General features: G+C 67.3%; 30 protein-coding genes and 2 pseudogenes (1 of these 32 cut by a window edge). 18 read left to right on the top strand and 14 right to left on the bottom strand.

Annotated features, from left to right (window positions below; genetic code table 11):
• Positions 1-401: 401 nt before the first annotated feature.
• The 3 genes from OOB33_RS17770 to OOB33_RS17780 all read left to right on the top strand — a co-directional run bounded on the left by OOB33_RS17770 (position 402) and on the right by OOB33_RS17780 (position 21,912).
• On the top strand, positions 402-10,463 hold the full coding sequence (locus OOB33_RS17770; RefSeq protein ID WP_271009642.1) for a hypothetical protein: 10,062 nt from the start codon (positions 402-404) through the stop codon (positions 10,461-10,463).
• A 479-nt stretch (positions 10,464-10,942) separates the two neighbouring features.
• Positions 10,943-21,259, top strand: coding sequence for a hypothetical protein (locus tag OOB33_RS17775; protein WP_271009643.1), 10,317 nt, complete (start codon positions 10,943-10,945; stop codon positions 21,257-21,259).
• A gap of 158 nt (positions 21,260-21,417) precedes the next feature.
• Positions 21,418-21,912, top strand: a complete 495-nt coding sequence (locus tag OOB33_RS17780; protein ID WP_271009644.1) for an acyltransferase — start codon at positions 21,418-21,420, stop codon at positions 21,910-21,912.
• Between the two features lie 21 nt (positions 21,913-21,933).
• On the opposite strand, the gene OOB33_RS17785 is transcribed toward OOB33_RS17780, so the two are convergent.
• Together OOB33_RS17785 and OOB33_RS17790 are read right to left on the bottom strand one after the other, a co-directional pair.
• Positions 21,934-23,043: a DegT/DnrJ/EryC1/StrS family aminotransferase gene (locus tag OOB33_RS17785; protein ID WP_271009645.1), complete on the bottom strand. Its 1,110-nt coding sequence runs from the start codon at positions 23,041-23,043 to the stop codon at positions 21,934-21,936.
• Entirely contained in the window at positions 23,040-24,050 is a 1,011-nt protein-coding gene (locus OOB33_RS17790) for a WxcM-like domain-containing protein (protein WP_271009646.1), read from the bottom strand. The genes OOB33_RS17785 and OOB33_RS17790 overlap by 4 nt, the downstream gene beginning before the upstream one ends.
• Positions 24,051-24,368: 318 nt before the next feature.
• On the opposite strand from OOB33_RS17790, the gene gmd reads away from it, so the two are divergent.
• From gmd to OOB33_RS17815, 5 genes are read left to right on the top strand one after another with little or no spacing between them, the layout of a single operon-like run.
• Positions 24,369-25,403 carry a GDP-mannose 4,6-dehydratase gene (gmd, locus tag OOB33_RS17795; RefSeq protein ID WP_102766923.1) on the top strand — a complete coding sequence of 345 codons (1,035 nt, stop codon included), beginning with the start codon at positions 24,369-24,371 and terminating at the stop codon, positions 25,401-25,403.
• Positions 25,400-26,326, top strand: a complete 927-nt coding sequence (locus OOB33_RS17800) for an NAD-dependent epimerase/dehydratase family protein (protein WP_271009647.1) — start codon at positions 25,400-25,402, stop codon at positions 26,324-26,326. The genes gmd and OOB33_RS17800 overlap by 4 nt, the downstream gene beginning before the upstream one ends.
• A complete protein-coding gene (locus tag OOB33_RS17805; protein ID WP_102766925.1) occupies positions 26,313-26,720 on the top strand; it encodes a hypothetical protein in 408 nt (135 codons plus the stop codon). Before OOB33_RS17800 ends, OOB33_RS17805 begins: the two co-directional genes overlap by 14 nt.
• Positions 26,717-27,307, top strand: coding sequence for a class I SAM-dependent methyltransferase (locus OOB33_RS17810; protein WP_271009648.1), 591 nt, complete (start codon positions 26,717-26,719; stop codon positions 27,305-27,307). Before OOB33_RS17805 ends, OOB33_RS17810 begins: the two co-directional genes overlap by 4 nt.
• Positions 27,308-27,317: 10 nt before the next feature.
• Complete coding sequence (locus OOB33_RS17815; protein ID WP_271009649.1) at positions 27,318-28,421, top strand: DegT/DnrJ/EryC1/StrS family aminotransferase; 1,104 nt, start codon at positions 27,318-27,320, stop codon at positions 28,419-28,421.
• Positions 28,422-28,520: 99 nt separating this feature from the next.
• On the opposite strand, the gene OOB33_RS17820 is transcribed toward OOB33_RS17815, so the two are convergent.
• The 7 genes from OOB33_RS17820 to OOB33_RS17850 form a co-directional block, all read right to left on the bottom strand.
• Positions 28,521-29,246 (bottom strand): FkbM family methyltransferase, encoded by a 726-nt coding sequence (locus tag OOB33_RS17820; RefSeq protein WP_102766927.1) that lies wholly within the window; start codon positions 29,244-29,246, stop codon positions 28,521-28,523.
• Between the two features lie 57 nt (positions 29,247-29,303).
• Positions 29,304-32,582 carry a DUF268 domain-containing protein gene (locus OOB33_RS17825; protein ID WP_271009650.1) on the bottom strand — a complete coding sequence of 1,093 codons (3,279 nt, stop codon included), beginning with the start codon at positions 32,580-32,582 and terminating at the stop codon, positions 29,304-29,306.
• 147 nt (positions 32,583-32,729) lie between these two features.
• Positions 32,730-34,124: a glycosyltransferase domain-containing protein gene (locus OOB33_RS17830; protein WP_271009651.1), complete on the bottom strand. Its 1,395-nt coding sequence runs from the start codon at positions 34,122-34,124 to the stop codon at positions 32,730-32,732.
• Between the two features lie 37 nt (positions 34,125-34,161).
• Positions 34,162-35,652: a TolC family protein gene (locus OOB33_RS17835; protein WP_271009652.1), complete on the bottom strand. Its 1,491-nt coding sequence runs from the start codon at positions 35,650-35,652 to the stop codon at positions 34,162-34,164.
• A 127-nt stretch (positions 35,653-35,779) separates the two neighbouring features.
• Positions 35,780-36,979 carry an HlyD family efflux transporter periplasmic adaptor subunit gene (locus OOB33_RS17840; protein ID WP_271009653.1) on the bottom strand — a complete coding sequence of 400 codons (1,200 nt, stop codon included), beginning with the start codon at positions 36,977-36,979 and terminating at the stop codon, positions 35,780-35,782.
• Between the two features lie 84 nt (positions 36,980-37,063).
• Positions 37,064-39,424: a type I secretion system permease/ATPase gene (locus OOB33_RS17845; RefSeq protein WP_102766932.1), complete on the bottom strand. Its 2,361-nt coding sequence runs from the start codon at positions 39,422-39,424 to the stop codon at positions 37,064-37,066.
• A 21-nt stretch (positions 39,425-39,445) separates the two neighbouring features.
• Positions 39,446-41,326 carry an O-linked N-acetylglucosamine transferase, SPINDLY family protein gene (locus OOB33_RS17850; protein WP_171829152.1) on the bottom strand — a complete coding sequence of 627 codons (1,881 nt, stop codon included), beginning with the start codon at positions 41,324-41,326 and terminating at the stop codon, positions 39,446-39,448.
• Between the two features lie 362 nt (positions 41,327-41,688).
• Here OOB33_RS17850 and OOB33_RS17855 point away from each other — a divergent pair, with 362 nt between their 5' ends.
• The 5 genes from OOB33_RS17855 to OOB33_RS17875 all read left to right on the top strand — a co-directional run bounded on the left by OOB33_RS17855 (position 41,689) and on the right by OOB33_RS17875 (position 45,008).
• Positions 41,689-42,396, top strand: coding sequence for a hypothetical protein (locus OOB33_RS17855; RefSeq protein WP_271009654.1), 708 nt, complete (start codon positions 41,689-41,691; stop codon positions 42,394-42,396).
• 46 nt (positions 42,397-42,442) lie between these two features.
• A complete protein-coding gene (locus tag OOB33_RS17860; RefSeq protein WP_171829150.1) occupies positions 42,443-42,787 on the top strand; it encodes a hypothetical protein in 345 nt (114 codons plus the stop codon).
• 64 nt (positions 42,788-42,851) lie between these two features.
• Positions 42,852-43,859 carry a D-2-hydroxyacid dehydrogenase family protein gene (locus tag OOB33_RS17865; protein WP_271009655.1) on the top strand — a complete coding sequence of 336 codons (1,008 nt, stop codon included), beginning with the start codon at positions 42,852-42,854 and terminating at the stop codon, positions 43,857-43,859.
• The gene (locus tag OOB33_RS17870) at positions 43,856-44,452 is read left to right on the top strand and encodes a chromate transporter (RefSeq protein ID WP_271009656.1); all 597 of its coding nucleotides are present in this window, start codon (positions 43,856-43,858) and stop codon (positions 44,450-44,452) included. The genes OOB33_RS17865 and OOB33_RS17870 overlap by 4 nt, the downstream gene beginning before the upstream one ends.
• A 7-nt stretch (positions 44,453-44,459) precedes the next feature.
• Positions 44,460-45,008, top strand: coding sequence for a chromate transporter (locus tag OOB33_RS17875; RefSeq protein WP_271009657.1), 549 nt, complete (start codon positions 44,460-44,462; stop codon positions 45,006-45,008).
• A 13-nt stretch (positions 45,009-45,021) separates the two neighbouring features.
• On the opposite strand, the gene OOB33_RS17880 is transcribed toward OOB33_RS17875, so the two are convergent.
• Positions 45,022-45,885, bottom strand: coding sequence for a DMT family transporter (locus OOB33_RS17880; RefSeq protein ID WP_271009658.1), 864 nt, complete (start codon positions 45,883-45,885; stop codon positions 45,022-45,024).
• Between the two features lie 119 nt (positions 45,886-46,004).
• Here OOB33_RS17880 and OOB33_RS17885 point away from each other — a divergent pair, with 119 nt between their 5' ends.
• Complete coding sequence (locus OOB33_RS17885; RefSeq protein WP_271009659.1) at positions 46,005-47,354, top strand: aminotransferase-like domain-containing protein; 1,350 nt, start codon at positions 46,005-46,007, stop codon at positions 47,352-47,354.
• A 10-nt stretch (positions 47,355-47,364) separates the two neighbouring features.
• Here the strand turns inward: OOB33_RS17885 and upp are convergent, their stop codons facing one another.
• The 3 genes from upp to OOB33_RS17900 are packed head-to-tail and all read right to left on the bottom strand — an operon-like array spanning position 47,365 to position 49,519.
• Positions 47,365-47,997 carry a uracil phosphoribosyltransferase gene (gene upp, locus OOB33_RS17890; protein WP_102766941.1) on the bottom strand — a complete coding sequence of 211 codons (633 nt, stop codon included), beginning with the start codon at positions 47,995-47,997 and terminating at the stop codon, positions 47,365-47,367.
• A 47-nt stretch (positions 47,998-48,044) separates the two neighbouring features.
• On the bottom strand, positions 48,045-48,809 hold the full coding sequence (gene rlmB, locus OOB33_RS17895; protein ID WP_102766942.1) for a 23S rRNA (guanosine(2251)-2'-O)-methyltransferase RlmB: 765 nt from the start codon (positions 48,807-48,809) through the stop codon (positions 48,045-48,047).
• The gene (locus OOB33_RS17900; protein ID WP_271010078.1) at positions 48,806-49,519 is read right to left on the bottom strand and encodes a DUF1624 domain-containing protein; all 714 of its coding nucleotides are present in this window, start codon (positions 49,517-49,519) and stop codon (positions 48,806-48,808) included. Before OOB33_RS17900 ends, rlmB begins: the two co-directional genes overlap by 4 nt.
• 228 nt (positions 49,520-49,747) lie before the next feature.
• Here OOB33_RS17900 and OOB33_RS17905 point away from each other — a divergent pair, with 228 nt between their 5' ends.
• From OOB33_RS17905 to OOB33_RS17920, 4 genes and pseudogenes are all read left to right on the top strand, one after another.
• A complete protein-coding gene (locus OOB33_RS17905) occupies positions 49,748-50,863 on the top strand; it encodes a S1C family serine protease (protein WP_271009660.1) in 1,116 nt (371 codons plus the stop codon).
• 121 nt (positions 50,864-50,984) lie between these two features.
• Positions 50,985-53,696 (top strand): PAS domain S-box protein, encoded by a 2,712-nt coding sequence (locus OOB33_RS17910; protein WP_271009661.1) that lies wholly within the window; start codon positions 50,985-50,987, stop codon positions 53,694-53,696.
• Positions 53,697-53,705: 9 nt separating this feature from the next.
• A pseudogene (locus tag OOB33_RS17915) lies at positions 53,706-54,104 on the top strand (MsnO8 family LLM class oxidoreductase); the annotation flags it as partial.
• 209 nt (positions 54,105-54,313) lie between these two features.
• Positions 54,314-54,976: pseudogene (locus OOB33_RS17920) on the top strand (MsnO8 family LLM class oxidoreductase); the annotation flags it as partial.
• Here the strand turns inward: OOB33_RS17920 and purL are convergent.
• Positions 54,977-57,671: the 3' portion of a phosphoribosylformylglycinamidine synthase gene (purL, locus tag OOB33_RS17925; protein WP_271009662.1), read on the bottom strand. The gene runs 1,301 nt beyond the window's last position; the window shows 2,695 of its 3,996 coding nt (coding positions 1,302-3,996); its start codon lies beyond the right edge, outside the window — the gene reads right to left on this strand; the stop codon is at positions 54,977-54,979.

Consider the following 57,671-nt stretch of genomic DNA (forward strand, 5'->3'; position numbering starts at 1 on the left):
TGACACCTGAAGCAGCCCGCCATGCGCACCCGACCCTTCACCGCCAGCTCTTGCGCCGCAGCCCGGGGGACCCCCCCCAGGCTGCGGGCTCAAGTCCGGGCGGCATTCGTCGAAAGCGCTAGCACAGGAATCGAGAACTCATGCCCGGAACAGGCATGGTTTTCCGGCCCTGACGTTCGAATCAAGCGCACACAGCCCCTGATCACAGGGACTGTGTGCCGCCATTCGAGCCCGTTCGATCACCACGGCGCGACATCGACCCTGTCGCCGCTGGGGTGCGCTGCCTCATGGTTTCACAGGAGTTGCCGGGTCGGACCACTGAACACCCCTGAGGAGGTCGGGACGGTGCGGCTGGGCATGCATGAATGCCCGCTGCCATCGCCTGCCCGAGCGAGCCACTGATGAGCACCCTGATCCCCCACTTGTCGACCACCCAGATTGCGGGCCTGACCACCCGCACGCTGGGCCGTTTCTCGACCGAAGATTGGGCTGCCTTCAGCAGCGACCAGATCCAGGCCCTGACCACGCAGCAGTTCGCCTCGCTCGGCAGCTTTGCCATGAGCGCGCTGAGCAGCGAGCAGATTCGCTTCTTCCAAACCGCCGATCTGCGCGCACTCAGCAGCACCGCCCTGCGCGCTCTGAGCACGGACAAGATCGCCGCGCTCGACTCCGACCAGCTCGGCGCCCTGGGCACCCAACAGGTGGCCGCGCTGAGCAGCACGCAAATTCAGGGCTTGCTCAGCGAAGACCTGAATGCCTTCAACAGCGCACAGATGCGCGCCCTGCAATCCAGCCAGATCGCGGCCCTGGGCAGCGATCAATTGCGCAGCCTCAGCACCGAAGACCTGGTGGCCCTCAGCACAGCCGGCCTGCGCGGTCTGAGCGCCAACCAGCTGGGCCAGTTGGGCAGCGACCAGATCGTCGCCCTGAGCACGCAGCAAGTGGCCTCGCTCAACAGCAGCCAGGTCGCTGGTTTGAAAACCGAACAGATCGCCAAGATGGCGACGGACGATCTGCAGGCCCTGAACAGCGCCGCCCTGCGCGCGCTGAACAGCGAACAGCTGACGGCGCTCAGCTCCGAGCAGTGGCAAGCACTGGGCACCGCCCAGGTGGCTGCCCTCAGCGGCAGCCAGCTGGCCAGCCTGGCCAGCGAGGAGCTCAATGCCATGAGCAGCCGCCAGTTTGGCGCGCTCAATTCAGCCCAAGTCGCGTCTTTGCGCACCGACCAGATCCGCGGCCTGGAAACCGAAGACCTGGCCGCCCTCAACACCGCGGCCTTGCGCGGTCTCAGCGCCGAGCAACTCGGCGCCTTGGGCACCGAGCAGATCACGGCCCTGAGCACCGCCCAGGCTGCCGCGCTGAACAGTGCCCAGGTCGCCGGCCTGCGCACCGAGCAGATTGCCAGGCTGGCGAGCGACGATCTTCGAGCGCTCAACAGCGCGGCCCTGCGCAGCCTCGGCACCGATCAGCTCGCCGCGCTCAGCTCGGACCAGCTGGCCGCACTCGGCACGGCGCAAGTCAACGCCTTGACCGCCGCCCAGATTCAGAGCCTGTCCAGCGACGACCTCAATGCCTTCAGCAGCGCCCAGTTCCGCGCCCTGAACTCGGCCCAGCTCTCGGCCATCAGCAGTGACCAGATGCGCACGCTGAGCACCGAGGATCTGGCTGCCCTGAGCAGCGCCGGTCTGCGCGGCCTGCGCGCCGAGCAGCTCGCGGCCCTGGGCACGGAGCAGATCGTGGCCATGGGCAGCCAGCAGTTCGCGGCCCTCAACAGCGTGCAGGCCCAAGGTCTGCGCACCGACCAGATCGCCGCCCTGCAAAGCGAGGATCTGCGCGCGCTCAGCACCGCCGTGATCCGCTCGCTCAGCAGCGAACAGATCGCCGCACTGGGCTCAGACCAGATTGCCGTGCTCGGCACGGCCCAGCTCAGCGCCATGGCCAGCGCCCCGGTGAACCAGCTGGCGGCACTCAGCACCGACGAGATCCGCGCCTTCACCACCGCCCAGATGGCGGTGCTCAACAGCGCCCAGATCGGCGGCCTGCGCAGCGACCAGATCGCCGCCCTGCAGACCGAAGACCTGCGCGCCATCCAGAGCGGCGCCCTGCGTGCACTGAGCAGCGAACAGCTGGCGGCTCTGGGCTCCGAGCAGATGGCGGCCCTGGGCACGGCCCAGCTCAATGCCCTCACCTCGGCCCAGATCCGCAGCCTGGACAGCGAACACCTCAATGCCCTGACGGCCACCCAGTGGCAGGCCATGAGCTCGGCCCAGACTGCCGCCCTGCTGACGGATCAGATTGCCGGCATTGGCACGGAAGATTGGGCCGCCATCGGCACCGCGGGCTTGCGTGGACTCAGCTCGGCCCAGCTCGAAAGCCTGGGTACGGGCAGCAAGGTCGCCGCCTTGACCACCGCCCAGGCGGCGGCGCTGACGAGCAGCCAGATCACGGGCCTGCAGGTGCAGGCCATGGAGACGGACGACCTGCGCGCCCTGAGCACGGCCGCCATCCGCGCGCTCAGCTCCGAGCAGCTGGGCAACCTCAGTTCGGATTCTCAGCAAGCACTAAGCAGCCAGCAGGTGGCTGCGTTGAGCAGCGCGCAAATTCAGGGGCTGGGTGCCTCCCTCAAGGATTTCAGCTCCGGCCAGTTTGCGGCCATGAATTCCAGCCAGGTCGCGGCCATGGGCAGCGATCAGGTACAGGCGCTCGATGTCTCCGACCTCGCCGCCCTCAACACCGCCGCCCTGCGCGGCCTCCATGCCGGCCAGTTGGCCGCCATGAGCAGCGATCAGCTGATCGGCCTGAGCACCCAGCAGTACGCCGTGCTCAACAGCGCCCAGGTCCAATCCCTGAGCGCCGCCCAGATGGGCCGGCTGGCCACCGATGACCTGCGCGCGCTCAACAGCGGCGCCCTGCGAGGCCTCAGCACCGAACAACTGGCCGGCTTGAGCAGCGATCAGCTGGCCGCCCTGGGCACACAGCAGGTCAATGCGCTGACCCAGACCCAGCTGCAATCCTTGTCCAGCGAAGACCTGAATGCCCTCAGCACCCAGCAGTTCCAGGCCCTGAACTCGGCCCAGGTGGGCGCGTTGAGCACCGATCAGCTGCGCTCGCTGCAAAGCGAGGACCTGCTGGCCATCGGCAGTGCCGGCTGGCGCGGCCTGAACTCCGCTCAGCTCGGCGCCCTGGGCACGGATCAGATCGTGGCGCTGAGCACCCAGCAGTTCGCTGCCTTGAACAGCGTCCAGGTGCAGGGCCTGCGCAGCGAGCAAATCGCCAAGATCGCCAGCGATGACCTGCAAGCCCTCAACAGTGCCGCCCTGCGCGCCCTCAGCAGCGAGCAGCTGGCCGCCCTGGGCAGCGAACAATGGGCAGTCCTGGGCTCGGCCCAGATCAACGCGCTCAGCTCAGTGCAGATCCAAAGCCTGTCCAGCGAAGACCTGAACGCCCTCACCACGGCCCAGTTCCGCGCCATGAACTCGGCCCAAGTGGCAGCGATAGCCAGCGATCAAATCCGCAGCCTGCAAACCGAAGACCTGGCAGCGCTGAGCACTGCCGGTCTGCGTGGCCTGAGCGCCAACCAGATCGCCGCCTTGGGCAGCGACCAGATCATCGCCCTGACCACGGCGCAGGCCGCGGCACTGAACAGCGCCCAGATCCAGGCCCTGAGCACCGAGCAGATCAGCCATCTGCAGACCGATGATCTGCGAGCCCTCAGCACCGGCGCCATCCGCGCCCTCAGCACCGATCAGATGCGGGCGCTGGATTCCGAACAGATTGCTGCTCTGAGCACCGCGCAGATCGCGGCGCTCAGCAGTTCGCCGATCAACCAGCTGGGCGTGCTCAGCAGCGACGAGATTCGTGCCCTCAGCTCGGCCCAGATTGCAGCCCTGGGCAGCGCCCAGATCGGTGGCCTCAGCAGCGACCAGTTCGCCAGCCTGGCGACCGAAGACCTGGCCGCCATCAACACCCGTGCGCTTCAATCGCTGGGCACCGACCGGCTGGCCGCCCTGGGCTCGGACCAGATGGCAGCCCTGACCACGGCCCAGGTCGCCGCACTCAGCAGCAGCCAGATCCAGGGCCTGGGCAGCGAAGACCTCAACGCCTTGAGCACGGCCCAGTTCCGAGCGCTCAACTCGGCCCAGATCGCAGCGCTGAGCACCGAGCAGGTCGCCAGCCTGGCCGCCGACGATCTGGCTGCCATCCACACCGGCGCTTGGCGCGGCTTCAGCTCGACCCAGCTGGCGGTACTGGGTACGGATCAGATCATTGCCATCAGCACCGCCCAGGCCGCCGCTCTCAACAGCGCCCAGGTGGCGGGTCTGCAAGCCAGCCAGATGGCCAAGCTGGCCACCGATGACCTGCAAGCGCTCAACTCGGCGGCCTTGCGCGCCCTGAGCTCGGAACAGTTGGCCGCCCTGGGCTCGGATCAATGGCGGGTGCTGGGCAGCAATCAGCTCAACGCCCTGAGCAGCATGCAGATCCAGAGCCTGGCCAGCGAGGACCTCAATGCCCTGAGCACGGCCCAGTTCCGCGCCCTCAACTCGGCCCAGGTGGCGGCATTGACGACCGACCAGCTGCGCGCCCTGGCCAGCGAAGACCTGGCCGCCATCCACACCGGCGCTCTGCGCGGCCTGAGTGCCAACCAGCTCGGTGCCCTGGGCACCGACCAGATCATCGCCCTGAGCACCGCCCAGGTCGCGGTGCTGAACAGTGCCCAGGTCAGCGGCTTGCGCACCGATCAGATCGCCAAGATCGCCAGCGACGACCTGCAAGCCCTGAACAGCGCCGCCCTGCGCGCGCTCAGCAGCGAGCAGCTCGCCGCCCTGGGTTCCGAGCAACTGGCCTTGCTGAGCAGCCAGCAGATCAACGCCCTGACCTCGGCGCAGATTCAAAGCCTGGCCAGCGAGGACTTGAACGCCTTCACCAGCGCCCAGTTCCGGGCCATGAACTCGGCGCAGATCGCGGCCCTCTCGAGTGATCAGATACGCAGCCTGCAGACCGAAGACCTGGCGGCCATCAGCACGACCGGATTGCGCGGCCTGAGCGCCGAGCAGCTGGCGGCCTTGGGCACCGAACACATCGTGGCCCTGAGCAGCAGCCAGGCCGCCATGCTGAACAGCGCCCAGGTGGCCGGCCTGCGCACGGATCAGATCGCGCGCCTGGAGAGCGACGATCTGCGTGCCCTGAACAGCGGCGCCCTGCGTGCCCTGAACAGCGATCAGCTGCGCGCGCTGGGCTCGGACCAATGGGCCGCGCTCACCACGGCCCAGGTCAATGCCCTGACGCCCAGCCAGCTGCAAAGCCTGGGCAGCGAAGACCTCAATGCCCTGAGCACGGCCCAGTTCCGCGTCATCGGCTCGGCACAGATCGCCGCCCTGGGCAGCGACCAGCTGCGCAGCCTGCAAAGCGAGGATCTCGCCGCCATCGGCAGCACCGGCCTGCGCGGTCTCAGCGCCGCACAGCTGGGCGCCCTGGGCACCGAGCAGATCGTGGCCATGAGCAGCAGCCAATTCGCGGCCCTGAACAGCGCCCAGATCCAGGGCCTGCGCACCGACCAGCTGGTGGCCATGCAGAGCGAGGACCTGCGCGCGCTCAGCTCAGCCGCCATCCGAGCCCTGAGCAGCGAGCAGTTCCAGGCCCTGGGCTCGGACCAGATCGCCGCCCTCACCACCGCCCAGATTGCCGCCCTCAGCACGGCGCCGGCCAACCAGCTGGCCACGCTGAGCAGCGATGAAATCCGCGCCCTCAGCACCGCCCAGGTGGCGGCCCTGAACAGCGCCCAGATCCAGGGCCTGAGCAGCGAGCAGATCGCCGCCATGGCCACCGACGATCTGCAGGCCCTCAACCTGAATGCGATCAAGGCCTTGGCCAGCGATCGCCTGGCCGCGCTCGGCAGCGAGCAATGGGCCGCGCTCAGCACCGCCCAGGTCAACGCCCTGAGCAGCAGCCAGGTGCAAAGCCTGGCCACCGAGGACCTGAATGCGCTGACCAGCCTGCAGTTCCGCGCCCTCAACTCCGCCCAGCTGGGCGCATTGCGCAGCGACCAGCTCCAGTCCCTGGCCACCGAAGATTTGGCCGCCCTCAGCACGGCGGCCTGGAAGGGTTTGGCCGCCGACCAGCTGGCCGTGCTGAGCAGCGAGCAGATCATCGCCCTCAGCACTGCCCACGCGGCCGCCCTCAACAGCGCCCAGATCGCGGGTCTGCGCACCGATCAACTGGCCCGCATGGCCACCGACGACCTGGCGGCGCTCAACAGCGCCGCCCTGCGCGCGCTCAGCTCCGATCAACTGCGCGCCCTGGGCTCGGATCAGTTCGCGGCCCTGGGTACGCAGCAGGTCAACAGCCTGACTGCGGCGCAAATCCAGAGCCTGGGCAGCGAGGACCTGAACGCGCTGAGCAGCAGCCAGTTCCGCGCCCTCAACTCCTCGCAGATCGCCCTGATCCTGACCGAGCAGATCCGCACCCTGAGCACCGAGGACCTGGCCGCCATCAGCACCACCGGCTTGCGCGGCCTGAGCGCCGCGCAGCTCGGTGTGCTCGGCAGCGATCAGCTGATCGCCCTCACCACCGCCCAGGTGGCGGCCCTCAACAGCGTCCAGGTCGCGGGGCTGCAAACGAGCCAGATGGCCAAGCTGGCCACCGACGATCTGCAGGCCTTTAACAGCGGCGCCTTGCGCGCACTGAGCAGCGAGCAGCTGGCGGCCCTGAGCAGCGAGCAATGGATGGCGCTCAGCACCAACCAGATCAACAACCTGACCGCGGCCCAGGTGCAAAGCCTGTCCAGCGAGGATCTCAACGCCCTCAGCACCGCCCAGTTCCGGGCCCTGAGCTCGGCCCAGATCGCCCTGATCCTGACCGAACAGATCCGCACGCTCAGCACCGAAGACCTGGCCGCCATCAGCACAGCCGGGCTCAAGGGTTTGAGCGCCGGTCAGCTCGGTGTGCTGGGCACAGACCAGTTGGTGGCCCTGAGCACGGCCCAGGTCAACGCCCTGAACAGCAGCCAGGTGCAGGGCCTGCGCACCGATCAGTTGGCCAAGCTGGCCAGCGACGACCTGCAAGCCCTGAACAGCAGCGCCCTGCGCGCCCTGAGCAGCGAGCAGTTGGCCGCCTTGAGCAGCGAGCAGTGGGCGGCACTGGGCACCGCCCAGGTCAACAGCCTGAGCTCCAGCCAGATCCAGAGCCTGGCCAGCGAGGACCTCAACGCCCTGAGCACAGCCCAGTTCGCGGCCCTGAGTTCGACCCAGGTTTCGGCCCTGCTCAGCGACCAGCTGCGCAGCCTGCAAAGCGAAGACCTGGCGGCCATCGGCAGCGCTGGGCTGAGGGGCCTGAGCTCCAGCCAGCTCGGCGCCCTGGGCACCGAGCAGATCGTGGCGCTGAGCACGGCCCAAGTGGCAGCGCTGAACAGCGCCCAGATCGCCGGTCTGCGCACCGACCAGATCGCCAAGCTCGCCAGCGATGACTTGCAAGCCCTCAACAGCGGCGCCCTGCGGGCCCTCAGCACCGATCAGATCGCGGCCCTGGGCTCCGATCAGCTGGCTGCGCTGAGCACGGCCCAGGTGAACGCGCTGACCTCGAGCCAGATGCAAGGCTTGCGCAGCGAGGACCTGAATGCGCTGACCACCACCCAGTTCGCCGCCCTGAGCAGCGGCCAACTGGCTGCCCTGGGCAGCGACCAGTTGCGCCTGCTCAACACCGAAGACCTGGCCGCCATCGGTACGGCCGGGCTGCGCGGTCTGAGTGCCGCCACACTCGGAGCCTTGGGTACCGAAGCCACGGTGGCCCTGAGCAGCAGCCAGTTCGCCGCCTTGAGCAGCAGCCAGGTGAGCGGACTGGGCAGCGACCAGATGCGCACGCTGCAGACCGAAGACCTGCGCGCCCTCAGCAGCAGCGCCCTGCGCGCCCTCAGCACCGACCAGCTGGCGGCCCTGGGCTCCGAGCAATGGCGTGCCCTGGGCACGCAGCAGCTCAACAGCTTGCAGACCCACCAGATCCAGGGCCTGCGCAGCGAAGACCTCAATGCCTGGACCAGCGAGCAGTTCCAGGCCATCGCCTCGACCCAGCTGGCCGCCTTGCAAAGCGACCAGCTGCGCAGCCTCAGCAGCGAGGCCTTGAGCACGATCGGCACGGCCGGCTTGCGAGGCTTCAGCGCCGACCAGATCGGCGCGCTGCGCACCGATCAGATCGTGGCCCTGAGTACAGCCCAGAGCGCGGCCCTGAGCAGCGCCCAGGTCAGCGGGCTGAACACCGAACAGATCAGCAAGCTGCAAACCGAGGACCTGCGTGCCCTCAACACCAGCGCCTTGCGGGCCCTGGACAGCGAGCAGCTGGCGGCTCTGAGCTCGGAGCAGATCCAGGCCCTCAGCACGGCCCAGGTCAATGCCCTGACCCTGGAGCAGTTCCAGAGCCTGGGCAGCGATGACCTCAATGCCCTGACCAGCACCCAGTTCAGCGGCCTGAACTCGGCCCAGATCGGCGCACTCGGCAGCGACCAGCTGCGCACCCTGAGCACCGAGGACTTCGCCGCCATCAGCACGGCGGGCTTCCGCGGCCTGGATGCCGGCGACATCGCCGCCCTGGGCACGGATCAGATCGTGGCCCTGAGCACCGCTCAGGCCGCCACCCTGACCGCCGCCCAGGCCGAAGGCCTGCGCACGGACCATATCGCCAAGCTGCAGTCCGACGATCTGCAAGCCCTGTCCACCGCTGCCATCCGCGCCCTGGACAGCGAGCAGTTCACCGCCCTCAGCTCCGAGCAGCTGACCCGTCTCACCAACGCCCAGTTCGCCGTGCTGACAGCCGCCCAGGTGCGCACCATCAGCACTGAAGAGCTGCGCAGCCTGAACACCGAGCAGGTCCGTGGATTCACCTCGGCCCAGATCGAGGGCTTCAGCACCGAGATGGTGGCCAGCCTGAGCACCGAGCATGTCGGCGCCCTGAGCATCTTCGCCCTGCGCGGCATGAGCAGCGAACAGCTCAATGCCTTGCAAAGCGACCAGATCGCGGCCCTCAGCCGGCTGCAGGTGGGTGCACTCACCACGGCACAGGTCCAGAGCTGGAGCACCGAGGACATCCGCGCTCTGAACAGCAGCCAGGTCTATGCCATGGGCTCGGCCCAGCTGGGTGCACTCAGCACGGATCAGCTTCTGCAGTTCTCGACCGAGGATCTGGCCGCCATCAGCACCGGTTCTCTGCGAGGGCTGAGCGCAGAAGACTTCACCGCCCTGGGTTCGGACCAGCTGCGGGCCTTGAGCAGCAGCCAGTTCGCGGCCCTGAGCAGCAGCCAGGTGGCCGGCATCGAGGCGGCCGATATGGCGCGGCTGCAAACCGAAGACCTGCGGGCCCTGAGCACCCAGGTGGTTCAGCAGCTGAGCAGCGAGCAATTCGCCGCCCTCAACACCGAGCACCTGAGCGCCCTGTCCACGCAGCAGATCCTGGCCTTGAGCACCGAGCACATCAGCAGCTTCAGCAGCGAGGACATCCAGGCCCTGAGCAGCCAGCAGATCGCCGCCTTCAGCTCACGTCAGCTGGGCAGCTTCAGCACCGAGCAGATCATCTCCCTGAGCACCGACGACATCAAGGCCTTCACCACCGAGCAGATGCACGGACTGACGACCGAGCAGATCCATGCCTTCACCACCGACCAGATCCCGGGATTCGAACCCGAGGACCTGGCCTCGCTGAACATGACCCAGGTGCTGGCCTTCAGCGACGCTGCGGCCAATGTGTTCAGTGCCGAACAGCTGGAAGGCCTGTACCTGGCCACGCCCATCGTGCTGGACCTGGATGGCAACGGCGTCAGCACCGTGGCCGCCGCGCAGGGCGCGCAGTTCGATATGTTCGGCACCGGCCATGCCCACCAATGGGGTTGGGTGGCACCGCAAGATGGCCTGCTGGTCATGGACCGCAACGGTGACGGCCAGATCAACAGCGGCCGCGAGCTGTTCGGCAGCGGCACGCTGCTGGCCAATGGCCAACGCGCCAGCAACGGCTTTGCCGCCATGGCCGAGCTCGACCTCAACCGCGACGGCCGTCTGGACGCCCTCGACGCCGGCTTCCAGGACCTCAAGGTCTGGGTCGACGGCAACGGCGATGGCCGCACCGACGCCGGCGAGCTGCGCTCCTTGCAGGAACTGGGCATTCGCGACTTCAACCTGCAAGCCCAGCAAGGCAACAGCCTGGATCAGGGCAATCTGCTCGGCCTGGTCGCGGACTACCGCACCGAGGATGGGCAGAACCATGCCCTGGTCGATGTCTGGTTTGCCCGCGACCGTGGCGGCGACAGCGCCGGCCCGGCCGCCAGCATGCCGGCCCTGGGTGAGCTGCTGAGCGGCCCCAGCGCGTCCTTGCTGGCCCCATCCGCACAGGACCAGCAGGTGTCGGCTGCGCAAGGCGCGCATGCCCTGGCGGCCTTGCGTCGTTCTTGGCTGGACGACGACAGCCTGCCACCTCCCCTGATCTGAGGGCCCCGCGATGCAAGCTCGACCCCACCCTCCCTTCATCAATGCCACGGCATCGCTTCGGCCGCCGTGGCAGGCAGAAATGCGCAGGCAATCGGCTTGTTATGCCCGATTCGGCCGGCTCAAGTTCCGGAAAACTCTGACCAGGGAGCCAAAAGCATGAAAAGCCAGGTTTCAGGCCGGGATGAGCACCGCCGCATGCGCGGGGGTGCTTGCTCAAGTTTGGTCCAGCAACGTCGAAATCCCACGGAAGCGGAAGGAGAGCATGGCGGCCTGCGCAAGCCCGCCCTGATCTCCGGCCACCCAGGAAGCCGACGACACAAGCGCAGTGTGGATGCGCACACCCCCCCGCCCGGCGGCGGCGTTCACGCCCCAGTCCGAGCACGTAATTGCTGAAGCAAGGCCAGTTTTAGCCCAGCGAATCATCGGTTCCAGATGCCCGATCCGGCCCTGGAACCAGGAACATACCAAGTGAGCTCATCATGACGACACTGATCCCCGGCTACTCGACAGAGCAGATTGCAGGCCTGTCCACGCGCACGCTGTCCCGCCTCACCTCCGAAGACTGGGCGGCATTCAGCAGCGACCAGATCATTGCGCTGACGACCCGTCAATTCGCCTCGCTGGGCACTTTGGCGCTCGCGTCCTTGAGCTCCGACCAGGTGGCCTTCTTCCAGACCGACGATTTGCGGGTCTTGAGCAGCGCGGCGATCCGCCAGCTCAGCACCGACAAGCTGGCGGCCTGGAACTCCGACCAGTTCGGCGCCCTGACCACCGCCCAGGTCAATGCCCTGACGGCGAGCCAGGTCCAGGGCTTGGGCAGCGACGACTTGAACGCGCTGAACTCGGCACAGTTCCGGGCCATGAGCTCGACCCAGGTGGCGGCCATCACCACCGATCAGCTCAAGACCATGACCACGGAGGATGTCTCTGCGATTGGCACCTCCGGCCTGCGCGGCCTGAGCGCCGGGCAGCTGGGGGCCCTGACCACCGATCAAATCGTCTCGCTGACCACCCAGCAAGCGGCGGGCTTGAACAGCACCCAGGTCTCGGGCCTGAGCACCGAGCAGCTGTCCAAACTGGCCACCGACGATCTGCAGGCGCTGAACACCAGCGCCTTGCGCAATCTGACGACCGAGCAGCTCGGCGCCCTGGCCTCTGACCAGATCGGCGCCCTGACCACCGCCCAGGTCAATGCACTGACTGCCGCCCAGATTCAAGGCCTCTCCAGCGATGACCTGAACGCCTTCACCACGGCGCAGTTCCGCGGCATGAGTTCGACCCAGGTCGGCGCCATCAGCACCGACCAGATCAAGACCTTGACCACCGAGGACTTTGCCGCCATCAGCACCAGCGGCCTGCGCGGCCTGAGCGCTGGTCAAGTGGGCGCCCTGACGACCGACCAGATCGTCGCCCTGACCACCCAACAAGCGGCCGCCCTGAACAGCAGTCAGGTCGCCGGCCTGGGTACCGAGCAGGTGTCCAAGCTCGCCACCGATGATCTGCAAGCCATCAACTCGGCGGCACTGCGCAATCTCAGCACCGACCAGCTCGGCGCGCTCGCCTCGGACCAACTGGGCGCCCTGACCACTGCGCAAGTCAATGCACTGACCGCCGGCCAGATCCAGGGCCTGTCCAGCGATGACCTGAACGCCTTCACCACCGCCCAGTTCCGCGCCATGAGTTCGGGCCAGGTGGCTGCCATCTCGACGGACCAGGTCAAGACCTTGACCACCGAGGACTTTGCCGCCATCGGCACGGGTGGCCTGCGTGGCCTGACGGCCGGCCAGGTCGGCGTGCTGACCACCGACCAGATCGTCGCCCTGACCACCCAGCAAGCCGCCGCCCTGAACAGCGTGCAGGTCGCGGGCTTCAGCACCGAGCAAGTCTCCAAGCTGGCCACCGATGACCTGCAAGCCATCAACACCAGCGCCCTGCGCAACCTCAACAGCGATCAGCTCGGTGCGCTGGCGTCCGACCAGCTCGGCGCCCTGACCACCGCGCAAGTCAATGCACTGACGGCCGGCCAGATCCAAGGCCTGTCCAGCGATGACCTGAACGCCTTCACCACCGCCCAGTTCCGCGCCATGAGCTCGGCCCAGGTCGGCGCCATCAGCACCGACCAGATCAAGACCCTGACCACCGAGGACCTGGCGTCCATCGGCACGGGTGGCCTGCGTGGCCTGAGCGCCGGCCAGGTCGGCGCCCTGACCACCGACCAGATCGTCGCCCTGACCACCCAGCAAGCCGCCACGCTCAACAGCGTGCAGATCGCCGGCCTGGGCACGGAACAAGTCTCCAAGCTGGCCACCGATGACTTGCAAGCCATCAACACCAGCGCCCTGCGCAATCTGACGACCGAGCAGCTCGGTGCCCTGGCCTCTGACCAGATTGGCGCCCTGACCACCGCCCAAGTCAATGCGTTGACCGCGGGCCAGATCCAAGGTCTGTCCAGTGACGACCTCAATGCGCTGACCACGGCACAGTTCCGCGCCATCAGCTCGACGCAAGTCGGCGCCATCAGCACCGACCAGATCAAGACCCTGACCACCGAGGATGTCGCGGCCATCGGTACCAGCGGCCTGCGTGGCCTGAGCGCCGGCCAGGTCGGCGCGCTGACCACCGACCAGATCGTCGCCCTGAGCACCCAGCAAACCGCCGCCCTGAACAGCGTGCAGATTGCCGGCCTGGGCACGGAGCAAGTCTCCAAGCTGGCCACCGATGACCTGCAAGCCATCAACACCAGCGCCCTGCGCAACCTCAACAGCGACCAGCTCGGTGCGCTGGCGTCCGACCAGCTCGGCGCCCTGACCACCGCGCAAGTCAACGCACTGACGGCCGGCCAGATCCAAGGCCTGTCCAGCGATGACCTGAACGCCTTCACCACAGCGCAGTTCCGCGCCATGAGTTCGGGCCAGGTGGCGGCCATCTCGACGGACCAGGTCAAGACCTTGACCACCGAGGACTTTGCCGCCATCGGCACGGGTGGCCTGCGGGGCCTGACCGCGGGCCAAGTGGGTGTGCTGACGACCGACCAGATCGTGGCCCTGACCACGGCCCAGGCCGCGGCGCTCAACAGCGTGCAGATTGCCGGCCTGGGCACGGAGCAAGTCTCCAAGCTGGCCACCGATGACCTGCAAGCCATCAACACCAGCGCCCTGCGCAACCTCAACAGCGATCAGCTCGGTGCCCTGGCCTCCGACCAGCTCGGCGCCCTGACCACGGCGCAGGTCAATGCACTCACGGCCGGCCAGATCCAAGGCCTGTCCAGCGACGACCTGAACGCCTTCACCACCGCGCAGTTCCGCGCCATGAGCTCGGCCCAGGTCGGCGCCATCAGCACCGACCAGATCAAGACCCTGACCACCGAGGACCTGGCGTCCATCGGCACGGGTGGCCTGCGTGGCCTGACGGCCGGCCAGGTCGGCGCCCTGACGACCGACCAGATCGTCGCCCTGACCACCCAGCAAGCCGCCACGCTCAACAGCGTGCAGATTGCCGGCCTGGGCACGGAACAAGTCTCCAAGCTGGCCACCGATGACCTGCAAGCCATCAACACCAGCGCCCTGCGCAACCTCAACAGCGACCAGCTCGGTGCGCTGGCGTCCGACCAGCTCGGCGCGCTGACCACGGCGCAAGTCAATGCGCTGACGGCCAGCCAGATCCAGAACCTGTCCAGCGACGACCTGAACGCCTTCACCACGGCCCAGTTCCGCGCCATGAGCTCGACCCAGGTCGCGGCCATCACCACCGATCAGATCAAGACCCTGACGACCGAGGACTTTGCCGCCATCGGCACGGGCGGCCTGCGTGGCCTGACGGCCGGCCAGCTGGGGGCCCTGACGACCGACCAGATCGTCGCCCTGACCACCCAGCAAGCCGCCGCCCTGAACAGCGTGCAGATTGCCGGCCTGGGCACGGAGCAAGTCTCCAAGCTGGCCACCGATGACCTGCAAGCCATCAACACCAGCGCCTTGCGCAACCTCAACAGCGATCAGCTCGGTGCGCTGGCGTCCGACCAGCTCGGCGCCCTGACCACCGCGCAAGTCAATGCACTGACCGCCGGCCAGATCCAGGGCCTGTCCAGCGATGACCTGAACGCCTTCACCACGGCCCAGTTCCGCGCCATGAGCTCGACGCAAGTTGGCGCGATCAGCACCGACCAGGTCAAGACCCTGACCACCGAGGACTTCGCCGCCATCGGCACCGGCGGCCTGCGTGGCCTGACCGCGGGCCAAGTGGGTGTGCTGACGACCGACCAGATCGTTGCGCTGACCACGGCCCAAACGGCTGCGCTCAACAGCGTGCAGGTGACCGGCCTGACGACAGAGCAGATCTCCAAGCTGGCCACGGACGACCTGCAAGCCATCAACACCAGTGCCCTGCGGGCCCTGAGTACCGAACAGGTCGGCGCGCTCGCCTCGGATCAGCTGGCCTCCCTGAGCACCCTGCAGGTGAACGCACTGAACAACGGCCAGGTGCAAGGCCTGGTGACCGACGACCTCAACTCGCTGACCACGGCCCAGTTCCGAGCCATGAGCTCGACCCAGGTCGCGGCCATCACCACCGACCAGATCAAAGCCCTCTCCACCGAGGACTTTGCCGCCATCGGCACGGGTGGCCTGCGTGGCCTGACCGCGGGCCAAGTGGGTGTGCTGACGACCGACCAGATCATCGCCCTGACCACCCAGCAAGCCGCCGCCCTGAACAGCGTGCAGGTCGCGGGCTTCAGCACCGAGCAAGTCTCCAAGCTGGCCACCGACGATCTGCAAGCCATCAACACCAGTGCCCTGCGCAACCTCAACAGCGACCAGCTCGGTGCCCTGGCATCCGACCAGCTCGGCGCCCTGACCACGGCGCAGGTCAATGCACTCACGGCCGGCCAGATCCAAGGCCTGTCCAGCGATGACCTGAACGCCTTCACCACGGCCCAGTTCCGCGCCATGAGCTCGGCCCAGGTCGGCGCCATCAGCACCGACCAGATCAAGACCCTGACCACCGAGGACCTGGCGTCCATCGGCACGGGCGGCCTGCGTGGCCTGACGGCCGGCCAGGTCGGCGCCCTGACCACCGACCAGATCGTCGCCCTGACCACCCAGCAAGCCGCCACGCTCAACAGCGTGCAGATCGCCGGCCTGGGCACGGAACAAGTCTCCAAGCTGGCCACCGATGACTTGCAAGCCATCAACACCAGCGCCCTGCGCAATCTGACGACCGAGCAGCTCGGTGCCCTGGCCTCTGACCAGATTGGCGCCCTGACCACCGCCCAAGTCAATGCGTTGACCGCGGGCCAGATCCAAGGTCTGTCCAGTGACGACCTCAATGCGCTGACCACGGCACAGTTCCGCGCCATCAGCTCGACGCAAGTCGGCGCCATCAGCACCGACCAGATCAAGACCCTGACCACCGAGGATGTCGCGGCCATCGGTACCAGCGGCCTGCGTGGCCTGAGCGCCGGCCAGGTCGGCGCGCTGACCACCGACCAGATCGTCGCCCTGACGACCCAGCAAACCGCCGCCCTGAACAGCGTGCAGATTGCCGGCCTGGGCACGGAGCAAGTCTCCAAGCTGGCCACCGATGACCTGCAAGCCATCAACACCAGCGCCCTGCGCAACCTCAACAGCGACCAGCTCGGTGCGCTGGCCTCCGACCAGCTCGGCGCCCTGACCACCGCGCAAGTCAACGCACTGACGGCCGGCCAGATTCAAGGCCTGTCCAGCGATGACCTGAACGCCTTCACCACGGCCCAGTTCCGCGCCATGAGCTCGACGCAAGTTGGCGCGATCAGCACCGACCAGGTCAAGACCCTGACCACCGAGGACTTCGCCGCCATCGGCACCGGCGGCCTGCGGGGCCTGACCGCGGGCCAAGTGGGTGTGCTGACGACCGACCAGATCGTGGCCCTGACCACGGCCCAGGCCGCGGCGCTCAACAGCGTGCAGATTGCCGGCCTGGGCACGGAGCAAGTCTCCAAGCTGGCCACCGATGACCTGCAAGCCATCAACACCAGCGCCCTGCGCAACCTCAACAGCGATCAGCTCGGTGCCCTGGCCTCCGACCAGCTCGGCGCCCTGACCACGGCGCAGGTCAATGCACTCACGGCCGGCCAGATCCAAGGCCTGTCCAGCGACGACCTGAACGCCTTCACCACCGCGCAGTTCCGCGCCATGAGCTCGGCCCAGGTCGGCGCCATCAGCACCGACCAGATCAAGACCCTGACCACCGAGGACCTGGCGTCCATCGGCACGGGTGGCCTGCGTGGCCTGACGGCCGGCCAGGTCGGCGCCCTGACGACCGACCAGATCGTCGCCCTGACCACCCAGCAAGCCGCCACGCTCAACAGCGTGCAGATTGCCGGCCTGGGCACGGAACAAGTCTCCAAGCTGGCCACCGATGACCTGCAAGCCATCAACACCAGCGCCCTGCGCAACCTCAACAGCGACCAGCTCGGTGCGCTGGCGTCCGACCAGCTCGGCGCGCTGACCACGGCGCAAGTCAATGCGCTGACGGCCAGCCAGATCCAGAACCTGTCCAGCGACGACCTGAACGCCTTCACCACGGCCCAGTTCCGCGCCATGAGCTCGACCCAGGTCGCGGCCATCACCACCGATCAGATCAAGACCCTGACGACCGAGGACTTTGCCGCCATCGGCACGGGCGGCCTGCGTGGCCTGACGGCCGGCCAGCTGGGGGCCCTGACGACCGACCAGATCGTCGCCCTGACCACCCAGCAAGCCGCCGCCCTGAACAGCGTGCAGATTGCCGGCCTGGGCACGGAGCAAGTCTCCAAGCTGGCCACCGATGACCTGCAAGCCATCAACACCAGCGCCTTGCGCAACCTCAACAGCGATCAGCTCGGTGCGCTGGCGTCCGACCAGCTCGGCGCCCTGACCACCGCGCAAGTCAATGCACTGACCGCCGGCCAGATCCAGGGCCTGTCCAGCGATGACCTGAACGCCTTCACCACGGCCCAGTTCCGCGCCATGAGCTCGACGCAAGTTGGCGCGATCAGCACCGACCAGGTCAAGACCCTGACCACCGAGGACTTCGCCGCCATCGGCACAGGCGGCCTGCGGGGCCTGAGCGCCGGCCAGGTCGGCGCCCTGACCACCGACCAGATCGTTGCGCTGACCACGGCCCAAACGGCCTCGCTCAACAGCATCCAGGTCAGCGGTTTGAGCACCGAGCAGATGTCTAAACTGGCCACCGATGACCTGCAGGCCATCAACACCAGCGCCCTGCGCAACCTCAACAGCGATCAGCTCGGTGCCCTGGCATCCGACCAGCTCGGCGCACTGAGCACGGCGCAAGTCAACGCGCTGACGGCCGGCCAGATCCAAGGTCTGTCCAGCGATGACCTGAACGCCTTCACCACGGCCCAGTTCCGCGCCATGAGCTCGACCCAGGTCGGCGCCATCACCACCGACCAGGTCAAGACCCTGACGACGGAGGATCTGTCATCCATCGGCACGGGCGGCCTGCGTGGCCTGACGGCCGGCCAGCTCGGCGCCCTGACCACGGACCAGGTGATTGCGCTGAGCACCACCCAGTTCGCTGCGCTGAACAGCGTCCAGGTGGTGGGCTTCGGCACCGAGCAGATGTCCAAGATTGCCACCGAGGATCTGCAAGCCATCAACACCAGCGCCCTGCGCAACCTCAACAGCGAGCAGCTTGGTGCCTTGGCTTCGGACCAGCTGGGAGCTCTGAGCACCATCCAGGTCAATGCCCTGACCGCCGGCCAGATCCAGACCCTGTCGAGTGACGACCTGAACGCCTTCACCACGGCCCAGTTCCGCGCCATGAGCTCGGCCCAGGTCGGTGCCATCACCACCGACCAGGTCAAGACCCTGACGACCGAGGACTTTGCCGCCATCGGCACGGGCGGTCTGCGTGGCCTGACGGCCGGCCAGGTCGGCGTGCTGACGACCGACCAGATCGTCGCCCTGACCACCCAGCAAGCCGCCACGCTCAACAGCGTGCAGATTGCCGGCCTGGGCACGGAACAAGTCTCCAAGCTGGCCACCGATGACCTGCAGGCGATCAACACCAGCGCCCTGCGCAATCTGACGACCGAGCAGCTGGGAGCCTTGGCCTCCGACCAGCTCGGCGCACTGACCACCACGCAAGTCAATGCCCTGACCGCCGGCCAGATCCAGGGTCTGTCCAGTGACGACCTGAACGCCTTCACCACGGCCCAGTTCCGCGCCATGAGCTCGAGCCAGGTGGCGGCCATCTCCACGGATCAGGTCAAGACCCTGACCACCGAGGACCTGGCGTCCATCGGCACCGCGGGCCTGCGAGGCCTGACAGCCGGTCAAGTCTCCGCTCTGACCACGGACCAGGTGATCGCCCTGAGCACCCAGCAGGTGGCCGTCCTGAACAGCGTGCAAGTCGCCGGTCTGGGCACGGAGCAAATGTCCAAGCTGGCCACCGACGACCTGCAAGCCATCAACAGCAGTGCCTTGCGCGCCTTCAACACCGAGCAATTGGGTGCCTTGGCGTCCGACCAGCTCGGCGCCCTGACCACCGCACAAGTCAACGCGCTGACCGCCGGCCAGATCCAGGGCCTGTCCAGCGACGACCTGAACGCCTTCACCACGGCCCAGTTCCGCGCCATGAGCTCGGGCCAGGTCGCGGCCATCACCACCGATCAGATCAAGACGCTGACGACGGAAGACCTGTCTTCCATCGGCACGGCGGGTCTGCGTGGCTTGACGGCCGGCCAGGTAGGCGCATTGACCACCGACCAGGTGGTCGCGCTGACCACGGCCCAAGCGGCGACGCTGAACAGCGTTCAGATCGTGGGACTGAGCACCGAACAGGTCTCCAAGCTGGCGACGGATGATCTGCAAGCGCTGAACACCAGTGCCCTGCGAGCCCTGAGCACCGAACAACTCGGCGCACTGGCCTCCGACCAACTCGGCGCCCTCAGCACGGCACAGGTCAATGCCTTGACCAATGCACAGATCCAAGGCCTGTCCAGCGACGACCTGAACGCCTTCACCACGGCGCAGTTCCGCGCCATGAGTTCAGGCCAGGTGGCCGCCATCTCCACGGATCAGATCAAGACCCTGACCACCGAGGACCTGGCCGCCATCGGCACCAGCGGTCTGCGCGGCCTGAGCGCCGGCCAGCTGGGTGTGCTGACGACCGACCAGATCATCGCCCTGACCACCACCCAGGCGGCTGCATTGAACAGCGCTCAGGTCGCTGGCTTCGGCACCGAGCAGATGAGCAAGCTGGCCACGGATGACCTGCAGGCGATCAACACCGGCGCGCTGCGCAACCTGAGCACTGACCAGCTCGGCGCCCTGGGCTCCGATCAGCTGGGCGCTCTGAGCACCACGCAGGTCAATGCCTTGACCGCAGGCCAGATCCAAGGCCTGGCCAGCGATGATCTGAATGCCTTCACCACGGCCCAGTTCCGCGCCATGAGCTCGACCCAGGTCGGCGCCATCAGCACCGACCAGATCAAGACGCTGACGACGGAAGACTTCTCGTCCATCGGCACCGCGGGCTTCCGCGGCCTGACGGCCGGGCAGTTGGGCGCGCTGACCACCGACCAGGTGATCGCGCTGACCACGCAGCAGGCCAATGCCTTGAACAGCTCGCAAGTGGGAGGTTTCACGACTGAGCAGATGTCCAAGCTGGCCACCGATGACCTGCGTGCCTTGACCACCTCGGCGCTGCGCAACTTCAGCACCGAGCAGTTCGAGGCCCTGACCACCGAGCATCTGGTGAACTTCACGACCCAGCAGTTCCAGTCCATCACCGTCAACCAGCTCGACACCCTGAGCACCGACGACATGGTGGCGCTGACAACCACCCAGGTCGCGACCTTCAGCTCGATCCAGATCGGCAGCCTGAGCACGGAGCAGTTCTCCAAGTTTGTGTCCGAGGACATCAAGGCCTTCACCACGGCCCAGATGGCGGGCCTGACCACGGAGCAGATCCACAGCATCACCTCGGATCAGATCAAGGGCTTCGACGCCGAAGATCTGGCCAAGCTGAACATGGCTCAGGTCCTGTCCTTCGCCACCGAATCTCTGGCAGCGCTGACAGCAGCCCAGTTGGACGGTCTCTACCTGGCCACCCCGATCGTGCTGGACCTGGACGGCAACGGCATCAGCACGCTGAGCGCGGCCGACGGCGTGAACTTTGACGTCAACGGCACGGGCAACACCAGCCAGAAATGGGGCTGGGTTGGCGGCAACGACGGCCTGCTGGTGCGCGACCTGAATGGTGACGGCATCATCAACAGCGGCAAGGAGTTGTTCGGCTCGGGCACGGAACTGGGCTCCGGTCAACGCGCCACCGACGGCTATGCCGCGATGCGCGAGCTGGATCTCAACCACGACGGCAAGCTCAATGCGCTGGATCAGAGCTTCGGCGAGCTCAAGGTCTGGGTCGATGCGGACAGCGACGGCCAAACCGATGGCGGCGAGCTGAAATCCTTGCAAGAGCTGGGCATCACCGAGATGAACCTGGCGGCGCAAGCCAACAGCACGATCGACCAGGGCAATCTGGTGGGACTGGTGTCGGGCTACACGACCAGCGACGGTCAGACCCACACCATGGCCGACGTCTGGTTCGCCAAGGACAACAGCCAGGCCGCAGCTCCCGCGCCGCAGCTGGGGGATGTGCTGGCCGGACCGGCTGGCACCCTGCTCGGCGAAGGGGCCGCGGTCAAGGGCAGCGATCTGGATCACAGCCAGAACGCGCAGGTGAGCCAGCAACACCTGTTCGTCAAGCAGCGTCCCGACGACGACGAGCTGCAGCGCATGAACCCGCTGATCTGATCGATCAGCCCGGACCCGGCCCCGACCCCGGGGCCGGGTCGCCCCGCACACCGCGGGGCTGCGAGCCCCGAGTGGGGCGCCCTCCACGGCGCCCTCACTCGGGGCTCGCTTGCTTTATGCTCCCCCGACAACCGATCCACGCCGCCTCCATCCCTGCCATGTCCGACACGCCTGCCGCCGATCCTCGCGCGCCCCGCATCCACGCCCTGGCCGATGTGCAAAGCCCGCACATCGGCGCCGGCACGCAGATCTGGCAGTTCTGTGTGGTGCTGGCCGGCGCGCGCATCGGCGCGGACTGCAATCTCAACGCCCAGGTGTTTGTGGAAAACGATGTCTGCCTGGGCGACCGGGTGACGGTGAAAAGCGGCGTGCAGCTCTGGGATGGGCTGAGCGTGGCCGACGATGTCTTCATCGGGCCCAATGTCAGCTTCACCAACGACCGCACGCCGCGCTCCAAGCGCTATCCGGCCGAGTTCCAGCGCACCCGCATCGAGCGAGGCGCCTCGATCGGGGCCAATGCCACCATCCTCGGCGGCGTGACGATTGGGGCGGGCGCCTTGATCGGCGCCGGCAGCGTGGTGACCCGCGATGTGCCCGCGGGCGAGTTGTGGGTGGGCAACCCGGCCCGCTCCCGCGGACCGGCACCAGCCTGAGCCTTCAGGCCCGGGCTGGCATCACACGCTGGCTCGAACGACCTGGATCAGGCGCTCGACCTGGGCCTCACTCATGCCCGGCCACAGCGGCAGGCTCAGCACCCGGGCATGGATGGCCTCGGCGATGGGAAAGTCACCGGGGCCATAGCCCAGCTCGGCATAGGCCGGCTGCAGATGCGGCGGCACCGGGTAGTGGATCAGGCTGCCCACGCCCTGGGCCTCGAGCGCGGCGGCCAGGCGGTCGCGCGCCTCATGCTGCACCACAAAGAGATGCCAGGCAGAGCGCAGGCCCTCGGGCTCGACCGGCAGCTGCAGCGGCAGGCCGGACAGACCATCGCGCAGCTGCGCCGCCAGGCGGCGGCGCTCGTCGGTGGCCGCCTGCAAATGCGGCAGCTTGGCGGCCAGCACGGCGGCCTGGATCTCATCCAGGCGCGAGTTGATGCCCTTGACTTCGTTGTGGTACTTGATGCGCGAGCCGTAGTTGCGCAGCACGCGCAGCTGGGCATCAAGCGCCGCATCGGCCGTGGTGACACCGCCGCCATCGCCCATGGCGCCGAGGTTCTTGCCCGGGTAGAAGCTCCAGGCCGAGATGTCCGCCAGGCTGCCGACGCGGCGACCGCGGTACTCGGCCGCATGGGCTTGGGCGCAGTCGTCCAACACCTTGAGGCCGTGGCGGCGGGCCAGGGCCACCAAGGCATCCATCTCGGCCGGCAGGCCGTAGAGATGCACTGGCAACAGCACCTTGGTCCGGGGCGTGATCGCCGCTTCGACGCGGGCCGGGTCGAGGTTGTAGGTCTGCGGGTCGGGCTCCACCGGCACCGGCCGGGCGCCGCACTGGCTGACCGCCAGCCAGGTGGCCACATAGGTGTTGCTGGGCACGATGACCTCGTCACCCGGGCCCACGCCCAGGGCGCGCAAGGACAGGGTCAGCGCATCCAGGCCATTGGCGACACCGGCGCAATGCTGGGTCTGGCAAAAGCGAGCGTAGGCCGCCTCGAACTGCTGCAGCTCCTGGCCGAGCAAAAACCAGCCGCTGCCAGCCACGCGCAGCAGGGCCGCGTCGATCTCGGCCTGGGCGCTGCGGTAGGCCGGCTGCAGGTTGAGGAAAGGAATCTTCGCCATCTCGCTCATGCCTGGGCTCCCCCGGTGGCCTTGGCTTCCTTCACTGCAGCCAGGAACTCGTCGTAGTTGCGGATGTAGTCTTCGGCGCTGTAGGTGTCCGAGGCCAGCACCAGCAAGACGGCGTCGGGCGAAAACTGGTACTGGATGCCCCAGACCATGGGCGGGATGTGCAGGCCCAGGCGGGCGCTGTCGAGCAGGATCTCGTCGCGGTGCTGGCCGTCATCGACGACGATGCCGACCGAGCCCTTCACGCAGACCAGGAACTGGTGGCAGGCGCGGTGGGCATGCTCGCCGCGCACCTCGCGGCTGGGCACGTCGTAAACCATGAAGAAGCGCTGCGGCTGAAAGGGCAGATGGCTGCCGATCTCGCCAAAGCTGAGGGCACCGCGCAGATCGACGATCTTGGGCAGGCGGTGCAAGGTGGCGCGCGCCACGCTGAGCTGTGGCAGGCTGTCGGCCGACAGGGCTGCAGCCCGGGCGGCCGAAGCCTGGCCTGGCAAGTCCACGTGGGGTGTGTCCACATAACCGGTGATGTGGGCGGGGTTGCCGGCGACGATGGCATTGGGTGGCACATCACGGCTGACCACGGCGCCGTCCATCACCAGGGCGCGTGCGCCGATGGTCACACCCGGGCGAATCGTGGCGCCTGAGCCGATGCTGGCGCCCTGGCGCACCCGGGTTTGCACAAAGGCCTCGGGCCGCTGCTTGCTGCGCGGGAAGGGATCGTTGGAAAAGGTGACGTTGGGGCCGACGAAGACATCGTCTTCGATGCGCACCCCGTCCCAGAGCTGCACGCCGCATTTGATCGTCACCCGGTCACCGACTTCGACATCGTTCTCGATGAAAACGTGGTCGCAGATATTGGCATCGCGGCCGATGCGGGCGCCCGGCAGCACATGACTGAAGGCCCAGATGCGGCTGCCCTCGCCCACCGCCGCGCTCTCCAGCAAGGCCATGGGGTGGACATAGACGCCCGGCGGCGATTGCGGTTCAGGGGTCAAGATCGGTGCATTCACGTTGCGGCTCACTCCTGGCTGGCTGGTCGCGCTTGGGTCTCAGGGGCACGGCCGGCGCCGCACCCGATGCTGCGCAGGATACTGGATGCGCTGTCCAAGGAAGCTACGACAAAGAGGGTTGGAGCCCGGCTGTTTACCCCAATGCTGGCCGCGCGGAGAGGCGCGGCACACCCTATAGACTCAGGTTTAGGGAGCGAATCCCGGCTGAATCCGGCGTTTGGGCCCGGCGGGCTTGCGCTCCAATGCAAGCCAAGGCTGTGGCGCACGCGTTTTCGGACGCTCCAGCGAGAAATTGAACCAGCGAAAGTGCAAACACCCATGAAAAAAGCGTTCATCACCGGTGTGACGGGGCAGGATGGCTCCTACCTGGCGGAATCCCTGCTGGCCAAAGGCTACGAGGTGCATGCCACCCTGCGCCGCAGCTCGGTCTTCACCTCGGCGCGCATCGACCACCTGCTCGAGCACCAACGCTTCAAGACCTACCACGGTGACCTGACCGACTCCAGCAATCTGCACACCCTGCTGTCCAAGATCCAGCCTGACGAGATCTACAACCTGGGCGCCCAGTCCCACGTCGCCGTGTCCTTCGAGGTGCCCGAGTACACCGCTGAGGTCGATGCCCTGGGCACCATCCGCCTGCTCAATGCCATCAAAGACCTGGGCATCAAGCCGCGCTTCTACCAGGCCTCGACCTCCGAGCTGTTCGGCGGCTTGCCCGAGACCGCGCCGCAAAGCGAGAAGACGCCCTTCTACCCCAAGTCGCCCTACGGCGCGGCCAAGCTCTATGCCTACTGGATCGTGGTCAATTACCGCGAGAGCCATGGCCTCTATGCCTGCAACGGCATCCTGTTCAACCACGAATCGCCTCGCCGCGGCGAGACCTTTGTGACCAAGAAGATCACCAAGGCCGTGGCCCGCATCTCCCAAGGCCGCCAGGCCGTGCTCAGCCTCGGCAACCTCGATGCCAAGCGGGACTGGGGTTATGCCAAGGACTATGTGGAAGCCATGTGGCTGATGCTGCAGCAGGAAAAGGCCGATGACTATGTGATCGCCTCGGGCGAAACCTACACCGTGCGCCAGTTTGTGGACATGGCCTTTGCCGAAGTGGGCATCGAGCTGGACTGGCAAGGCGAAGGCGTGAACGAGCGCGGCCTGGACCGCCGCACCGGCCGCCCCCTGGTGGTGATCGATCCGCGCTACTTCCGCCCGGCCGAGGTGGACCTGCTCTGGGGCGACGCCAGCAAGGCGCGCGAAAAGTTGGGCTGGACCTCCAAGACCTCGATCCGCGACCTGGTGCGCATGATGGTGCAGTACGACCTCAAGAACGAAACCTACGGAGGCCATGAGCCATGATTCTGGTCACCGGCGCCACCGGTTTTCTGGGTCGACGCGTCTGCCGCCTGCTGGACGCCCAGGGCCAGCCCCATCTGAAGACCTCCCTGTCTCTGGGTCTGGACCTGCGCGACCCCATCGCCACGGAGGCTTTTTTTGCCGCCCACAAGCCCAGCCAGGTGATCCACTGCGCGGCCTTTGTCGGCGGCATCCAGTTCGGCTACAAGCATTCGGCCGAGCTCTTTCACAACAACCTGCAGATGACGCTGAATCTGCTCGCCAGCGCCCAGCGCCACGGCGTGCAGCGCATCGTCAACCCGATCTCCAACTGCGCCTACCCGGCCAAGGCCACGCTCTTCAAGGAAGACGAGTTCTGGGACGGCCCCCTGCATGACTCCGTCATGGTCTACGGCTTTGTGCGCAAGGCCTCCTGGGTCGGCGCGCAAGCCTATGCCCAGCAGTACGGGCTCGATGTGATCAACCTGATCCTGTCGAATATGTACGGCCCCGAGGATCATTTCGAGGAAGTGCGCTCCCATGCCCTGGGCGCCCTGGTGATGAAGTTCGCCCGGGCCAAGAAGCTGGGCCTGCCTGAGGTGGTGGTCTGGGGCAGCGGCACGCCGGTGCGCGAATGGCTGCATGTGGACGATGGCGCGCAAGCCCTGGTCCGCGGCCTGGCTGCGCCGCGCTGCGAGCAGCCGGTCAATATCGGTGTCGGCCGCGGCATCTCCATCCTGGCCACGGCCGAGATGATCCAGCGCGAGATCGGCTACACCGGTCGTCTGGTGCTGGACCCGAGCAAGCCCGACGGCGCCCCTTACAAGACGGTGGACGGCAGCCGCGGCCAGGCCCTGCTGAACTGGTCCCCCGAGATCGATTTTGAAGACGGCGTGCGCGCCACCATCCGCTGGTATCTGGAGCAAGAAGCCCATGGCAGTCACTGAAATCAAGCAAGGCGAGCTGGTGCTGGCCCGCCACATCCCGGCCAGCGTGGCCTGGAGCGGCGGCCTGCAGTTCTTTTCCCCCGAGGGTGACTACCAGCAGGTGGGCACCTGGGGCTATGAGCAGGGCAAGACCTTGCTGGCCCACAGCCACAATGAAGTGAGCCGCGAGGTGCTGTGGACGCAAGAAGTGCTTTACATCCGCGCCGGCCGGGTGCGCGCCGAGATCTACGACACGGCCGATCAGAAGGTGGCCGAGCTGGAGGCCGGCGCCGGAGACATCCTGGTGCTGCTGCGCGGCGGCCACGGCTATCACATCCTGGAGAACGGCACCCAGGTGCTGGAGATCAAGAACGGCCCCTATGTCGGCGCCGACGCGGACCGGAGGCGGCTGTGAGCGCGGCAGCAATGGGCGAGACGGGCGCGCTGATCAAGGTCCATCTGGGCTGCTGGCACCGGGTCATCCCCGGCTTCGTCCATGTGGACCTGTGCGACATGCCGCACATCGACCACAAATCCGGCATCGACGCCCTGCCCTTCTTGGCCGACAACTCGGCCTCGTTGATCTACTGCAGCCATGCGCTGGAGTATTTCGACCGCGACCAGGCCAGTGAGGTGCTGAAAGAGTGGCACCGGGTGCTGGCCCCGGGCGGCGTGCTGCGCCTGGCCGTACCGGATTTCCAGGCCCTGATCCAGGTCTACCAGCAAACCGGCGAGCTGGCCCGGGTGCTGGGCCCGCTCTACGGCAAGATGGCCATCCAGACCGAGCAAGGCCCGGCCACCCTGTATCACAAGACCACCTACGACCAGGCCAGCCTGAGCACCCTGCTCGAAGCCTGCGGCTTTGTCGCCCCCGAGCGCTGGGACTGGCGCCAGACCGAGCATGCCGCGGTGGACGACCACTCGCAGGCCTACTTTCCCCACATGCAAAAGGACACCGGCATCCTGGTGTCCCTGAACCTGCAGGCGCGCAAGCCCACCTGACCCCGCCATCATGAGCGACACACCAGAATTCATCCCCCAGATGCGGCCGCTGTTCGGCGGCGAGGAAAAGGCCGAGCTGATGGCCTACCTCGACGAAGACGGCTTCTTCACCGAGTTCAAGAAGACCGAGGCCTTCGAGCGCCAGATCGCCGAGTTCACCGGCGCGCGCCACTGCATCGTCGTCAACAACGGCACGGTCTCGCTGACCCTGGCCGCCATCGCCGTGGGCGTGGGCCCGGGCGATGAAGTCATCGTGCCCGACTACACCATGATCGCCACGCCCAACTCGGTGAAGATGCTGGGCGCGCAACCGGTGTTCGTCGATGTCGACCCCGACACCCTGATCCTGGACCTGGCCGCCACGCGCGCCGCCATCACGCCCAAGACCCGCGCCATCATGCTGGTTTCGGCCAACGGCCGCGCGCCGGCCTGCGGCATCGCGGCCTTCGAGGCCCTGGCGCGCGAAACCGGGGTGGCCCTGATCGAAGATGCCGCCCAGTCCCTGGGCTCCGTCTACCCCGACGGCCGCCACATCGGCCGCGCCGGCGCCATCGGCAGCTTCTCCTTCTCGGCCCCCAAGATCATCTCCACCGGCCAAGGCGGCGCCCTGATCACCGACGACGATGCGCTGGCCGACAGGCTGCGCCGCCTGAAGGACTTCGGCCGCGCCGCAGGCGGCACCGATGTGCATGACAGCATCGGCTACAACTTCAAGTTCACCGAGCTGCAAGCCTGCGTCGGCCTGGCCCAGATGCGTCAGCTGCCCGGCCGCATCGAGCGCAAGAAGGAAATCTGGCGTCGCTATGCCGAAGGCCTGGCCGGCATCCCCGGCATCCAGCTCTTCGCCCATGACCTGAGCCTGTGCACGCCCTGGTTCATCGACTGCCGCGCCGAGCGCCGCGATGCCCTGGCCGCCCATCTCAAGGCCCAGGGCATCGGCACCCGCACCATGTACCCGCCCATCCACCAGCAGAAAGCCTACGCCTTGCCCGGCCATCATCCGGTGGCCGAAGAGATCGGCCGCTCGGGCCTGTGGCTGCCGTCCATGATCCAGCTGAGTGACGCGCAGATCGAGCGCATCTGCCAAAGCATCCGCAGCTTCTATCTGGGCTGAGCGATCGGGGCCACGAGGCCTCGCCCGCAACAAAAACACAAGGGCCACGCGGCGCAAACCGCGTGGCCCTTTTGATTGAGAGACCCGCAGCCGGCCGCTTCAGATCGGCAAGCTCAGGCGGTACGGGATCGAGAAGACGTTCTCACCCAGGTAGACAAAATCACGATCGCGCCCGGCGATCGCCTTGAGGAAGTTCTTCGAGGTCCCCTGGCCAGGCAGGGCCCAGTCGTGCAACTCGATGGTCATCAAGGGGAAGGCATCGATCCAGTCGACGTTCTCTTCGAACAGCACCGACTCATAGCCTTCGATGTCCACCTTGATCATGAACGGCAGGAAACCGGCCGACATCGGGTACTGCTGCAAGAGCTCGGGCACCGTGATGGTGGCAATGCCACCGCCCGCGGCGGCGCGGGTCTGAAAACCCACGGGATCGGTGTCGGGGTTGCTGATCTCCACCGCCTCCTGGCGGCAGCTGGCGGCGCGCTGGAAGGCCGTGATCTGCGGGCGTGACAAGGTGTTGGCCACCAGGCAATCAAAGTTGCTGGCTTCCGGCTCCACCGCCAGCACCTTGGCCTTGGGCCACTGCAGACTGAAGTACAAGGCGCTGAGCCCCACATTTGCGCCCAGATCGATGATCAAGGGCGTCCAGCCCATCTGCACCGCAAAGTTGTAGAACTTGTTCAGTTCGGCCGCACGTTTGAGGCGGGCCACGGAAAATACCTGCGCACCGAAGATCTGTTCAAACAGCGGAATCTCGTACTTGTCGGCGCGCAGGCTGACGGTTGCGCTCTGGTCACCCAGGGTCACCGTGCGGGTTTCGATCATGTCAGAGCCCTCCTGAGACTCGAAATCATGGGGCTGAGCTCGGCATCGGATGCGGCCTCAGAGCACATCAGCCGCGATCTTCTGGCGCACCGCCGGAGGCACAAAGTCAAAGATATTGGAGGCCAGCATCAGATCGCCAGGCTTGCTGTCCAGCGCCTCGATGCTGGCCACCACGTAGCGGGTTGGCGTGTTCAGCAGCAGATTGCGCACCTGCAGGTAGGCGCCCTCGCTGGACAGCCAGGAGCCCTCGCCGTTGATCAAGCAGTTGGAATCGATGAAGCGCTCCTGGTTGGCATGGAGGTCCAGGCGCGCCGCCACATCGATGCGGTTGTCGCCGACATTGCGCATGCCCCAGACCTGCAGGCCGCTGCCTTGCAGACGGGCGAACAACAGGCTGCGCAGGATGTTGAAAATATCCTCACCGTACAGCGCGCCCACCTCGGCCGCCTGGCGCACGCGCGCCTCAAACGGCGTGCGCGCATCGATCTGAAAGCGGTCACCTGGCAAGGCCTCGACCTTGGCCAGCAGATAGGCCTGCAGGAAATCACGCCGGCTCGGCGCGCCCTTGATCAAGCGGTGCACCGTCTGGGCAAAGCTGACGGTGAAGGGGTTGACATCGAACAGCACCAGCTCGGCCAGGCCCTGGCCGCTGCAGGCCTGCATCTGATCGAGGCTGAAAAAGCCGCCGCAGCTGGCAAACAGGCTCTTGCCCACATAGCGGCCGCGGGCCGCGTGAAGCTGCTGGATGTGGCGCTGCACCAGACTGACGGCCTCGGCCGTGCCCAGGTAGACATCGTTCCAGCTTTGGAAGGAATGTTTGCCGCCCATTTGCGCCGTCAGGCCCACCTGGCCGTAGAAGCCGGCCACATCGTCCCAGCGCAAGGCCTGGCTCTTGCCGGCCAGGGTGAAGAGCACATTGCGCTCGGGCGACTGCCAGCCCGGCAGTCGCTGCAGGGGCGAAACCTGCAAGCTCAGCAGACGGGCCATGCTGTAGAGCTGCTCGCTGTTCAGGCAATTGGCGATGCAATGATCGATGCGCACCGCTTCGCTGACCTCCCAGTCGCTGCTGGCCGCGTTGTGCTCCAAGATGTGGACCTGCTCGAAATGCTGCAGCGCCCAGCGCAAGGTCTGGATGAAACGTGCCTGCGGCACGCCACAGCCCAGCAGCACATGCAGGAAGCAATGTTGGATACCGGCGAACTGGGCCGGATCGGCCGCCAGGGCTTCATCGACAGAAACGTTGACGCGTTGAACCTCCAGCTCGCTGAAACCGAAGGGCCGCACATGGGTCACCTCGACAAAGCGGGCGCCACCGATGGCCTGGGCACTGGCCTGCAGCGCGATCTGGTGCGGGTCGGCCGGACGGCCGGCCACGGCCGTGCTGGCCGGCTGCGGCGCCTCGGCTGCGGCAGCGGTGGCATGCGCGGCACCAAAGCCTGCCGGCACACGCCCCATGCGGTGGGCGGCAAAGTTCTCATTGCTGAAGCTGGCCTGGCCGAAACACAACACCGGCTGGCGCAGCTTGCCCAGGGGCAAGGTGGCGAGCGAGGCGATCGACCAGCCGGCGCGCAGGCCCGCCTCGGTCTCGTGGCTGGCCAGATAGGCCTCGTCGGGCGTGGCCATGCCGATCAGCTTCATTTCACCGACCTGCTCCAGCGCCCGCATGCGGGTGACGCCATAGATGCGATGGGCATTGAAATGGGTCAGGTCCTGCCCCACCGGCACGGCGACGGCGCACATGCCATGCGGAGCAATGCAACGCGACATCAGCAAGAAGGTGTAGAGGTCGCCCAGCGGCATGAAGCGGTCGCCGTAACGGCCCAGGCCCGAGTGCTCGATGGAGCTGTAGGACAGCACCATGTCATAGGCCTGCTCATGACGATCCAGCTCCTGCAGGTATTGGTCCCAGGTGATGGTGCGCACGGGGGTCGGGCTGCGCAGCTCGCCGTCCCAGTGGATCTCGCGGTACTCGACCGTGGTGACTTCGGCCGCGCCGAACAGGCAGCACAGCAGCTCCAGCCAGTAGGTCTCGGAACCAATCACCAGGATCTTGCTGCCGCGGATATGGCTTTGCAGCTTGGCGATCTGGGACAGGGCCTCCGGGTAGGGGCACAGGGTGCGGAAATCGGCCTCGGTGAAGCGCGACAGCCCGGCCTCCACCCATTGATTGAAACGCTCGGCATCCCAGTGCAGCACCGGCGTCGAGCTGCTGACCATGATCATGCGCTCGAGAATGGGGGTCTTGTAGCCCAGGGTCTCCCAGTAGATGAACTCGGGCGGCACGGTTTCCAGCGGCGCCGGTCCGGGCTCACCCTGAACGGCGCTGAGCGGAAACTTGGCGCCGCCGCGCGGCAGCATCTGGGTGCAGCGCTGCACAAACAGGCTGTTGACCTGCTCCAGGGCCGAGAGCGGCGCAGCAGCCGGCGCGGCCACCGTGGCGGCCACAGGCGCAGCCGCCTCTTGCAGCACGCCGTGCAGATGACGCGAAATCTCGGCAAAGGTGCTGCCCGGGTGGAAAACCACCAGATTGACGCAGGACAGCAGGTAGATGTCCTTGAGCGCATCGACACCATGGTCGGCGCTGACGGTGTAGCTGTCCGGATCACCCCAGACTGCCTTGCCCTCGTTGAGCTGCAGATGCAGGCGGTCGTGGCGGCTCATCAGCTGGCTGGGGAACAGCTCACGTAAGCCCTGCTCCAGCTGCGCGTCTTCGGTCGAGAGGAAGAACTTTTCGCCGCGGTCCACGCCGATGCGATCGCGGATCAGGCCGCTGTAGAGATCGAGCGCGTCCTTGAGCCCGAAGTCAGTGCCGCGGGCATGCACGCCCTTGGTCTGCAGGGTCAGGCCGTGCTCGGCCGCCTGAGCCAGCACCTGGTCGCGGATGTCTTCGGCCGGCACCAGGCTGCGCAAGGCAGCGATCGACAATTCCCGCGGCACGCAGTCCAGATAGTCGTTGTCGTAGACGATCACGGTCTCATGCGGATCATCGAGCCTGAGCGCCTGGGCATGCTGGGGCGTCGAGAATTGCGAGACCTTCAGCAGCTGATCGCGCCCGAAACGCTCGGCCTCGCGCGTGACCCCATGGCCGGGCCCCTTCTCGGTGAACAAGGCCACACTGCGGCCAGCCAGAGCCTCGATTTCGGCCAGGCTGATGGGGTCGAACTGGTTCTGGTACAGGCGCTCCAGCGGCGTCAGGCAGCCGTTGGGGGTGATCGAATCCCAGTAGACGCGCAGCTTGCGCCCGGTCAGACGGCAGTAGGCAATGGCCGCGGCCAGGGGGCGCAGGCGATTGCCCAGGCCACTGGTGCAGTAGGCGATGAAGAACTTGTCAGCCATGCTCGGGTCTCCGTGCGAATCCAGGGGGTATCCCCGCAGTATCCCGGCGCCGTCACGGTGCGAAGCAGCAAAAAGCCGGGACAAGCCCGGCCTTTCAAAAACGGCATTCCGTCACGGCAGCCCTGCCCCGGGCGCCGGGCGGCCGGCTCACGGCCCCCACTCGAAGCCGAGCAGGCTATTGGGCAGGCCGGCATCCAGGCTGTCATGCCGGCTGCCCTGCACCCGGGCGCGGCAAGGCGAGCCCGTCTTGAGCGCAATGGCCGACTCCAGCGCCGCCACATCGGCCAGCGGCGCGGATTCCGAGGCCAGCACCAGCATCTGCCCTTGCGGCTTGAAGGCTCCCGCCACCAGGCTCAGCAAGGGCTTGAGCAGGCGGCCCGAGGCACCCAGCACCACGATCAGGTCAAAGCCGCCATCGTCGGGGCGGAAGGCCAGCTCGCCGCCTGCCAGCTGCTCGGCCCGCAGCTCGATGCGGGTGCCGACGCAGCCGGGCAAAAAGGCGCAGAGCGCCGCCTCAGCCCGCGCGCGCTCCTCGGCCTCGAAGGCCGCGGGCTCGGCGCCGGTGATGCTCACCAGCAGCAAGCGCCCGGGCTTGCCCCGCCAGGGCGTCAGCCAGTCGTTGAGCGTGGCCGCCACCTGGCGGCGCGGTGCCACCTGGGCACCCAGGCTGGAACCGGCCTGGTAGCAGAGGTACTCGAACAGCTCCAGGCGTGCGTTGTAGCTGCGGCCCTCGAAGCGGCCATGGTCCAGGTAATGCTGGCGCGGATTGGCGCGCGCCGCCGGGTCCTGGCGGTGCATCCAGGCGTAGCGCACCGCGTCGAAGTTGGCATGCACGCGGTTGGGCTGGATGTTGGCGCTGTTCTGGATCAGGTCGTTGTCATGCTTGAGCCCGGGCAGGTAGTCGATCTGGGCCTGGGCGCAATGGATGGCGAAATCAAACGACATCTGATCGCGCTTGCAGAAATTCAGGATCTGCTCCCACCAGATGACGCCGAACTTCACCAGCACCGGGTGCATGTGCTGACGCAGGATGACGGTGCAGGTGCTCAGCGGCGTGATGTCGCTGAGCGGCATGCGGGTGGCGTAGAAATCCAGCTGGGCGCTCAAGCGATCGACCGATTCATAACCCAGCTGCACGATGGCCTCGGCCTCCTGGCGCGGGTTGCTGCGCGTGGTGTGGCGGAAGGTGCGAAAGGCGTAGGGGCTGGCGCACTGCAGATCGGCCGCCCGTGGCATGCGCTTGAAGCGCACGATGTTGTCGACGTAGAGGCTGTACTCCCAATCCGGCAGGTACTCATGCGGCAAGGCCTTGGGGCGACGCGAGAGCTTCTCAGGTGGCAGCGGCGTGTCGTCGAGGTAACGGAACTCCCAGACCGGGCTGCGCAGCGCGCGGTTGTCGGTGAAGCAGACGAAGCCGATGTCGAGATCGGTGTCATCGCGCGCACGCTCCAACTCGGCCAGCGGGTCACCCAGCGGCTCCTTGGAGCCGGTGAGCACGGTGTAGATGACCAGGCGGGGGCGTCGAGCTTGGGGCGTCGTCATGGGCGGGATTGTGTCAGTCAGTGAGGCGCAAGGCCGTTCAGCGCAGCGGCGTCATCACGCCACGGCCCATGGACCACATCATGGCCACCGCCTGCTGGCCGTCGAACAAGGCGTTGACATGGGCCACGCGCAAGGAGAAGTAGTCCGACTCGCTGCCCATCACATCGAAGAGCGAGCGGCGGCCCAGCTGCTGCCACTGCTGGAGGGTGGACACGCGCAGGCGGTCGCTGTTGCGCAGGATGTCGACGATGCGGCGTGCACGGTCGAAGGACGACACGGCCGATTCGTGGATGTCGATCAGTCGGTAACGCCGCGCCTCGATGGCATCCTCGCGCTGCAGACGGGCGGCCTCGGCGCGCTTGCGGGCCGAGTTGATGGCCGGCTCGGCCGTGGCGTTGTAAATGGGCATGGAGACACTGAGGCCCGCCGACCATTCCGCGCCCTTGCCAAAGCCGGCGATGGCTGCGCCGGTGCCGGTGACATTGATCTGGGGTTTGAAGCTGGCCGCCACCGAGTCGGCGTAGCTGGACTGGGCCTTGGCCTGGGCATCGAGCTGGGCCACATCGGGCGCGCTGACCACATCGCGCTGCATCTCTTCCAGATCCGGCACCTGGGTCAGCAGGGCCGAGTAGCTGGCGCTCGGTGGCAGGTTGTCGCCGACCAGGCGGCGCAGGCGGGCCTCGGTCTGCGTCAGGGCCGATTGGGTCTGCTGCACAGCCAGCTCGGCCTGCTGGCGATTCTTGACCGCCTGCACCAGCTCGCTGGCACGGCCGCGATCGGCCTTGACGATGGTGTCCAGCGCCTCGACCAGGCAGACCATCTTGCGAACGTACTGGGCATAGACCTGACCTTGCAGCTGGTAGCGGCTGCGATCCATGGCCAATGACACGGTCTGCAAGGCCAGCTGCTGCTCGGCATTGACCAGACCCAAGCGAGCCGACTCGGCCAGTTGGTTGCGCCAGTTGGCCAGCATGCTGTTGCGGCCAAAGTCGTAGAGCGGAGCGCTGACCGTGAGGCTTGCACGGCCCTGATTGCCGTGGCTGACCGGCAGATCGCCGGCCTTGACACCCACATGGGCCAAGCTGCCCGAGAGATTGACCTGCGGCATGCGCGCGGCACGGGCCTCTTCCCAATCGAGTCGTGCAGCCTGGGCCAGCATGGTGGCTGCGCCCAGCGCCTGGCTGCGCTTGAGGGTCAGGTCCACCAACTCCTGCAGCTGGCTGCGCGGGTCGATGAACTGGGTGTCCACCATGCGGGTGTCGCGACCACTGCTGCTGGGCAGGGCGTCTTCTTCGCCGCACTGGCTTTGGTTGGCAGGTTTCTCAGCCGCGGCCGGCGCTGCGGGCGCCGTCGCGGCTTTGCTCGTCTTGGCCGGGGCTTTGCCCGCGGCCTTGCTGTTCGGTGCGGCTCCCACCATGCCGGATGGGCCCAAGACCAGCGTCAGGCCGGCCAGCAAGGGCAGGACGAGACGGTGCAAGGCTCGGCGAGCAGGAGGGCGCAAGGCGGTCTGAAGAGGTTCGGTCAGCATGACCGCTACTTCATCACAGCAGCCTCATCGCGAAGCCTGGAACAGCGCTCGCATGACGCCGCAAATCGACGGTTCCCTGGGGCAGCCTGGAACGCGCACTTGCGCCGCACTCGGCGTCAGCGTCGGCTCAGCGTTCGCTCATCGCCTCGCGCGCCTTGAGCATGGGGCGCAGCAGGAAGCTCAGCACCGAACGTTCACCGGTCTTGATCTCGACGGTTGCGCTCATGCCCGGGATCACCTGCACCGCCTCACCCTTGTAGCGCAGGGTGCTGCGTTCGGAGCGCACCAGCGCGCGGTAGTAGCGGCCCGAGCCTCCGGCCTTGTCGGACTCACCCAGGGCATCGGGGCTGATGTACTCGACCCGGCCCTCCAGGCCCCCGTAGATGTTGTAGTCAAAGCCCTGCAGCTTGACCTTGGCCTTCTGGCCGACGCGCAGATAGCCGACCTCAGCCGGCTTGATGCGGGTCTCGATCAATACCTCGTCGGTCAGGGGCACGATCTCCATGATGGGCGCGCCGGTGGTGATGACGCCGCCCAAGGTGTTGGCCCGGATGTTTTTGACCAGGCCGTGAACGGGCGAAGTCAGCACGGTGCGTTTGATGGCGTCTTCGCGCACCACCATTTGCTCGTCCTGGAGTGCGAGATCGTTCTGCAGCTTGACCAGCTCGGAGCTGGCCTCCTGGCGGAAGCGGCTGATGCGCTCGCTGCGCTGCTGCTGCAGCTCGTTGATCTGGCGCGAGAGATGCATGACCTCCACATTCGACATCAAGCCCTTGGCCGCCATGTCCTGCGAGATCTTGAGCTCGCGCGCCAGCATGCCGATGCTGCGCTCCAGGCTGGCCACCGCCTCGCTGAGCAGGCGCTGGCGGGCCTGATACGCACCGGTCTCGGCCGCCACGATGGCGGGCACGGCCTTGAGTTCCTCGGGAAAACTCAGCGCCTGGTTGTTGGCTTCGGCGGTCAGACGGGCGACCGTGGCCTTGGAGGCCAGGCGTTTGACATTGCCTTCGCTCTGTTGTGCTTCCACCCGGGTCGGGTCGAGCTTGGCCAGCACCTGGCCTTCCTCCACCTCCTCGCCCTCGCGCACCAAGAGCTCACGCAAGATGCCGATTTCCATGCTGGCGATCACCTGCTCGCGCCCATCGGGCACCACGACGCCGTCGCTGCGGCTGAGCTGGTCGACCTGGGTCAGGCCCGCCCAGATGATGGCAATCACCAGCGCCGCCAGCAACAGGTAGAGCGCCCAGGTGACACGCGGCAAGGGCTCATCGATATGAGCCGCCGCCAGGCTGCTCAAAAACTCTTGGTCGCCGCGGGCTGTGTTCATCGCAGCCATCCCCTGCCCTTGATGTTGCTGTTGTCGCTGAAGCTGCTTGTCATGAAAAACTCAAAAAGACACCGTCACTCAGCCTCAGACCGAGGCCGAGCGCTGCACCGGCTGCGCGGCCGGGTGCATGTGCAGATTGGAGGCAGCCTCGGCGCCGGCCGCTGCCGGCTGGGCCGGACGCACGCCCGAGAGCGCGGCCAGCACCTGGTCACGCGGGCCATCCATGACCAGGCGGCCAGAATCCATGACCATGATGCGCGTGACCAGCTCCAGCACGGCCGGGCGGTGCGTCACCACCACCAGGGTGCACTCGCCGGCGGCGTCGCGCAGCTGGCGCAGGAACGCGACCTCGGACTGAGCGTCCATGGAGCTGGTCGGCTCGTCCATCAAGAGAATCTGCGGTTTCGTGACCAGGCTGCGCGCAAGCGCCACCAGCTGCCTCTGGCCGCCCGAGAGCAGGCTGCCCATTTCACCCACGGGCAGATCCCAGCCCATGGGGTGGCCGGCCACCACACGGTCCAGGCCGGTCAGGCGCGCCACCTCCACCAGACGTGAGGCATCCACATGGGCACGGCCCATCAGCACGTTGTCCCGCAGCGTGCCATGGAACAGGCGTGGGTCCTGCGACACAAAGCCGACCCGGGCACGGAACTCGGCCGGGTCGATCTGGCGCAGGTCGATGCCATCGACCTCCACCATGCCCTCGGACGGCAGATACAAGCCCGCCAGCATGCGCAGCACCGTGGACTTGCCACTGCCGATGCGGCCCAGCACGGCCACCCGCTCGCCGGCCTTGAGCCGCAGGCTGACCGAGCGCAGCACGCGCGGCGCATTGCCCTCGCCTTCCATCGGGTAGGAGAAGCTCACGTCATGCATGCCCAGGCTGCCCGAGACGCGCGACAGCGGCACATAGTTGCGGCTGGCATCGCGCTCGGTCGGGCGTGACATCAGCTGATTCAGCGCAATGAAGGCCGCTTGCGCGCTCTGATACCGCGCCGCCAGCCCCACCACACTGTTCAGCGGCGCGATCGCGCGGCCCGCGAACATGATGGCGCCCATCAACGCACCGGCGCTGATGATGCCGTCTTCAATCAAGTAGACGCCCCAGACCAGCATGACCAGGGTGATCACCTGCTGCATGCTCATGGCGATATTGCTGCTCAGGCTGTGCAGGCCGCGGCTGCGCATGGAGGCTTCGGCGGCAATCGCCGTGCTGACCTCGTAGCGCTGCAGGAAACGGCCTTCAGCGCCAGCGGTCTTGAGATCTTCCAGGCCTTCGATGGCCTCGACCAGCGTGCCCTGCAGGTCGGCCGATTCATTCATGTGCGTGCGCACGGCCTTGCGCATCTGGTTCTTGATGGCAAACGTCAGGCCCAGCACCAAAGGGATGGCCAGCACGATCACCCAGCCCAGCGGCCCACCGACCACAAAACACATGGCCACGAAGAGCACGATGAAGGGCAGATCGGTCACCACCGTGACGCTGGCCGAGGCGAAGAAGTCGCGCACCACCTCGATCTGGCCGATGGTGCTGGCATAAGAGCCAGCCGAGGCCGGGCGGTGCTCCATGCGCACACCCAGGGTCTGGCGGAAGAGCTTGGAGCCGATGATGAGGTCGGCCTTGCGCCCGGCGATGTCGATCAGATGAGCGCGCAACTGCCGCGCGCTGAGGTCAAACACCACGGCCAATCCCGCGCCGATGGCCAGAGTCCACAGCGTCACGAATGATTGGTTGGGAATGACCTTGTCGTAGATCACCGTGGTCACCAGGCCGGTGACCAACATCAGCACATTGCTGAGCAGGGCTGCCACCATGGCGGCGCGGTAGTAGGGAATGAAACGCTTGAGCGTGCCCCAGAGCCAGTGGCTGCCATCGGTGCGCAGCAGCGGCTCGCCGCGGTTCTGCGCCTGTGAGGTTTCGGGCAGGGTCAGCAGCATCAGGAAGCCGCTGTACTCGGCCTCCAGTTCCGAAGCCGAAGCCGTGCAGACATTGGCATCGGCGCCCGGGAATACCACCTCGAACTGGTAGTCCCCACCCGGTTGGGCCGGATCCAGGCGCCGCACCAACACACAGGCATCGCCGCCATTGAGCAACATCACCGCCGGCAGCAACAGCGGGTTCACATCCTCGATCTTCTTGCGCACCAGGCCGGCGCTGTAGCCGGCTTCGCGCATCACGCGCAGGGCTTGATCGGGGCTCAGCGGGCCACCGCCGGTCAGCCCGGCGCACAGCGATTCGGCCGAGCGGGCCCGGCCATGGTGCTGGGTCATCCAGACCAGGGCATGGAGCAAGGGGTTGCCGATGTCGGACGCCGCCTGGTCCTGCCAGCTGTCGTCGGGCCCGTTGGCTTCTTCGGCAGGCGCGCTGCGATCCACAGCCAGGTAGATCCCGGGCTGCGCGGCCGGACGGCCGCCGTCGAAGAATGAATCGTGTCGCTGAGTCACTGTCGTCCTTCAGCCACGCCTTCAGGCCTTTTTCTGCTTCTGGCGCTGCGCCACCGCCATGGTTTCGAGCTTGTTTTCAAGATCGCGCACCAGGCCCGGAATGTCGAACAGTGTGGACTCGCGCCCTTGTTCGCGCAAGAAGCGCTTGTAGGAGCGGGCGCGGGCCGGGTTCTGGCCGATCTGCACCGCTCGCTGCTCGTACTCTTCCAGCGAATGGGTCACCAGATCGGGCAGGCCGACATGGGTCAGCAGGCTGCCGGCCATGCGCGAGATGTAGGTGCGGCCCGAGCGGGTCAGGATGGGCGTGCCGACCCACAAGCAGTCGCTGGCCGTGGTGCCGGCGTTGTAGGGGAAGGTGTCCAGCACCAGATCGGCCAAGGCAAAGCGCGCCACGTACTCCGGCGGCGCTACACGCGGCGCAAAGATCAGGCGCTCGGGCGCAATGCCGTGCGAGGCCGCCACCTTGAGCATATTGGCATGCGACCAGGGGTTGTCGGCCAGCAGCCAGAGCACGCTGCCCTCCACCTGCTTGAGCACACGCATCCAGGCGTGGAACATCTCTTCGCTGAACTTGTGGTTGTTGTTGAAGGAGCAGAAGACAAAAGCGTCTTCCGGCAGTTGGTACTGGGCGCGGGTGGGCTCGGGGCCGACCAGGCGCTTGCGGTCGCTGATCTGGTAGCAGCGGTCCAGGTAGATGGGCTTCTCGGTGCAGTAGGGCAGGTACTCAGTGGGCATGACGAAGCGGTCGGCAATCATCCAGTCCACCCCCGGCAGGGCCGAGGTCGCCGGCAGCCCCATCCAGCAGGCCTGAATGGGCGCGGGTCGGTAGGCCAGGATATTGGGCCGTGCGCCGTTGGTCAGGCCTTGCAGGTCGATCAGCACATCGATGCCCGCAGCGGCAATCGTGCGCGCCGCCGTCAGGTCGTCCATGCCGTGCAGGCGCACATGGTGGTCGAAGGACTTGACGATGCGCTCGCGCAGCGGCGTGCCGTCGTCACGGCTCCAGCAAAAGCCGAAGACCTCGAAACGGCTGCGGTCGTGCAGCTCGTAGAGCTCGGCCGTCATCAGGCCGACGGCATGCATGCACAGATCGCCCGACAGGTAGCCGATGCGGATGCGCCCGTCACGCGGGCGCTGGGCTGCGGCCAGCTCGTGCAGGGGGCGGTCCTTGTAATCGATCACCTTTTCATGGACAAAGCGCTGCGCCACCATCAGCTGCAGCGCCGGGTCGTCGCTGGCGCTCAGCATGGCCAGCAGCGAGGTGCCGACCAGCAGCTGGTTCAGCGTCACCTCACCGACCGGCTGGTACACCGGCCAGGCGCATTGCTTCTGGCGGATGTGCACATAGTGCTGCAGCACACTGCCCTGGCGCGGGTTGATCTCCAGGCTGCGCACCATCAGTGCCTGCGATTCGTCGTAGCGCTTGAGGTTTTCCAGCAGGCGGGCGCCGTTGTTCAGGGCGTGGAGCAGCAGTTCCTCGCCATCGCGTCCCTTGGCCTGCACGCGCAGATCGTCGTAGACCAGGCGCCATTGCTCCAGCGCCTCCTCCTGGCGACCGAGCTGCTCCAGCTGATGGCCCAAATTGAGGCGGGCCTGGACAAAGTTCTCGTTGAAGGCCAAGGCCTTGCGGTAGACCTGCTCGGCTTCGGCATGGCGGTTCATCGCTCCCAGCAGCGTGCCCCAGTTGTAGCAGGCCACATGGGCCAGCGGCGACGGGGTGGTCTCCACCCAGACCTGGTAGAGCAAGGCCGCCGCTTCCAGCATGCCGGCCTGCTGTAGATGGCTGCTGCGGTCCATCAGCTCGGGCAAGCCCATCTGGCCGCTGCGGGCGCGGGCCAGCAGTTGCTCCACCTCGGGGATGGCGGTATTCGGCGTTTGGGTCGGCGGGGTGGACAGATCCATGGCTGTGCAGACCGCGGGCAAGGCGGCTGAGAGTTGGGCGACGTGACGACAAGGAACGAGGAAAACGGCGACTCAGGTCCGCCCGGCACCGCAGTGGCCCGGGGCGGATTGACGCACGACCTGATGTTAGGAGCGACGGCCCCGACCGGGCCGCTCGATTAGGGCGGGAAAGCCTGGCCTGTTCCCCGCATGGAGCACGCCCCTCGCGGTCTGGGCCCTGCGGCCCGATCGCAGCGGGAATGCTGGGCAAAGCCGGGCCTTTTCTCGCTTCAGCCGCACTCGCCCGCTGCCGAAAATGGGTTGAACCCTGTTGGAGGGGGAGCGAGCGGCCATGAGTGAGGCCGCCAAACTAGAGCAAAAAAATGTGGAACGCATTTCTGACTCGTTGGGCCAGGAGCCGCGCAGCATCGCCCTCGCGCGGACAACACAACAGCATCGCCAGCCGCCAGAGCACCCTGCCGCCGACCCGCAGCGGCGCGGCCAGCAGCCGCATCTCGCTGAGCGGCAATGATTCCATCTGGCAAAGCCTCTTGCGCTGGATCCCGGGCGACAGCGACCCCTGGGGCGCCAGCCAGCCCCCCTCCCCGGCCGCCAGCCAAAATCTTGCCAGCGCACGCGCCGAGTTCCAGGCCTGCATGGCCGGGCTGTACAGCCCACCGGCCGCCAGCGGCGCCGAGCCTGGCACGCCCCCGCAGGTCGACAGCGTGCGTGAGTTGCAGCGCAGCATCCGCCGCGCCCGCAGCCTGCGCGACCTCTGGCACTTGCGCACCTGGCTGTACACCGAAGTGGCCCGCCAGTTCTCGCAACACGAGGCCGAGCAGCGCCTGCAACGCCTGGACGCCTTGTTCCAGGGCGGCAGCTCGCAGCCCCTGAATGCCGAGCAGCAACGCCTGCTGGCACAGACCCAGGCTCGCGTGCAGGCCAAGCTGCAAGCGCAAGCCCATGCGGAAACGCTGGCGCGCATGCGTCAGGCCCGCAGCGCCCAGAAGGACTCCAAGGCCCAATCCGCGCAGGCACTGAGCGCCGACACCTTCGTGGCCACTCTGTCCGAACCCTGCACCGCGCATTGATTCATGCCAAGAAGACGAAAAGGCTGGCGAGAGGCCGAGCAACGCCATGGAACTGACCTTGCGTGACATCCCCCACTTCCCTCCACCTTGGGCCTTTGCCTGCACGGCCCAAACGGATGAGCGCCGCGGCCGCATCGCGGCCCGCCGCAGCTTTGTGGCACTCAAGCTGTGCTTCATGCGGGCCGCAGCCGAGCTGCGCGGCGTCAGCGGCGAACATCTGCAAACCCTGGTTCGCCAGGCCAGCGAGCCGATCGAGCTGTGGCTGATTCGGGGCAGCCTGCTGGCTGCGCTGGAACGCGCAGGCGAGTCTGGCCTGATGCACAGCGACCGCCTGAAGGAAGCCCTGCACGCAGCCTTGCAAGAGGCCTACCCGGAACGCCCCAGCCTCTGAGGCCTTGCCCGGTTCCACCATGCCCCGGGGAGTCGTGCGGCTCGGTGCAAAATAGGCCTCACGCATGAACATCATCATCCTCGACGACTATCAGGACGCGGTGCGCAAGCTGCACTGCGCGGCCAAGCTGGAGCACCTCAATGCCAAGGTCTTCACCAACACGGTGAAAGGCATCGGCCAGTTGTCGATACGGCTGCGTGACGCCGAGGTGCTGGTGCTGATCCGCGAGCGCACCCAATTCCCGCGCCAGCTGCTGGAGAAGCTGCCCAAGCTCAAGCTGATTGCCCAGACCGGGCGCGTCGGCAACCACATCGACATCGAAGCCTGCACCCGGCTGGGCATTGCAGTGGCTGAAGGTGTGGGCTCGCCGGTGGCGCCGGCCGAGCTGACCTGGGCCTTGATCATGGCCTCGATGCGGCGCCTGCCCCAGTACATCGGCAACCTCAAGCATGGCGCCTGGCAACAGGCCGGGCTCAAGGCCGCGTCCATGCCGCCCAATTTCGGCGTCGGCATGGTTTTGCGCGGCAAGACCCTGGGCATCTGGGGCTACGGCAAGATCGGCCAGATCCTGGCTGGCTATGGCCGCGCCTTTGGCATGCAGGTGCAGGTCTGGGGCAGCGAAGGCTCGCGCCTGCGGGCGCAGAGCGATGGGCTCATTGCGGCTGAGAGCCGCGAAGCGTTTTTTGCCAGCAGCGATGTGCTGAGCCTGCATCTGCGCCTGTGCGAGGCCACCCGCGGCATGATCACCCCCGAAGACCTGGCCCGCATGAAGCCGACCGCCCTGCTGGTCAACACCTCGCGGGCCGAGCTGCTGACCGATGGCGCCCTGGTCTCGGCCCTCAACCGCGGCCGCCCCGGCATGGCCGCCATCGATGTCTTTGAGAGCGAGCCCATCCTGCAAGGCCACCCCCTGCTGCGCCTGGAGAACGCCGTCTGCACACCGCACATCGGCTATGTCGAGCAGGACAGCTACGAGCTGTATTTCAACGCTGCGTTCGACAACATCCTGAACTTCATCAAGAGCGAGCCGACGAACATCGTCAACCCGGAAGCGCTGAAAGTGCTGCGATGAGCGCCACCGAAGCGGCACGCGCGCCGCAGCGCCCGGCTTCGCTCTGGGCCCTGTACCTGGCCTTCAACCGCCTGGCCCTGCAGGGCTTTGGCGGCGTGCTGGCGGTGGCGCAGCGCGAGTTGGTCGAGCGCCTGGGCTGGATGACTCGCGAGGAGTTCGTCGAGACTCTGGCCATCGCCCAGGTCTTGCCCGGGCCCAATGTGGTGAACATCTCGCTGATGATCGGCGACCGTTACTTCGGCCTGCGTGGCGCGTTCGCGGCCTTGGCGGGCATGTTCGTGCTGCCCTCGGTCCTGGTGCTGAGCATGGCGGCGCTCTACGGCAGCGTGTCCCAGCATCCGGTGGTGGGCAATGCCCTGCGCGGCATGGGTGCGGTCTCGGCCGGCTTGATCCTGGCCACCGGCCTCAAGCTGCTGCCGGCGGTCCGCAGCAACCCCATGGGCCGGGCCATCGCAGCCCTGCTGGCCCTGGCCACGCTGCTGGCCGTGGTCTGGCTGCGCCTGCCCCTGCCCTGGTTGGTGTTGCTGCTGGGTGGCCTAGGCATGGCAGCAGCCTGGCGCGGCCTGACGGTCGGCGAGCACACGGAAGGCTGACACCAAGATGCTGGCCAGCGCCCATGTCGACCTGCTCGACCTCTTCCTGCATTTTCTGACCCTGTCCCTGCTGTCCATCGGCGGCGCCATCAGCACGGCACCCGAGATGCACCGCTTTCTCGTCGGCGAACGCCACTGGCTCAGCGACACGGAGTTCACCTCCTCGATCGCCCTGGCCCAGGCCGCACCCGGGCCCAACATCCTGTTCGTGGCCGTGCTGGGCTGGAATGTGGCCGGCCTGAGCGGCGCCTTCGCCGCCATGGCCGGCATCATGCTGCCCTCCACCACCCTGGTGCTGGCCGCCACGCGCTGGGCGCGGCGCAACAAGGACAGCCTGGGCGTGCGCGCCTTCTCGGCCGGCATGGCGCCGCTGACCCTGGGCCTGATGCTGGCCACGGGCTGGCTGCTGGCCGAGCCTTATCTGCGCCTGCCCGAACACCGGCTCGCCACCCTGGCCCTGATCGCGGGCACGGTGCTGCTGACGCTCCAGACCCGGCTCAGCCTGGTCTGGATGGTGCTGGGCGGCGGGGTCTTGGGGGCGCTGGACCTCGTCTGAACCCCGGCGCACTTCATCGCCCGAAGCGCCGCGCTCCGGCCACGCAGAGAATCACCGCCACGGTCACGACCAGCATGGCCGGGCTCACCGCTTCACCGAGCAAGCCGGCCGCCAAGGCCAGGCCGAACAACGGCTGCAAGAGCTGCAGCTGACCCACGCGGGCAATCCCGCCCTGGGCCAGGCCGCGGTACCAGAACACAAAGCCAATCAGCATGCTGAAGAGCGAAACATAGGCCAGCCCCAGCCAGGCCGGCAGGCCGATGCCGCTCCAGCTCACCGGAAGCCGCCACCAGGTCAAGGCCAGCATCAGCGGCAGGGCCAGCACCAGGGCCCAGCAGATCACCTGCCAGCCGCCCAGGCTTCGCGAGAGCCGCGCCCCTTCGGCATAGCCCAGACCGCAGACCAGGATGGCCAGCAACATCAAGGCGTCGCCGCGCGGCGCCAGGCTCAGGCCCTGCGACAGCGCAAAGCCGACCACCAGAAAGCTGCCCAGCAGCGAGAACACCCAGAACACCGGCCGCGGCCGCTCGCCACCGCGCCAGACACCGAAGGCAGCCGTGCTCAGAGGCAGCAGGCCCAGGAAGACGATGGAATGTGCGGCGCTCATCCCCCGCAAGGCCAGGGCGGTGAGCAGCGGGAAACCCAGTACCACGCCCAGGGCCACCAGCAGCAGGGATCGCCACTGCGCCGCCGTCGGCCGCGGCTGGGCCAGCAGCAGCAGCAGGCCCAGGGCCAGCAGACCGGCGATGCTGGCGCGTGCGACGGTGAGAAACAGCGGGTCGAAATCCAGCACCGCCAGCCGCGTGGCCGGGAGCGAGCCGCTGAAGATCAGCACTCCGATGAAGCCATGGAGCCAGCCGCTCGAATTCTTGTCCATACCGTCGTGAGCGCCGCTGAGGGGGGGAGCGCGAAGAGTGACCGCAGCGGCCGATGAGCACAGCCTAAAGCCCGCGATCAATACAATCAAAAAATTGTCATGGATACATCCCCACCGCCATGTCCGCCCCTCGCTACAAACAACTGCTGGACCGCCTGGCCCAGGAAATCCGCAGCGGCGCGCTGCGCCCCGGCACGCGCCTGCCTCCGCTGCGCCAACTGGCCCGGCGTGAAGGCCTGGCCCTGGTGACGGCCAGCCGGGTCTATGCCGAGCTGGCCGGCATGGGCCTGGTCAGCGGCGAGGTGGGCCGCGGCACTTTTGTGCGCGACCCCAGCCTGCCGGCGGGCCATGGCCTGGATCTGGGCGTGCTGGCGCCGGATCTGGTGGATCTGGGCTTCAACTACCCCACCCTGCCCGGTCAGGCCGAGCTGCTGCGCAGCGGCCTGCGCCAGCTGGCGCAGGGCGGCGACCTGGAGGCCATGCTGCGCTACCAGCCCCACGGCGGCCGCCCGCATGACCGTGCGACCGTGGCCCGCCATCTGGCCAGCCGCGGCCTTTCCAGCTGCGGCGAACAGGTGCTGCTGGTGGACGGCGCCCAGCACGGCCTGGCCTGCGTAGGCCTGGCCCTGCTGCAACCGGGCGATGTGGTGGCGATCGATGCACTGAGCTACCCCGGCTTTCGCCTGCTGGCCGAAACCCTGAGGCTGGAGCTGGTGGCCGTGCCGGCCGCCCGCCATGGGGCGGGGCCCGATCTGGCCGCGCTGAATCGCCTGTGCCAGCAGCGCCGCGTGCGCGCGCTCTACACCATGCCCACCCTGCACAACCCGCTGGGCTGGGTCATGGGGCTGGCCGAGCGCGAGGCCCTGGCCGCGCTGGCCGAACAGCATGAGCTGCTGCTGATCGAGGACGCGGCCTACGCCTATCTGGTGGAGCGGGCACCGCCGCCTCTGGCCATGCTGGCGCCCGAGCGCACGGTCTACATCTCCGGCCTGTCGAAAAGCGTGGCGGCCGGTTTGCGCCTGGGTTTTGTGCATGCCCCGAAAGCATGGATTGCCGCACTCGAGCGTGCCATCCGCGCCAGCACCTGGAGCACGCCGGGCCTGACCACGGCCCTGGGCTGCGCCTGGCTGGAAGACGGCACGGTGGACCGGCTGGAGCGCGAGAAACGCGCCGACGCCCGTGAGCGCCAGCGCCTGGCGGCCGAGTTGCTCGGGCCCCTGCCCCGCATCGGCCACCCGGGCTCCTACTTTTTATGGCTGCCGCTGGGCGAGGACGTCCGCGCCGACCGGGTGGCGGCCGAGCTGCTGCAAGGCGGCATCTCGGTCTCCACCGCCGCGCCCTACACCGGCAAGCGCGACGGCAGCGAGCCCCAGGCCATACGCCTGGCCCTGGGCTCCGTGGACAGGGCCGCGCTGGCACCGGCCCTGCGCGAGGTGCGCCGGGTCATCGAGGCGCACAGCGTTCTCTGAAAAAACGCGCTCAGGCGTCCTTGGTGCCGAAGATCTTGTCGCCCGCGTCGCCGAGGCCCGGGATGATGTAGCCCTGCTCGTTGAGATGGCTGTCGATGGCGGCCGTCCAGCAGCGAACCTCAGGATGAGCCTTGTTGAGAGCCGCCACGCCTTCGGGCGCGGCCACCAGCACCAGGGCGCGGATGTCTTTGCAGCCGCGCGCCTTGAGCAGATCGATGGTGGCGATCATGGAACCGGCCGTGGCCAGCATGGGGTCGATGATGAGGGCGGTACGCTCGCCCAGATGGCCGACGAACTTGTCGAAGTAGTTGACCGGCTTCAGGGTCTCGTGATCGCGGGCCAGGCCGACGACCGAGATCTTGGCATTGGGGATCATGTCCAGCACGCCGTCCATCATGCCCAGACCGGCCCGCAGAATCGGCACCACCGTGACCTTGCGGCCGGCGATCTGGTCGATCTCGACCGGGCCGCACCAGCCCTCGATGGTGGTTTTTTCCAGCGGGAAGTCGGCCGTGGCCTCGTAGGCCAGCAGGCGCGCCACCTCGCCCGTCAACTCGCGGAACTTCTTGGTCGAGATGTCGGCCTCGCGCATCAGGCCGATCTTGTGTTTGACGAGGGGGTGCTGGACTTCGATGACGGCCATGGCTGTGCTCTTCTTCGGGGGAGGCAAAAACTGCGGGAGGGGGGCGATTATCCCTGGCGGGCGCGGCGCTGACGCAGGGCCTCGTAGAGGCACACGCCGGCGGCGACCGAGACATTCAGGCTTTCCACCGCACCCAGCATGGGGATGCTGACCAGCTCATCGCAGGTCTTGGCGGTGAGCTGGCGCAGGCCATCCCCCTCGGCGCCCAGCACCAGGGCCACCGGGCGGTTCAGGTCGATGTCGTAGATCGATTTCGTCGCCTGGTCCGAGGTGCCGATGATCCAGATGTCGCGCTCTTTCAGCTCATTGAGCGAGCGGGCGAGATTGGTCACCATCAGATAGGGCACGGTCTCTGCCGCGCCGCTGGCCACCTTGGCCACGGTGGCGTTCAGGCCGACGGCATGGTCCTTGGGGGCGATCACCGCGTTGGCGCCGGCGCCATCGGCCACGCGCAGGCAGGCGCCGAGGTTGTGCGGGTCGGTCACGCCGTCCAGCACCAGCAGCAGGGGCTGAACCTCGGCCGCTTCCAGGTCCTCCATCACCGCGTCCAGCGAATGCTGCATGGCCAGGGGCTGCACCCGGGCGACCACGCCCTGGTGGCGGCTGCTGCCGGCCAGCTTGCCCAAGCGATCGTCGTCGCTGTCGACCAGCTTGGCGCCGGCTTCGGTGGCGCGCTCGACAAACTGGCGCATGCGCTGGTCGCGCCGTGTGGCGTCGACATGGATCTCGCTGATGGATTTGGGGTGCGTCTTCAGGCGCACGGTCACGGCATGGAAGCCGAAGAGGATTTTGTTGCTGGTGCTGCTGCTCATCCGCGCATCGTAGCGGCTGCAGTCAACAAACCGATCAAAACCGGCTGATGCAGCATGTAGAAACTCAGGGACCAGCGACCCAGCACGGCCAGCAGCTGCAGCGGCGCCGGCAGCACGCCTCCCAACCAGGCCGGGCGTGCAGCCAGCAGCCAGCGGCCGCCGGCATAGCCCCAGAGCATCATGCCCAGCCAGGGCAGCACGGGCACAAAATCCTCGGCGATCGGCAAGCGCGTGACCAGGCCGACCCAGTTGGTCCAGCGGCTGTCGAAGAAGGGATGTGACCAGAGCTGCGGCGCCAGCCAGGCCAGCAGGCCCAGGCCCAGGCAGGCCCAGAGCGGCAAGCGCGGCCCGATGGCTCGCAGGATCAAGAGCATCACCGCCATGCCGTGCAGCACGCCAAAGCTGATGAAGCTGCGCGGGAACATCAGCGCCGAGCCGGCGCTGACCAGAAGCGCACAGCCCGCCACCTGGGCCCAGCGGCGCCAGAAACGCGACCAGGGCTGGCCCTGGTGCAAGGCCAAGGCCTGGCCCAGGCCGGCGCACAGCAGGAAGAGGCTGACGATGGCGCTGCGCTGCCCGGTCCAGAAGGGGTCGCGGTAGAAGTTCTGCTGGATCCAGCCAAAGTGGTTGAGGTCAAAGCAGAAATGGAACAGCGCCATCCAGACGATGGCCGCGCCGCGCAAGGCGTCCAGCCGCGGCACGCGTTGCAGCGGCGCTGGAGTGGGAGTGAGGGGCGAATCAGGGGCCAAAACAGTGCCGCAAGAGGAGTCAGAATGGCGGCAGTCTACGGGCAAGGCCGGGCCGCAGCCGCGCGCACATCCGCTGCGGGCTGCCCGGCATGCGCCGAGCATGACCGGCGCCACGCCTTGAATCCCCGCAATTCAGACCGACCTGCCACACTCGCCTGCTTTTTTCATTCAACTGCCCCGCCACGCCCGATGAAACTGCCCACCGCCCCCGCCTCTCAAGCCGCCCTGCTCGCCCTGGCCTTGCTGGCCGGTGTGGGCTTGAGCGCCTGCTGGCCCAATACCGCGCAGAGCAAGCCGCAGGCCGAGCCGCGCGCCGTGCAGCCGCGTGGCCCGCTCGATGCCGCTGAACTGAACAACATCAACGTCTTCAAAAAGGTGTCGCCCTCGGTGGTGCACATCACCACCCTGGCCCTGAGCCGCGATCTGTTCTCCATGAACATCACGCAGCAGCCGCGCGGCACGGGCACCGGCTTCATCTGGGACGATGCCGGCCATGTGGTGACCAATTTCCACGTGATCCAGGACGGCGACGCCGCCACCGTCACCCTGTCGGACCAAAGCAGCTACCCGGCCAAGCTGGTGGGCAGCTTCCCCGACCGTGACCTGGCCGTGCTGCGCATCGAGGCGCCCAAGGAGAAGCTCGCCGCCATCGCCATCGGCAGCAGCCGCGAGCTGCAGGTGGGCCAGGCCGTGTACGCCATCGGCAACCCCTTCGGCCTGGACCAGACCCTGACCCTGGGCATCGTCAGCGCCCTCAACCGCGAGATCGAGTCGGTCACCCGCCGCACCATCCGTGGTGCTATCCAGACCGATGCGGCCATCAACCCAGGCAATTCGGGCGGCCCCCTGCTCGATTCGGCCGGCCGGCTGATCGGCGTCAACACCTCGATCTACAGCCCCAGCGGCGCCAGCGCCGGTATCGGCTTTGCGATTCCCGTGGACGAGGTCAACCGCATCGTGCCGCGCCTCATCCGCGACGGCCGCCTGATCCGCCCGGCCCTGGGCATCACGGCCGCGCCCGAGAACGTCAACCAGGCGCTCAAGCTGCCCAAGGGCGTGGCCCTGCTGCGCGTCTCGCCGGGCAGCCCGGCGGCGCAAGCCGGCCTGCAGGTGTTTGCCCGCGGCCGCGACGGCAGCGTGATCGCCGGCGATGTGATCACCGCCATCAACGACGAGCCGGTGCGCGATCTGGACGAAATGCTCAGCCTGCTGGAGAGCCGCCAGGTCGGCGAGCGCGTGACCCTGAGCCTGTGGAACGCCGGCAAGACCCGCAAGCAGGCGGTGCAGCTGGGCAGCGCCGACTGAGCGATAAAAAAGGCCGGCCCTCGCCACACCACCGCAGCTCCGCGCTTCCCCGGCTGGCAGGTCCCGGGGCCTGTGTTACCGTCAAAGCAAACGACTTTTTCTGTGACCGAGCCTCCCGGCGATGAGCCTGCAAACCCAGCCCCCGGCCACCAGCCCTGCCGCAGCGCCTGACTCGCCGAGCCTGTCCCGCATCCTGCCGGCCTACTGGCCGGCCCTGCTGACCGCCTTGGTCAGCCTGACCCTGTGCATTGCCCTGGCCTGGATGCGCCACGGCCAAACCCTGGCGGCCGAAGAAGCGCAGGTGCAGCAAGAACTCAACGCCCTGCGCAGTCGCCTGGAAGCGGTGGCGCAAACCACGTTTGCGCCGACCCTCGGCCTTGAGGCCCTGATCCGGCTCGACGGCGGCATCTCGGACGCCCGCTTCCAGGCCATGAGCAGCCAGGTGATCCGCCTGCTGCCCCATGTGCGCAGCATCGTTGCCGCCCCCAACGACGTGGCTGAGTTCGTCTATCCCCTGGCTGGCAACGAAGCGGTCTATCGCCTGGACTACCGCAGCATCCCGCGCCAGTACGAGCAGGTGCAACTCGCCCGACGCCTGGGCCAGCCCTTGCTGGTCGGGCCGGTGCAGCTGGTCCAGGGCGGCCAAGGCTTGATCCAACGCGTGCCCGTGTTCCTGCCACGGCCCGAAGGCCAGGCGCCGCAGTACTGGGGCGTGATCTCGGTGGTGGCCGACCTGCCCCGCTTCATGGAGAGCACCGGCCTGGCCAATCGCCAGGATCTGCGCCTGGGCCTCTACCATACGGGCCAGCCCGCCGAGCACCTGGGCGCGGTGATCTGGGGCGACCGCAGCCTGCCGCAGCGCCGGCCGGTGCTGCAGACTGTCAACCTGCCCGGCGCCGTCTGGACCCTGGCGGCCGTGCCGGCCCAGGGCTGGAGCCAGGGGCCGAGCTGGCGGTCGATCGAGACGGCCTTGTCGGTCGGGGTGAGCCTGGTGCTGACTTGGCTGGCCGGCCTGCTGGTCTACCGGCGCCGCCTGCTGGTCAGCCACAACCGCGCCCTGGCCGAGGAAATTGCCCACAGCCGCCAGGTGCAGAGCGCCCTGGATGCCGAGCACGCCCGCTTTCGCAGCCTGACCGAGCTGTCCACCGACTGGGTCTGGGAACAGGACCGCGAGCTGCGCCTGAGCTACATCTCGCGCCCGGCTGAGAAAGCCTCGCAAGTGCCTTCGCAGGCCTTGTTGGGCATGAAGCGCTGGGAGTCGCCCGCCCTGGTGCCCGGGGTCGATTGGGCCGCACATCAGGCCATGCTGGAGCGCCACGAAGCCTTCCGCGATTTCGAGTACGCGCACTACGCGGGCGATGGATCCGTCCGTTATGTCAGCGTCTCGGGTACGCCCTTTTTCGACGCGCATGGCGAATTCGCCGGCTACCGTGGCACCGGCCGCAACATCACGGCGGCCAAACAAGCCGAGCAGGCCTTGATCGAATCGCAAGCGGCGCTGACCGAGACGCTGAACCGCCTGCAAGCCATCCTCGACTCGGCCAGCGAAGTGGCCATCATCGCCACCGATCTGGACGGCCGCATCACTGTCTTCAACCGCGGCGCCGAGCGCATGCTGGGCTACAACGAGCGCGAGATGCTGGGCCGCTACCCGGATTTCCTGCATCGGCGTGAAGAGGTCAGGCAACGGGCCGTCGAGCTGAGCGCCGAGTTGGGCGAAACCATCCAGGGTTTCGACACGTTTGTTGCCAAGGCCCGCGTGCTTGGCAGCGAGACCCGGGTCTGGACCTATCTGCGCAAGGACGGCAGCGCGCTCGATGTCTCGCTGACCGTCAGCCTGGTGCGCGACCGCGGCGGCCCGGCCATGGGCTATCTGGGCATCGCCCGCGACATCACCGAGCAACGCCAGGCCGAGCGCGCCCTGGTGCAGCTCAACGCCGAACTGGAAGACCGGGTCAGCAGCCGCACGATTGAGCTGACCGAAGCCATGCACACCTTGCGCCAGGCCCAGGATGAGCTGCTGCGCTCGGAGAAGATGGCGGCCCTGGGCTCCCTGGTGGCCGGCGTGGCCCATGAGCTGAACACCCCGCTGGGCAACTGCCTGACCACGGCCTCGACTTTGGAGGAACGCACCCGAGAGATTCAGGCCGAGTTCGAGGGCACGGGCCTGCGCCGCCAGCGCCTGGCCGACTACCTGCGCGACGCCGGCACGGCGGCCAGCATCCTGCTGCGATCGCTGAGCACCTCGACCGAGCTGGTGGCGCATTTCAAGCAACTCTCGGTCGACCAGACCAGCTCGCAGCGCCGTGCCTTCGACCTGGCCAGCGCCCTGGACGATGTGCTGAGCCTGCTGCGCCCGCGCCTGCGCACAACGCCGTATCAAGTGGTCTGCGAGGTGCACACCCAGCGCCCGCTGGACAGCTACCCCGGCCCCCTGGGCCAGGTGATCAACAACCTGGTGCTGAACGCCCTGCTGCATGCCTTCGGCGGCCGCGAGCACGGGCGCCTGTCCATCCGTGCCGATGAGCTCTCGCCCGACTGGCTGCTGCTGGTGGTCGAGGACGACGGTGTGGGCATGAGCGAGGCAGTGCGGCGACGCGCCTTCGACCCCTTCTTCACCACCAAGATGGGCAGCGGCGGCACCGGTCTGGGCCTGAACATCGTCTACAACATCGTCACCGGCATCCTGGGCGGCCAGATCGAGCTGAGCAGCGAGCCCGGCAAGGGCAGCCGCTTCACCTTCCGCCTGCCCTATGTGGCGCCGCAGCTCTCGGCCAAGGCCGAGGAGCGCGCCCATGACCCCAGGCCTGTGCCGAAGCCGCCGAACTCCTAGACTCGGGGTATGACCCGACGCTCCATCCCGCTGTCGATTCTCGACCTCGCCCCCATCGTCGAAGGCAGCGACGCGCGCAGCGCCCTGCTGAACAGCATCGCCCTGGCCCGCCATGCCGATGCCTTGGGCTACCGGCGCTTCTGGATGGCCGAACACCACAATATGGACGGCGTGGCCAGTGCCGCCACCGCGGTCTTGATCGGGCGGCTGGCCGCCGCAACCACGCGCATCCGGGTCGGCTCAGGCGGCGTGATGCTGCCCAACCATGCGCCGCTGACGGTGGCCGAGGCCTTTGGCACCCTGGCCACGCTCTACCCCGGCCGCATCGATCTGGGCTTAGGGCCTGTTAACACGACGTCGATGGGTCGCGTTGCCGGCCAGAAAGGCCGCAGGCAAGGCGCGAACCGCAGCCGGGTTGGACACCCGGCGAGGATTTGCAACGTGGCCGGCGGTCTTTCTGGCCGCAACCCTGCGGGAAGGCTCGACTCAGCGGGCCAGGCGTCGTTGCGGCGCTGGCCCGCACGCGAGTGCGGGCGGCACGGTGCGCCTAGCCTGACCCGCTGAGGCGAGCCTTCGCGACCCATCGACGTCGTGTTAACAGGCCCAAGGCCGCGCACCGGGCACCGGGCACCGATGGCCCCACCATGCGGGCCCTGCGCCGCCACCTGAGCAGCGCTTCTGAGGATCGCTTCCCCGAGGATGTGATGGAGCTGCAGGCCTATCTGGCGCCGGCCCGAGAGGGGCAGCTCGTGCGCGCCATCCCTGGCCAGGGCACCGAGGTGCCAGTCTGGCTTCTGGGCTCCAGCCTCTACAGCGCGCAGCTGGCGGCCTATCTGGGCCTGCCCTTTGCGTTTGCCTCGCATTTCGCGCCCGAGTTGCTGCAACAGGCGCTCGATCTCTACCGCAGCCAGTACCGGCCCAGCGCGGCACATCCGAAATCCCACGCCATGGTGGCGCTCAATGTGATCGTGGCCGACAGCGATGCCGAGGCGGGCCGCTTGTTCAGCTCCCTGCAGCAGCGCTTTTTGGGCATGCAGCGCGGCCAGCGTGGTCCGCTGCCGCGGCCGGTGGACAGCATGGCGCCGCTGTGGGCGGCCGCCTCGCCGGCCGAACGTCTGGGGGCTGAGCGCATGCTGGCCGAATCCATCGTCGGCTCACCGGTGACGGTGCGCGCCGGCCTGCGCACCACGCAGGAACGCACCGGCGCCGACGAGTTCATCGTCGCCGCGGCGGTGCATGATTTCCAGGCCCGGCTGCACTCCTACGAGCTGCTGGCCTGATCAGCCCAGGGCCTTGCGGGCGTTGCGGAACATCCGCATCCACGGGCTGAACGCGCTGACGTCGCCCGAAGTCCAGCTCAGCTGCACATTGCGAAACACGCGCTCTGGGTGCGGCATCAGCACGGTGAAACGGCCATCGGCGGTGGTCACCGAGGTCAGGCCGTCCGGGCTCCCGTTGGGGTTGAGCGGATAGGTCTCGGTGGCTTGCCCCGAATGGTCGACATAGCGCATGGCGCGTGCGACCTGGGCGGCATCGCCGCGCTGCGAGAAGTCGGCAAAACCTTCACCATGCGCCACGGCGATGGGCAGGCGGCTGCCGGCCATGCCCTGGAAGAACAGGCTGGGCGACTCCAGCACTTCCACCATGGCAAGGCGGGCCTCGAACTGCTCGCTCTTGTTGCGCGTGAACTTGGGCCAGTGCTGCGCGCCCGGGATGATGGGCGACAGCGCCGCCATCATCTGGCAGCCATTGCACACGCCCAGAGCAAAGCTGTCGCCGCGAGCGAAGAAAGCCTTGAACTGCTCGGCCAGCACCGGGTTGAACATCACCGAGCGGGCCCAGCCTTCGCCGGCGCCCAGGGTGTCGCCGTAGCTGAAACCGCCGCAGGCCACAAAGCCCTTGAACTGCTCCAGCGTCACCGCGCCGGCCTGCAGATCGCTCATGTGCACGTCGTAGGTGTCGAAGCCGGCCTGCGCCATGGCATAGCTCATCTCGACATGCGAGTTGACGCCCTGCTCGCGCAGGATGGCCAGCTTGGGGCGGGCGCCGGTGGCGATGAAGGGCGCGGCCACATCCTCGTTCGGGTCGAAGCTCAGGTGCACATGGCGGCCGGGGTCGCTGGCCAGGCCCGCCTGGGCATGCTCACTGTCGGCGCAGGCCGGGTTGTCGCGCAGCTGGTTGATGCGCCAGGACACCTCGTCCCAGCTCTTGTGCAGCTGTTCCAGCGATTCGCTGTAGACCTTCTTGGCATCGCGCCAGACCTCGACCTGGCCGTTGCCATTGGGCTTGCCCACCACATGGCTGAGCTTGGACAGGCCGTGGCGGCGCAGCACCTGCAGCACGGCGTCGCGGTCGGCGGTGCGCACCTGCAGCAGCACGCCCAGCTCTTCGCTGAACAAGGCCTTGAGCGTCAGCTCTTCGCGGCGTGCGCCCACCTGGGTGGCCCAGTTCTTGGCGTCGCCGGTGTCGGCGCGGCTGTCGCTGACGCCGTCCCCCTCGGTGACCAGCATGTCGACATTGAGGCTCACGCCCACATGGCCGGCAAAAGCCATTTCGCAGGCCGTGGCCCAGAGTCCGCCGTCACCGCGGTCGTGATACGCCAGCAGCTGGCCGGCGGCGCGCAGCTCATTGACTGCCGCGACCAGGCTCTTGAGCAAGCCCGCGTCGTCCAGATCCGGCACGGCGCCACCAAACTGGTTCAGGGCCTGGGCCAGGATGGAGCCGCCCATGCGGTGCTGGCCGGCACCCAGGTCGACCAGGATCAGACTGGTGTCGCCGGCATCGGTCTTGAGCTGGGGCGTCAGCGTGCCGCGCACATCGGCCACCGAGGCGAACGCGGTGATGATCAAGGAGACGGGGGCTGTCACCTGCTGCTCGGCGCCTTGTGCGTCGCTCCAGCGGGTGCGCATGGACAGGGAGTCCTTGCCCACGGGGATGGACACGCCCAGCGCCGGGCACAGCTCCATGCCGACCGCCTTGACGGTGTCGAACAGGGCGGCGTCTTCACCAGGCTCGCCGCAGGCGGCCATCCAGTTGGCGCTGAGCTTGACGCGGGGCAGCTCGATCGGTGCGGCCAACAAGTTGGTGATGGATTCAGCCACCGCCATGCGGCCCGAGGCCGGGCCGTCCACAGCCGCCAGCGGCGTGCGCTCGCCCATGGCCATGGCTTCACCGGCGAAGCCCTTGTAATCGGCCAGGGTCACGGCGCAATCGGCCACCGGCACCTGCCAGGGTCCGACCATCTGGTCGCGGCTGTTCAGGCCGCCCACGGTGCGGTCACCGATGGTGATCAGGAAGCGCTTGGAGGCCACGGTCGGGTGGCGCAGCACGGTCTGGGCCACGCTGGCCAGGCTGACGCCGTTCAGGTCCAAGGTGCCGGCATCGCGGGCGACGCGGCTGACCTCGCGGTGCATCTTGGGCGGCTTGCCCAGCAGCACGTCCATGGGCATGTCCACAGCGCGCTGGCCGCCGGGGCCGTCCTCCAGGATCAGCTCGCGCTGCTCGGTGGTCACGCCAACGACAGCGAAGGGGCAGCGCTCACGCTCGCACATGCGCTGGAACAGGTCCAGGCTGTCGGCTGCAATCGCCAGCACATAGCGCTCCTGGCTCTCGTTGCACCAGATTTCCTTGGGCGCCATGCCGGACTCTTCCAGCGGCACCTTGCGCAGATCGAAGACCGCGCCGCGATGGGCATCGTTGACCAGCTCAGGGAAGGCATTGGAGATGCCACCGGCGCCCACATCGTGGATGGCCAGGATGGGGTTCTTCTCGCCCAGACCCCAGCAGTGGTTGATCACCTCCTGCACGCGCCGTTCGATTTCGGGGTTACCACGCTGGACCGAGTCGAAGTCCAGGTCGGCGGTGTTGGTGCCGGCCGCCATCGAGCTGGCGGCGCTGCCGCCCATGCCGATGCGCATGCCGGGGCCACCCAGCTGCACCAGCAGGGAGCCGGCGGGGAACTCGATCTTCTGCGTC

It is taken from the genome of Paucibacter sp. B51 (assembly GCF_027863535.1).
GTDB lineage: Bacteria > Pseudomonadota > Gammaproteobacteria > Burkholderiales > Burkholderiaceae_C > Paucibacter_A > Paucibacter_A aquatilis.

What these genes read in the sequence shown, in the direction of transcription:
- OOB33_RS17770 (WP_271009642.1), top strand. Translation starts at nt 402, where the DNA reads ATGAGCACCCTGATCCCCCACTTGTCGACCACCCAGATTGCGGGCCTG.
- OOB33_RS17775 (WP_271009643.1), top strand. Translation starts at nt 10,943, where the DNA reads ATGACGACACTGATCCCCGGCTACTCGACAGAGCAGATTGCAGGCCTG.
- OOB33_RS17805 (WP_102766925.1), top strand. Translation starts at nt 26,313, where the DNA reads ATGGCAGTCACTGAAATCAAGCAAGGCGAGCTGGTGCTGGCCCGCCAC.
- OOB33_RS17905 (WP_271009660.1), top strand. Translation starts at nt 49,748, where the DNA reads ATGAAACTGCCCACCGCCCCCGCCTCTCAAGCCGCCCTGCTCGCCCTG.
- OOB33_RS17875 (WP_271009657.1), top strand. Translation starts at nt 44,460, where the DNA reads ATGCTGGCCAGCGCCCATGTCGACCTGCTCGACCTCTTCCTGCATTTT.
- OOB33_RS17825 (WP_271009650.1), bottom strand. Translation starts at nt 32,582, where the DNA reads ATGGCTGACAAGTTCTTCATCGCCTACTGCACCAGTGGCCTGGGCAAT.
- OOB33_RS17800 (WP_271009647.1), top strand. Translation starts at nt 25,400, where the DNA reads ATGATTCTGGTCACCGGCGCCACCGGTTTTCTGGGTCGACGCGTCTGC.
- OOB33_RS17820 (WP_102766927.1), bottom strand. Translation starts at nt 29,246, where the DNA reads ATGATCGAAACCCGCACGGTGACCCTGGGTGACCAGAGCGCAACCGTC.
- OOB33_RS17780 (WP_271009644.1), top strand. Translation starts at nt 21,418, where the DNA reads ATGTCCGACACGCCTGCCGCCGATCCTCGCGCGCCCCGCATCCACGCC.
- OOB33_RS17835 (WP_271009652.1), bottom strand. Translation starts at nt 35,652, where the DNA reads ATGCTGACCGAACCTCTTCAGACCGCCTTGCGCCCTCCTGCTCGCCGA.
- OOB33_RS17910 (WP_271009661.1), top strand. Translation starts at nt 50,985, where the DNA reads ATGAGCCTGCAAACCCAGCCCCCGGCCACCAGCCCTGCCGCAGCGCCT.
- OOB33_RS17855 (WP_271009654.1), top strand. Translation starts at nt 41,689, where the DNA reads ATGTGGAACGCATTTCTGACTCGTTGGGCCAGGAGCCGCGCAGCATCG.
- OOB33_RS17850 (WP_171829152.1), bottom strand. Translation starts at nt 41,326, where the DNA reads ATGGATCTGTCCACCCCGCCGACCCAAACGCCGAATACCGCCATCCCC.
- gmd (WP_102766923.1), top strand. Translation starts at nt 24,369, where the DNA reads ATGAAAAAAGCGTTCATCACCGGTGTGACGGGGCAGGATGGCTCCTAC.
- rlmB (WP_102766942.1), bottom strand. Translation starts at nt 48,809, where the DNA reads ATGAGCAGCAGCACCAGCAACAAAATCCTCTTCGGCTTCCATGCCGTG.
- OOB33_RS17785 (WP_271009645.1), bottom strand. Translation starts at nt 23,043, where the DNA reads ATGAGCGAGATGGCGAAGATTCCTTTCCTCAACCTGCAGCCGGCCTAC.
- OOB33_RS17860 (WP_171829150.1), top strand. Translation starts at nt 42,443, where the DNA reads ATGGAACTGACCTTGCGTGACATCCCCCACTTCCCTCCACCTTGGGCC.
- OOB33_RS17840 (WP_271009653.1), bottom strand. Translation starts at nt 36,979, where the DNA reads ATGAACACAGCCCGCGGCGACCAAGAGTTTTTGAGCAGCCTGGCGGCG.
- OOB33_RS17815 (WP_271009649.1), top strand. Translation starts at nt 27,318, where the DNA reads ATGAGCGACACACCAGAATTCATCCCCCAGATGCGGCCGCTGTTCGGC.
- OOB33_RS17880 (WP_271009658.1), bottom strand. Translation starts at nt 45,885, where the DNA reads ATGGACAAGAATTCGAGCGGCTGGCTCCATGGCTTCATCGGAGTGCTG.
- OOB33_RS17870 (WP_271009656.1), top strand. Translation starts at nt 43,856, where the DNA reads ATGAGCGCCACCGAAGCGGCACGCGCGCCGCAGCGCCCGGCTTCGCTC.
- OOB33_RS17830 (WP_271009651.1), bottom strand. Translation starts at nt 34,124, where the DNA reads ATGACGACGCCCCAAGCTCGACGCCCCCGCCTGGTCATCTACACCGTG.
- upp (WP_102766941.1), bottom strand. Translation starts at nt 47,997, where the DNA reads ATGGCCGTCATCGAAGTCCAGCACCCCCTCGTCAAACACAAGATCGGC.
- OOB33_RS17865 (WP_271009655.1), top strand. Translation starts at nt 42,852, where the DNA reads ATGAACATCATCATCCTCGACGACTATCAGGACGCGGTGCGCAAGCTG.
- OOB33_RS17885 (WP_271009659.1), top strand. Translation starts at nt 46,005, where the DNA reads ATGTCCGCCCCTCGCTACAAACAACTGCTGGACCGCCTGGCCCAGGAA.